The organism is Acidovorax sp. SRI_002 (assembly GCF_057586455.1).
On sequence record NZ_JBYCZW010000006.1, the window covers coordinates 393,812 to 450,252 of the forward strand.

Below are 56,441 nucleotides of genomic sequence, written 5' to 3' on the forward strand. Positions count from 1 at the left end.
CAGTGGCATCACACCGGCCTTGTCCAGCGTGGCGAAGATGCTCTTGCCCACGTCGCCCTGCGTCACAGCGTCCACGGCGGCGTAGTCGGGGAAAAGGAAGGGCAGCGAGAACAGGTTGAGTTGCTTGACCTGGGGCGACCAGTTGATGGTGGAGCCCACGGCCATGTCGATCACGCCCTGGCGCAGCGCGCTGAATTCACGCGTCTGGTCGCCCTGGATCAGCGACACGCCGGGGTAGAGCTTGATGTTGATGCGGCCATTGGTGCGCTCGCGGACCTTGTTGGCCCACAGCTCGCCGCCCTTGCCCCACGGGAACGCGGGGCCCAGCACCAGCGACATGCGGTATTCGCTCTTGTACGCAGTTTGTGCGATGGCGGCAGGTGCGGTGAAGGCCAGGGCGGCTGCAGCGGCCACGGCAGAGGTGAGGAAGGTGCGCAGTTTCATCGGTTGTCTCCTTGTTGGATGGTGAATGGGTGAGGAAAAATCAGTAGCCCAGCCGCTGGGGCAGCCAGAGCGCAATCTGCGGAAACACGACGACCAGCAGCATCGCCAGCGTCATGGCCAGCACCAGCCAGACGACCCAGCGGGTGGTCTGCTCCATGCGTACACCGGCAATCTTGCTGGACACCATCAGGTTCACGGCCATGGGCGGGGTGAACTGGCCGATGGCCACCGTGAGGGTCAGCACCACGCCGAACCACACCACGTCCCACTGGTAGTGCTGCATGATGGGCATGAGCAGGGGCACAAAGATCAGGAAGATGGAGATGCCGTCGAGGAACATGCCTGCGATCAGCAGCATGACGATCAGCACGCCGAGCACACCCTGCTCGCTCAGCCCCGACTGCACGATGGTGCGGGTGATGGGGTCGATCACTCCCAGGGTGGACAGCGAGAACGCAAAGATGCCAGCCAGCGATACCACCACGAGGATCACGGCCGACAGTTCACCGGCTTCGCGCAGGATGGTGAACAGGTCGCGCACACGGACCGTGCGGTGAATGCACATGCCCACAAACAGGCCGTAGAACACGGCCACCACGGCAGCCTCGGTGGGAGTGAACCAGCCGGCGCGCATGCCGCCCAGAATCACCACCGGCGCGGCCAGCCCCCACGCCGCCTCGCGCAGGCTGCGCCAGAACGGCGGGCGGGGCATGTCGGCTTCAGCGCCACCCATTTTGTGGTGCCGTGCCAGCCACACGGCGGGCACGATCAGCGCAATGCCCGCCAGGATGCCTGGGAACATGCCTGCGGCAAACAAGGCGGGCACCGAGGCGCCCGGCACCAGCACCGAATACACGATGAACGCCACCGAGGGCGGGATGAGGATGTCGGTGGCTGCTGCGCCCGCCACCACACTCGCCGAGTAGGCAGCGGGATACCCGGCGCGCGCCATGGCGGCGATCATGACGCCACCCACCGCCGCTGCGGTAGCAGGGCCCGAGCCGGAGATGCCGCCCAGGAACATGGCCACGGCAATCGCAACCAGCGGCAGCATGCCGGGCCCTCGGCCCACGATGGACACCGCAAAGTTCACCAGCCGCAGCGCCACGCCTGAGCGGTCGAAGATCGAGCCCACCAGCACAAACATCGGGATGGCCAGCAGCGGGTATTTGCCCAGGCCTGCGTAGAAGTTCTGCGGCACGGCCAGCAGGCCGAACCAGGGGGTCTCGGCATTGGCCACGGCAATCGCCGTGGCGCCCGCAAGACCCAGGGCCGCACCAATCGGAACGCCCAGAAACATCATGCCCAGGAAGGCGACAAACAGCAGGGTAGCGATCACGGGCGGGCCTTCGGTGCGGTCGATGCGGCCGATGCACGCCGCAGGCGGGCAAACAGTTGCAGTGCCCGGGCTGTGGTCAGCGCGCACAGCACAGGCAGCCAGACGGTGTACCACCACTGCGGCACACCGATGCCGGGCGATGTCTCTTCAAACCGGTAGTCGTCCCACACCACGCGGATGCTCAGCACCGTGATGAGCCCAAACAACAGCGCCACCATGAGAGCACCAAACTGCGCCAGCACCTGACGCCGGTGCTCGGAGCCGCCATCGGCAAAGAACTCGATGCGTATGTGCAACTGGCGCGCCACGGCGGCGGAGCCGCCGACCATGGCCAGCACGATCATCAGGAACACCGATATTTCTTCGGTCCAGGCGAAGGACGCATCGGTGAAATAGCGCAACACCACGTTCACAAAGGTGATGAGCGCCAGGGCGGCCATGGTCAGGACGATGAGCCAGTCTTCCAGGCGCAGGGAGCGGGGTTCGTCAGCGGCAGCGGGCGCTGCAGGCACTATGGGCGCAGAGGGCTGCCCATCGGGAGTGGAGGTGGACATGAACGCGGGGAGTCAGAAGAACACGGGGCAAATGCCGATCTTGCTGCCCGGCGGCGTTGTGCACCTGGGGCGTTGACCGAGGGAGAAGCGGGGTAGACGCGCTGGGTATTATGCGTCGCTCGCTATGCATGCACAGCATTGGTGCGGGGGGGGGGGGCCAGCGCAGCCGGGAGACGCGCATGGAGCCGAGGGCCGCAGGCGCACGGGCCTGTGGAAACCCTGATGCCCGGTGCCAGCACGTTGCAGCGCCCGCGCGGATAATGCGCCGATGGAAACCAAGTGGCTTGAAGATTTCGTCAGTCTTGCGGAAACCCGCAGCTTCAGCCGGTCAGCGCAGCTGCGGCATGTGACGCAGCCCGCGTTCTCGCGGCGCATCCAGGCGCTGGAAGCCTGGGCTGGCACCGATCTGGTGGACCGCAGCTCTTACCCCACCCGACTCACTCCGGCTGGCAAGACCCTGTACGACCAGTCTCTGGAAGTGCTGCAGGCGCTGCAGAACACGCGTGCCATGCTGCGGGCGCACACCAGCGCGGGCAAGGACATGATCGAGTTCGCCGTGCCGCACACGCTGGCGTTCACGTTTTTCCCGGCCTGGGTGTCGAGCTTGCACGACAAGTTTGGGCCGTTTAAAAGCCGGCTGATTGCGTTGAACGTGCACGACGCCGTGATGCGCCTGGTGGAGGGCGGGTGCGATCTGCTGATTGCCTACCACCACCCTTCGCAGCCCTTCCAGCTGGATGCCGACCGTTACGAGATGGTGAGCCTGGGGCAGGAAGTGATCTCCCCCTACAGCAAGGCCGACGCCGACGGACAACCCGTGCACCGCCTGCCGGGCCGGGCCGGGCAACCACTGCCCTACCTGGGCTACGCCCCGGGCGCCTATCTGGGGCGCGTGACCGAACTGATCCTGAAGGAATCCGGCACGCCCATCCATCTGGAGCGCGTGTACGAAACCGACATGGCCGAGGGCCTCAAGGCCATGGCGCTCGAAGGCCATGGCGTGGCCTTTCTGCCGCACAGCGCCGTGAAGAAAGAATTGCGTTCGCGCCGCCTGGTCAGTGCAGCACCGGTCGATAGCGAAGGCCTGCAGATGACCATGGATGTGCGCGCCTACCGCGAAAAACCAGCGGGCAAAGAGGCTCCCAAAGGCACGGCACAGGCGCTGTGGATGTACCTTCAAGCGCAGGCCGGGTCATGCTAAGGGTAAATACGGATATAAACACTTTGCATAGTTGCGCGCGCAAACGGCATTGGAATTTCACGGTAACGACACGTACAGTCGGCGCCATCGCTGGGTCGGCTGCCGCAGCGTGTGCCGTCTAAGAGCAGATTCTTAGTCCCCACGGTGGCACGAACATTGCGAATCCGATCCATCCACTCACCGAGACGCCGTATGAAAGTTCAGCATTGGGGAATTGCCTGGGGCCTTGCCGCTGCAAGCTGCGCTTTCGCGGCCTCTGCGCAGGCCTCGGTGCTGGAGCGCATCGGTGCCGGCGGCAAGCTGGTGATTGCGTACCGTGAATCGTCGGTGCCTTTTTCGTACATCGACACCCAGTCCGGCAAGCCGGTGGGTTATGCCATGGACCTGTGCCTGCGCCTGGCCGAGGTGGTGCGCAAGAAAACCGGCAAGAAGGACATGGAGGTAGAGCTTGTAGCGGTCACGCCGGCCAACCGTATCGCCATGATCGAGCAGGGCAAAGCCGACATGGAGTGTGGCTCTACCACCAACAACGCCGAGCGGCGCCAGAAGGTTGCGTTCACCATCCCCCATTTCATCACCGGTGCGCGGCTGCTGGTGAAGACCTCCAGCCCCATCGACCGTGTGGAAGACCTCAATGGCAAGAAGCTGGTGTCCACCAAGGGCACGACACCGCTCAAGGCCGCCGATCAGGCCAACCGCGAGCGCCTGATGGGGATCACCATTGTTGAGGCGCCGGACCATGCCAAGGCGGTCGAGATGGTCGAGAAGGGCGAGGCCGATGCTTTTGTGATGGACGACGTGCTGTTGTATGGCCTGGCCGCCGGGCGGCCTGACCCCAAGGCGCTCAAGGTGGTGGGCCGCTTCATGACCACCGAGCCACTGGCCATCATGCTGCCCAAGAACGACCCCGAGTTCAAAAAGCTGATTGATGAAGAGATGCGCCGCCTGATCACCAGCCGGGACATCTACCCCATTTATGACAAGTGGTTTAACAAACCCATCCCTCCCAACAACACGGTGCTGAACCTCCCGGTCAGCTACTTGTTGCGCGACTTCTGGAAATACCCCACCGACCAGGTTCCGTTCTGACTAATATCCCGGTCGAGGTTTCTGTTTTTGGAGAATGCGACCTGCCGGCACAGCCGGCGTGGGCGAATCTCTAGAATCCCCCCGTTTTTAGCTTCACACACAAGGAGATACCAATGAAGAAGCATTTGCTCGCGGTTGCCGTGACCGCCCTGGCTGCAGGTAGCGCTTTCGCTCAAGCCACCGATACCCTGGCCAAGATCAAGGCCTCGGGTAGCGTGACGCTGGGCGTTCGCGAATCTTCCGGTCTTTCCTACACCCTGGGTAACGGCAAGTTTGTGGGCTTCCATACCGAAATGGGCGAAATCGTCCTGGCCGATATCCAGAAGCAACTGGGCCTGCCCAAGCTGGAAGTCAAGTACCAGCCCGTCACCTCGCAAAACCGCATTCCCCTGGTGACCAACGGTACTGTGGACCTGGAGTGTGGCTCCACCACCAACAACGCAGCCCGCCAAAAGGACGTTGCCTTTGCCGTGACCACCTACGTGGAAGAAGTGCGCACCGTTGTTAAGGCCAACTCGGGCATCACGTCCATCAAGGACCTGAACGGCAAGACCATCGCCACCACCACGGGCACCACTTCGGTGCAAACCCTGCGCAAGCATGAGCGTGCTGGCGGCATCGACTTCAAGGAAGTCTTTGGCAAAGACCACGCTGACAGCTTCCTGATGCTGGAAACCGGCCGCGCCGATGCGTTTGTGATGGACGGCTCTATCCTGGCTGCCAACATCTCCAAGTCCAAGAACCCTGCCGACTACAAGATCGTCGGTGAAGTTCTGAGCGTGGAGCCTATCGCCTGCATGCTGCGCAAGGACGATCCAGCCTTCAAGAAGGCCGTGGACGACTCCATCAAGCGCCAGATTGCAGACGGTTCGCTGGCCAAGCTGTACGACAAGTGGTTCATGCAACCCGTGCCACCGACCAACACCAAGATTGGTCTGCCGATGTCCGACGCTACCAAGGCAGCATGGGCATCGCCCAATGACAAGCCCATGGAAGACTACGCAAAGAAGTAATTTTCTGAACGCTTGTGCCCCTTCGGCCAACCGGTTTGAAGGGGCTTTTTTGTTGGGCTCGCAAAGGGTTGCGCCCAACGCAATACCAAGAATTTAAGGGGTGCTCCTATGAGTTGGGATTGGCAGGTGTTCTGCCAGGACACCATGGACAGGGAAGTCGTGCAAAGCTGCTTTGGCAAGGGCGGCGATATCACCTACCTGGACTGGATGCTGTCGGCCTGGGGTTGGACGGTGTCTGTTTCGGTGCTGGCCTTGGTGCTGGCGCTTGTGTTGGGTTCCTTGATCGGGACGCTGCGTACCTTGCAGGACCGGCCCATGATCGTGCGCTTGGGCAATGCCTGGGTCGAGCTGTTTCGCAACATTCCGTTGCTGGTGCAGATTTTCCTGTGGTACCACGTGCTACCCAGCCTGTTTCCGGTGCTCAGGGGCGTTCCTGGCTTTGCGCTGGTGGTGCTGGCACTGGGCTTCTTCACGTCGGCACGTATTGCCGAGCAGGTGCGCTCCGGCATCCAGGCGTTGCCACGCGGTCAGCGGTACGCAGGTCTGGCCGTAGGCTTCACCACGTTCCAGACCTACCGATATGTGCTTCTGCCCATGGCGTTTCGCATCATCATCCCGCCGCTGACCAGCGAGACGATGAACATCTTCAAGAACTCGTCCGTGGCGTTTGCCGTGTCGGTGGCTGAACTCACGATGTTTGCCATGCAGGCGCAGGAAGAAACCTCGCGCGGCATCGAGGTCTACCTGGCGGTGACGACGCTGTACATCATCTCGGCATTTGCCATCAACCGCATCATGGCCTTCATCGAAAAACGCGCACGCATCCCTGGCATGGTCGTGAGCGGCGCGGCCGGAGGGGGGCATTGATATGAATATCGATTTCTCCTTCTACAACTGGGAGCTGATCTCCAACTTCGTGCTCAAAGGGCTGTATTTCAGCCTGCTGCTCACGCTCATCGCCACCATCGGTGGCGTGATCTTCGGCACGGTGCTGGCGCTCATGCGCCTGTCGGGCAAGAAGTGGCTGGATGTTCCTGCGACCATCTACGTCAACGGCATGCGATCCATTCCGCTGGTGATGGTGATCCTGTGGTTCTTCCTGCTGGTGCCAGCCATCATCGGCCGCCCCATTGGCGCGGAAGTGTCGGCGATCATTACCTTCATCGCCTTTGAAGCGGCCTACTTCAGCGAAATCATGCGCGCTGGCATCCAGTCCATCCCACGCGGCCAGGTGTATGCCGGCCAGGCGCTGGGCATGACGTACGGCCAGAACATGAAGCTGGTGGTGCTGCCCCAGGCGTTCCGCAACATGCTGCCGGTGCTGCTCACGCAGACCATCATCCTGTTCCAGGACACGTCGCTGGTCTACGCCATCGGTGCCTACGACATGCTCAAGGGCTTTGAAGTGGCGGGCAAGAACTTTGGTCGTCCGATCGAGGCATACCTGGCCGCTGCGGTTCTGTACTTCATCATGTGCTACGCGCTGTCCTGGGCGGTCAAGCGCCTGCACCAGAAGATCGCGATCATCCGCTGATCGATGCTGGTGCAAAAGAGATTGGATTGAGGAAAAAGAAATGATCGAACTCAAAAACGTATCCAAGTGGTATGGCCCGGTGCAGGTGCTCAACGAATGCACGGCCACCATCCAAAAGGGTGAAGTGGTGGTGGTGTGCGGCCCCTCGGGCTCAGGCAAGTCCACGCTGATCAAGACCATCAACGCGCTCGAACCCTTCCAGAAGGGCGAGATCACGGTGGACGGAATTGCACTGCACGACCCCAAGACCGACCTGCCCAAGCTGCGCAGCCGCGTAGGCATGGTGTTCCAGCATTTCGAGTTGTTCCCGCACCTGTCGGTGACGGACAACCTGACCATTGCGCAGATCAAGGTGCTGGGCCGCAGCGCGGACGACGCCAAGAAGCGCGGCCTGAAGATGCTCGAACGTGTGGGCCTGATGGCGCACAAGGACAAGTTCCCCGGCCAGCTCTCGGGCGGCCAGCAGCAGCGTGTGGCCATTGCGCGCGCGCTGTCGATGGACCCCATCGTGATGCTGTTCGACGAGCCCACCTCCGCGCTCGACCCCGAAATGGTCGGTGAAGTGCTGGACGTCATGGTGGGCCTGGCCAACGAAGGCATGACCATGATGTGCGTGACCCACGAAATGGGCTTTGCCCGCAAGGTGAGCAACCGCGTGATCTTCATGGACGTGGGCGGCAAGATCCTGGAAGACTGCTCCAAGGACGACTTCTTCAACAACCCCGACGCACGCCAGCCGCGTACCAAGGACTTCCTCAACAAGATCCTGCAGCACTGAACGGTGCTTGCACGCCCGTGCCGCAGGGGTTTGGGGCTACAAAAAAGCGCTCTCCGGAGCGCTTTTTTCATGGGGCCACCCAAGGCTGAACGACTGCTGCGCGCAGGCTAACGCTTGCCCCGCCGACCGGCTGGCGGGTGGCCTTCCACGATGAGCTGCGACTCGAAATCCGTCCACAGATCATCGCGCCGCTTCAGTGCCTCGGACACCGCCTTGTGCCGCAGCTGGGCCACGGCCGACACCAGCGCGTTGCACAGGAAGAACGCGGCGGTGTACGAGTCGAACGGCGATGCGTTGGACGTGCGCACCTGCAGCCGGTGGTGGGACAGCGCGGCCAAGGGCGCTGCGGCGCTGTCGGTGATCGCCAGCACGTGGGCCCCCGCGTCGCGAAAGCGCTGCGCCACTTTCACCGGCCCGCTGGCGTAGCGGCGGATGCTGAAGACCAGCAAGGCATCTTCGGGCTGGATCCACAGCAGCTGGTCGGTGGCGTCCACCGCGCCAGCCCCCAGTTCGTGCACGCCCGGGCGGCACATGTTCAGGTGCAGCGCCAGCCAGGCGGCCACTGGGGCGCTGTTGATCTGCGCCAGCACAAAGATGCGTCCCTTGCCCTGTGCAATGCGCGCCACCATGGCCTCGAAGGCCGCCATGTCCAGCCCGTCGCGCGTGGTGGTGAGGTTGTGCTGGTCGTGCAGCAGCGCATCGTCCACGCACTGTTGCAGGCTGCGCCGGGTGCCGATGGTGACGGGTGCGCGCTGCCCGGCCGTTTGCAGCAGGGCGGTGACCTCGGCCCGTGCCTCGCGCTGGGCCTCGGCATAGCTGCCGTAGCCCAGCTTGGCAAACAGCCGCACCACGGTCGATGCACTGGTGCCAGTGCGCGCAGCGAGGGCGGTGGCGGACTCCAGCAGGGCGTGGGGGTAGTCGCGCCCCAGGGCCTCGGCCAGCGCCCGTTCGCTGGCTGTCAGGTCGGCGTCCTGGCGGGCCAGCCGCTCGGTCAGCAAGGCGCTGGATTCGTGCAATGATGATTTCATAAAATTCTCATTCGTGCAAAATACGTTGCAGAACCCCGGGTCGCGTGCAACACTGCGACCCAAATTTTGCCCCTACCTGGGGCTTGCCCAAGGACAACGATGCTCAATACCCTGAACGAAGGTCTGCTGCCGGTGCGTGCGCAGGTCCTGGACTGGCTGGCCAGGCAGCAGCAGGCCATGCAAGACCTGTTGCAAAAAGTGGTCAATATCGAGAGCGGCAGCCGCAATGAGGCGGGCGTGACGGCCGTGGCCCATGCCCTGGCCGAGCGCCTGCAGGCGGCTGGTGTGCCCGTGCAGTTCGAGCCCGTGCCCGGCTATGGCGTGCTGCTGCATGCGCAGGTCAACCCGGCAGAGGGCGCTGCAGCCGGTGGAGCACCCATCATCCTCATGGGGCACATGGACACGGTGTTTCCAGATGGCACCGTGGCCAAGCGCCCCTACCGCGAAGAAGCGGGGCGCGCCTACGGCCCGGGCGTGGCCGATATGAAGTCCGGCCTGGTGCTCAACGTGTTTGTGGCCGAGGCCTTTGCTCGCTGCGGCGGCCTGCAGGCACCGCTGCACCTGTTCTTCTCGTGCGATGAAGAGATCGGTTCGCCCGCCACGCGTGACCTCATCATGGCGCGCGTGCGGGGGGCGCGTGCCGTGTTCAACGCCGAGCCGGGCCGCGTCAGCGGCAACGTGGTCACCAGCCGCAAGGGCTCGATGGTGGTGGAGTTCGAGGTTCAGGGCGTGGCCGCGCATGCAGGCATCAACCACGCCGCTGGCGCCAGCGCCATCGAAGCCCTGGCCCGCAAGACCTTGGCGCTGCATGCGCTGACCGACCCAGCCACGGGCGTCACCTGCAACGTGGGCGTGGTGCAGGGCGGCATCGTGCCCAACATGGTCGCCCCACACGCACGCGCCGAGGTGGACCTGCGCTTTACTGCCGACACCAACCCCGACGAGCTGCTGGAGCGCGTGCGCGCCATCGTCGAAGAAGAATCCGTGCCCCGCACCCAGGGCCGCATCACCACCACGCGCCGCACGATGCCCATGAAGCCCACACCGGACGACTTGCTGGCGCTGTACCAGCAAGGCGCAAGCGCGCTGGGCTTTGAGGTGCAAGGCGAATTCACCGGCGGCGCGGCCGACAGCGGCCTGACCGCATCGGTGGGCGTGCCCACGCTGTGTGCCACGGGCCCGGTGGGCGGACATGCACACACCGAACGCGAGTACTGCGAGCTGTCCACCTTTGTGCCGCGCGCGCAGGCCGTGGCGCTGGCCGTGCTGTCACACCCTTGATTCTTTCCGTATCTTTTCAACCTGTTTCTTGAGTTCTTTGACCGCCATGAACACCACACCTTCCCGCCGCCACCTTCTGACCACCGGACTGGGCCTTGCCGGCCTGGCCGCGCTGCCCGCCATGGCACAAGATAAGTTCCCTTCGCGCCCGATCACGCTGGTGGTGCCGTTCCCGCCCGGTGGGTCGGTGGACATCATGGCGCGCCAGTATTCCGAGCCGCTGTCGCGCGTGCTGGGCGTGCCCATCGTGGTGGAAAACCGCGCCGGCGCGGGGGGCTCGGTGGGCGCGCAGTATGTGGCGCGCTCCAAGGCCGACGGCTACACCCTGGTGGTGTCGTCGCAAAGCAGCCACCTGGCCAACCCGCTCACCCAGCCCAAGATTGGCTACGACCCGGTCAAGGATTTTGAAAACATCGCCATCCTGGGCCGCCAGCCCAACGCCCTGGTGGTGCACAGCAGCCTGCCTTTCAAGACCTTCAAGGAGTTCATCGACTACGCCAAGAAGAACCCCGGCAAGCTCAACTATGGCAGCGGTGGCGTGGGCAGCATGGGCCAACTCAACGTGGAAATGCTCAAGGTCTCCACGGGCGTGTTCACCACGCACATTCCTTACCGGGGTGGCACGCCGCTGATCACGGGCGTGCTGGGCAACGAGGTGCAGTTCATCCTCGACAACCTGGTCATCATGCTGCCGCACATCCAGGCGGGCAAGGTGCGCGCCCTGGCCGTAGCGGCCGACCAGCGCCTGCCCCAGCTGCCCGATGTGCCCACCATGGCCGAGGTCGGTCACCCCGAGCTGAACCTCACCTCATGGACGGGCTTGGCCGCGCCCGCGGGCACGCCTGAAGCGGTGGTGCAGACGCTGTACAAAGCCGTGCGCCAGGTTGCCACATCGCCCGCCATGGTGACGAACCTCAAGGAGCGCGGCGTGATCGTGCCCGAAGAGATGCCACCCGCCGCGTTCGAAAAGATGATGGCAGAGCGCCTGGTGAAGTTTGGCGACGTGGTGCGCAAGGCAGGCATCACTGCCGAATGACGCGGTGTTGCTCTGAATTTTGAGTGTTTTTGGCTGCTAGCGCTTATTGGATAAGCGCTAGCAGCTATCAAAACAATAGTTGATAACCCGATGGGACAATGCTGCCCATGACAGCCGCACTCCACACCCCCACCGCGCCCACCACCCTCACCATCACCCGCCCCGACGACTGGCACCTGCACGTGCGCGACGGCGAGCCCCTGCACACCGTCGTGCCCCACACCGCCGCCCAGTTCGGTCGCGCGATCATCATGCCCAACCTGCGCCCTCCGGTCACCACGGCCGAGCAGGCCATGGCCTACAAGCAGCGCATCCTGGCCGCCGTGCCCGCAGGCATGAGCTTTGAGCCGCTGATGACGCTGTACCTGACCGACAACCTCCCTCCCGAGGAAATCGTGCGTGCCAAGGCCGCAGGCGTGGTGGCCTGCAAGCTCTACCCCGCCGGTGCCACCACCAACAGCGACGCGGGCGTGACGGACCTGCGCAAGACCTACAAGACGCTTGAAGCCATGCAGAGAGCCGGCATGCTGCTGCTGGTGCACGGCGAGGTGACCAGCAGCGACATCGACCTGTTCGACCGCGAAGCCGTGTTCATCGAGCAGCAGCTCATCCCGCTGCGCCGCGACTTCCCCGAGCTGAAGATCGTCTTCGAGCACATCACCACCAAGGACGCGGCGGACTACGTGGCAAGTGCCGATCGCTTCACCGCCGCCACCATCACCGCGCACCACCTGCTGTACAACCGCAACGCCATCTTCATCGGTGGCGTGCGCCCGCACTATTACTGCCTGCCCGTGCTCAAGCGCGAAACCCACCGCGTGGCCCTGGTGCAGGCCGCCACCAGCGGCAGCAACAAGTTCTTCCTGGGCACCGACAGCGCTCCGCACCCTGCGCACCTCAAGGAACATGCCACCGGCTGCGCGGGCTGCTACACCGCCCACGCGGCCATCGAGATGTATGCCGAGGCGTTCGACAACGCCGGTGCGCTCGACCAGCTCGAAGGTTTCGCCAGCTTCCACGGCCCCGACTTCTACAGCCTGCCGCGCAACACCGGCAGCGTCACCCTGCGCCGCGAGTCGTGGACACCGCCCGACAGCTTTGCGTTTGGCGAAGCCGAACTCAAGCCCCTGCGTGCCGGTGAAGCGCTGCCGTGGCGGCTGGTGTAAGCGAAGCCTTCGACGCCATCGACTGGAGCGCCCCCTGGCTGGCGCCCTGGCGCGGCCTGGGACAGGCTGTGGTGCAGCAACTGCAGCACGATCCGTCAGTGCACCGGGCGTTGCAGGCCGCGGCGCCGCCGGGAATGCCTGTGGGCTTTGCGCCGCAAGACGAGCTGCCGGACGGCACGGCCTACGAGCAGTACATCTGGGACACCCGCCGGGTGCCCACGCGCGACAACCTGCACGACTTCTTCAACGGCCTGGTCTGGCAACAGTTTCCGCACACCAAGCGGCGCCTGAACGAGCTGCAGGCCCGGGCCATCGCCGCTGATGGTGTGCAGGCTGTGCGCGGGCCGTTGCGCGATGCGCTCACGGTGTTTGACGAGAACGGCGCCGTACTGCAAGCGCCGCCCGCGCTGTGGGCCGCGCTCAGGGCGCGAGACTGGCAGCGCCTGTTCATCGACCTGCGCCCGCTGTGGGGGCAGGCCCGGCTGGTGGTGTTCGGGCATGCGCTGCTTGAAAAGCTGGTTATCCCTCGAAAACCCATGGTGGCGCATGTGTATCAGGCGCCAGTAGCTATTGAATCAATAGCAATTTTGGATGCTTGGCTGGCGCAGGAAATTCAGCCGCAGCCGTGGTCTGCCAAGCCCTTCACCCCGCTGCCCGTGCTGGGCGTACCCGGCTGGTGGCCCGCCAACGAGACGCCGGACTTTTATGCCGACACCCAGGTGTTCCGCCCGCCCCGGGCTGTGTCCGGGGCTAAGAGCGGCTAACAAAACTCTTCTGGCGTCGTTGCCGCGTCTTGTCGTACTACTCGTACTGCCTACGACGCAGCGCCTAGCCAGAACCGCTTCGCTGAGTTGTGTTAGCCGCTCTAATTCCCGTCAACGCTTGTGTGATAAAGCCTGTGCGCGGGTTTGCACCTACCATAGCGCGATGAAATCGCGGCCATGGGGCTGCCAGGGGCGTGCAGTGGCCCCAGCAGCGGGTGTTTGGTGCTTGAAGCGCAGCACCCGGCCCCCATCTGAGCCAGCAAACACTTGTTGTTGTTTACCCCACGGAGAAACCATTCCATGAAGCGGATCCTTTTGTTTGTGATGACCAACCTGGCCGTCGTTGTCGTGCTGGGGGTCGTGGCCAGCCTGCTGGGCGTCAACCGCTACCTCACGGCCAACGGGCTCAACCTGGGCGCGCTGCTGGGCTTTGCGCTCGTCATGGGCTTTGGCGGCGCCATCATCTCGCTGCTCATCAGCAAGCCCATGGCCAAGTGGACCTCGGGCGTGCGCGTGATCGACGGCTCTGGCTCGCCCGACGAGCGCTGGATCGTCGAGACCGTGCGCAAGTTCGCCACCGAAGCCAAGATCGGCATGCCTGAAGTCGGCATCTTCGAAGGCGACCCCAATGCGTTTGCCACGGGCGCGTTCAAGAACTCGGCCCTGGTGGCGGTGTCCACTGGCCTGCTGCAAGGCATGACGCGTGAAGAGGTCGAGGCCGTGATCGGCCACGAGGTGGCCCACATCGCCAACGGTGACATGGTCACCATGACGCTGATCCAGGGCGTGATGAACACCTTTGTGGTGTTCCTGTCGCGGGTGATCGGCTATGCGGTCGACAGCTTTCTGCGCAAGAACGACGAGAGCAGCTCGGGCCCCGGCATCGGCTACTACGTGACCACCATCGTGCTCGACATCCTGCTGGGCTTTGTGGCCGCGATGATCGTGGCTTGGTTCAGCCGCCAGCGCGAGTTCCGTGCCGATGCAGGCGCGGCGCAACTGATGGGCCGCCGCCAGCCCATGATCAATGCCCTGGCCCGCCTGGGTGGCATGCACCCGGCCGAGCTGCCCAAGAGCATGGCCGCCATGGGCATTGCCGGTGGCATTGGCAAGCTGTTCAGCACCCACCCGCCCATCGAAGAGCGCATTGCTGCGCTGCAGAACGCGCAGCAGCAAGGCTGATCCGGTTCAACCTGGCCCTTGAAGGCCGCTGCAGGGGTTGCCCCTGCGGCGGCCTTTTTGTTTCTGGGTGGGTTGTCGGCCTTGTGGGGCGGCTCAAGGGTTTGTAACCTTTTGTCGATAACCAGTGGAAACCCAATCCCGCATGCCGTGCGGGCAGCAGCGGGTTGCCGATCCTTATTCCCACGAGAACACCTTATGTCCATCTCCCACGCACGTGTTGCGGTCCGCCTGGCCCTGGCCTTTGGCGTTGTCTGTCTGGTCATGTCGCTCTCGGCCGCCGTCGGTATCTGGCGGCTGGCGGGGCTGCAGGACATTGCCGACGAGCTGGGCGGCGCATCGTCCGAGCGCGCGCTGCTGGCGCGTGAGCTGCACGCCATCGTGGTGCTGAGTTCCGCACGTGCCGAAACGCTGCTGGAGATCGACAACCCCGCCTACGCGGCGCGCATCGACGCGGACCGCAAAACCACGTCGGCCCGTTCGTCCGAAGTGCGCAAGCGCCTGGACGAGCTGGCGGCAGACCCGGAATCCCAGGCCTTGTTCGATGCCATCGACAAGGCAGGCAACGGTTTTCGCACGGTGCGGGACGACCTTGTCAAGCGCCGCAAGGCGGGCGAGGCCCTGCCCCCCGACGCCATTGCCAACCAGCTGCGGCCTGCGGCCGATGCCTATGCCGCCTCGGTGAACAAGCTGGCCGAGTACCAGCGCCAGCGTGTGGCCGAGGCCCGCGAGGCTGCCGCCCGCAGCGAGAGCCAGGGCATCACGCTGCTGGCCGCAGGCTCGCTGGTGGGGCTTCTGCTGAGCCTGGCCTGCGCCTGGCTGCTGTCGCGGTCCATCCTGCAGCCGCTGGCCCATGCGTCCGAGGTGACCGACCGCATTGCCGAGGGCGACCTCACCTCTCCCGTGCCCGCGCCGCAGGCGGGCAGCCGCGACGAACTGCAGGCCCTGCTGGCGCGCCTGGGGGGTATGCAGGCGCGGCTGGCGGAACTGGTGGTGGGCATGCGCCAGGCCAGCACCTCGGTGGCCGGTGCCAGCAGCGAGATCGCGGCGGGCAACAGCGACCTGTCGGCCCGCACCGAGCACACAGCTTCCAATCTGGAAGAAATCGCCGCCAGCATGGAAGAACTGCTGGCCACCGTGCGCCACAGCGCCGACGCCGCAGCGCAGGCCAGCACGCTGGCCACCGGTGCCAGCAGCGTTGCCCAGCGCGGGCGCGAGGCCGTGGACCGCGTGGTGGGCACCATGGATGGCATCGCGCTGTCGTCGCGCCGCATTGCCGACATCACCAGCGTAATCGATGGCATTGCGTTCCAGACCAATATCCTGGCGCTGAACGCGGCCGTGGAAGCGGCCCGTGCCGGTGAGCAGGGGCGGGGCTTTGCGGTGGTGGCCAGCGAGGTGCGCAGCCTGGCCCAGCGCTCGGCAACGGCGGCCAAGGAGATTGGGGGCCTCATCAGCGACAGCGTGCGGCAGGTGGACGAAGGCACCAAGCTGGTCCATGCAGCGGGCGGCACCATGGGCGAGATCGTGAACTCGGTGCAGCAGGTGGCCACCATCATTGGTGAGATCAGCACGGCTGCGCGTGAGCAGACCACGGGCCTGAGCCAGGTGGGCGAGGCGGTCTCGCAGCTCGACCAGATGACGCAGCAGAACGCTGCGCTGGTGGAGGAATCCTCCGCCGCAGCCCAGGGCCTGCGCGTGCAGGCGCAGCAACTGGCCGAGCTGGTGGAGGCCTTCCGGCTGCCCGCAGGCAACGCGCTGCGCTGAGCTGGGCTGGGCTGGGCGGAGAGCAGGGGCGTACCGCTCTACTTCACCTCCACCCGCCAGCGACGGCGCGGCGCACGCAGCGCATGGCGCTTGCGGTACTCGGACGGGGCCATGCCGGTGTAGCGCACAAAGATGCGCCGGAACGCAGCCGGGTCGGCGTAGCCGCAGGCCACGGCAATGCTGGGCACGCTTTCCAGCGTCACCTCCAGCATCACCCGGGCACGCGCGCAGCGCAGGCCGTGCAGGTGGTCCAGCGGCGACTGCGACAGCTCTTGCTGAAAATGCCGCAGCAGGGTGCGTGTGCTCACCGATGCGGCCTCGGCCAGCCGGTCCAGCGAGTAAGGCTGGTCCAGGTGCGCCTCCATCCAGGCAATGGCGCGGGCGAGTGTGCTGTCGCGGGTGGCGGGGATGTGCTGCTGTGCGTTGGCCTGCAGCGCCGCGCGGGCGCGCTGGTGGTCGGGGGTCATCACGGTCTCGCAGGCGGCGGCCAGCTCCGGCCCCAGCGCCTGGTGCACCAGGGCGATGGCCAGCAGGTTCACGTTGCTGGGCAGCGCGCAGCTCATCCAGGGGCCGTCGTCCGACAGGTCCTGGCCCAGGCTGTGGCCGATGCTCGGGAAGTCCCGTTCAAACCCCGCGATGTAGAACCAGGGCAGGCAGGCCTGGCGCCCATTCAGCCGCCCGCTTTGCGCCGCCAGCCAGGCGCCATTGCCCATGGTGAGCAGCTTTTGCCCTGCGTCCAGCGCAATGCCCAACTGGCGTGACAGCGCCTGGTGGCGGGCTGCCACGGCACGGATGGCCGGGATGTCTGGCGCGTGGAACGAAGGGATGAACAGCGCCCGGGTGGGGGCCAGCGCCGCATCCTTGTCATCTGGCGCCGTGTAGGCTGCCAGGGGGCTCGGCAAGGGTGCCAGGGGCAGGCCCTCGGCGTCCAGTAGGCGCCATGCCAGGCGGGGTGCTTGTGCACCCATCCGCTGGCTGGCCAGCAGGTTGGCGCCGCGCAGCAGGTCGATGAGCTGCAGGGCACTGCCTGCGGCCGATTCGGGCAGCAGCGGGATGTCCACGCGGAACACCGGGGGCTTGGGCGGCGCCGAAGGCAAGGACGAAGGTGACGGTGGCATGGCGATATTGGCTCTGTGTATGGCGATTTTCGCTTGTCGTGAAGGCAGCGTGCGCTTTTAGCATGAACGTGCTTTTCGCTTCCCCACCCAGGCCCTCGTGGCTGTTCACTCCCTACGGATCTGCCCATGCACAAACCCCTCTCTGCCATCGCACTTGCCGCCGGCCTCGTCGCCAGCGGGCTGACTTTCGTCTCTTCGGCCCAGGCCCAGGCGCTGGATGCCGCGGGCCTGCAGACCATCGACGCCGCCGTGAACGCCGTGGCGCCCAAGATGGTCAGCTGGCGCCGCGACATCCATGCCCACCCCGAACTCTCGGGCCAGGAAGTGCGCACCGCCAAGCTCGTGGCCGAGCACCTGAAGAAGCTGGGCATGGAGGTGCAGACCGGCGTGGGCGGCACCGGCGTGGTGGGCACGCTCAAGGGCGGCCTGCCCGGCAAGGTGGTGGCCCTGCGCGCCGACATGGACGCACTGCCCGTGCTGGAGAACACTGGCCTGCCCTTTGCCAGCAAGGCCAAGGCCAACTACCTGGGCAAGGAAGTGCCCGTGATGCACGCCTGCGGCCACGACGCCCACACCGCCATGCTGATGGGCGCGGCCGAGGTGCTGGCGGGCATGAAGGCCCAGCTACCCGGCACGGTGAAGTTCATCTTCCAGCCCGCAGAAGAGGGCGCGCCGGTGGAGCCCGACGCCAATGGCAAGGTGCCCAGCTTCGGCGCCAAGGCCATGATCGAAGCAGGTGCGCTCAAGGATGTGCAGGCCATCTACGGCCTGCACATCACCTCCAACCTGCCGGGCGGCGTGGTGGGCTACCGCAGCGGCCCGCTGATGGCCGGGTCGGACAACATCACCATTCATGTGGAAGGGCGCGGTGGTCATGGCTCCTCACCCTGGGCCACCATCGACCCCATCGTGGCCGCCAGCCAGGTGGTGATGGGCCTGCAGACCGTGGTGAGCCGCCAGCTCAACATCAGCCAGGAACCGGCCGTGGTCACCATCGGCCAGATCCAGGGCGGCACCCGCTACAACATCATCCCCGACAAGGTGGAGATGATGGGCACGCTGCGCACGTTTGACGAAGACATGCGCCAGGAAGCACTCAAGCGCATCACCACGACTGCCGAGTCAATCGCTGCCGCCAGCGGCGCCAAGGCCAGCGTGCGTTTTGGCCCCGTGGCCTACCCCGTGACCACCAACCCTGCGCAACTCACGCAGGCGTCGCTGCCCGCACTGAACCTGGCCATGGGCGGCAAGACCATGGTGATCCCCAAGGTGGCGGGCTCGGAGGACTTCTCGGAGTTCCAGAAGGTCGTGCCCGGCTTCTTCTACTTCCTGGGCGCGCCACCCAAGGGCAAGGAATTTGCCAAGGCTCCGCCCAACCACTCCGCGCTGTTCGACATCGACGAAGACCAGCTGCCGACCGGCGCACGCAGCCTGGCCGCACTGGCCGTGGACTTCCTGCAGCGCAAGTAAGAAGCGAAAAGAAGAGGGGCGCCGCGCGGCTCAGGCCGTGCGGCGGGGCGAAGCCAGTCGGCTGCCGATGAGCAGGCGAAATGGCAGCAGCAGCGCCACGCCCAGCCCCAGCTTCACCGCGAGGTCACCCAGTGCCCAGGTGATCCATGGGTCGCTGGTGCCCCCAAACGCAATGCTCCAGAACACGGCGGTGTCCAGCACCGCTGCGAGCAGCGTGGCTACCAGCGGCGCGCGCCACCAGGTGCCATGGCGTAGGCGGTGGAACACGGCAATGTCCAGCCACTGCGAGAGCAAAAACGCCGAGCCCGACGCGATGGCAATGCGCACCGGCGCCAGCACCAGCGAAGCCGCAACGGCCACCGCAAACCCCACCCACGCCACCCGCCGCGCCTGCTGCGGGCCGCGGGCGCGGTTGACCAGCTCGCTCACCAGAAAGGCCACCGGGTAAGTGATGGCACCCCAGGTGAGCCAGTTGTTGATGGGGAACTGCACAAGGATGTTGGACGCCAGCACCACGGCGGCCATGACCAGCGTGGCCGCTGCGAATGGCGGCCGTTTGGAGGACCACATCACGCGGCAATGCCCAGCAGGCTGCGCGCCACCGCCTCACCCACCTTGATGCCATCCACGCCCGCCGACAGAATGCCGCCCGCGTAGCTGGCACCTTCGCCCGCCGGGTACAGGCCCGGCGTGTTCAGGCTTTGCAGGTTCTCGCCACGCCCGATCTTCAGGGGCGATGAGGTGCGCGTCTCCACGCCCGTCAGCACCGCGTCGTGCATGTCAAAGCCCTTGATCTTGCGGCCGAACACGGGCAGTGCCTCGCGCAGCGCCTCGATGGCGTAGCCGGGCAGGGCGGCGTGCAGGTCGCCCAGGGCCACGCCCGGCTTGTACGAGGGCTCCACGCTGCCCAGCTGGGTCGAAGGCTTGCCCGCAATGAACTCGCCCACCAGCTGGCCCGGTGCGCTGTAGTCGCGGCCGCCCAGCACAAACGCATTCGATTCGAGCTGGCGCTGCAGCACGCTGCCCGACAGGGGGTGGAACTGACCGGCGGGCAAGGCTTCCACACCGTAGGTCTGGCCCAGGTGGGTCTCAAACGCCTGCGCGTCCTGCGGATAGTCGCGTGGGTCGATGCCCACCACCATGCCCGCGTTGGCATTGCGCTCGTTGCGCGAATACTGGCTCATTCCGTTGGTCACCACGCGGTTGGGCTCGCTGGTAGCGGCCACCACGGTGCCACCGGGGCACATGCAGAAGCTGTACACCGCGCGCCCGTTGGCGGCGTGGTGCACCAGCTTGTAGTCGGCCGCGCCCAGCAGCGGGTGGCCCGCGTGACGGCCCCATCGGGCGCGGTCGATCACGCCCTGCGGGTGCTCAATGCGGAAACCGATGGAAAACGGCTTGGCCTCCATGGCCACGCCGCGCTGGTACAGCATGGCAAAGGTGTCGCGCGAGCTGTGGCCCAGCGCCATCACCACGTGGTCGGCACGCAGCTCGGTGGTCTCGCCCGTGGCCTGGTTCAGCACCTTCAGGCCGCGCAGGTGGCGGGCTTCACCGGTGCCTTCGATGATCACGTCCGTCACGCGCTGCTCAAAGCGGATCTCGCCGCCCAGCGCAATGATCTGCTCGCGCAGGTTCTCCACCACCTTCACCAGCTTGAAGGTGCCGATGTGCGGGTGGGCGACGTACAAAATCTCTTCGGGCGCACCGGCTTTGACGAACTCGTTCATCACCTTGCGGCCCAGGTGGCGCGGGTCCTTGATCTGGCTGTAGAGCTTGCCGTCGCTGAAAGTGCCGGCGCCGCCTTCGCCAAATTGCACGTTGCTTTCGGCATGCAGCTCGCGCTTGCGCCACAGGCCCCAGGTGTCTTTGGTGCGCTCGCGCACGGTCTTGCCGCGCTCCAGCACGATGGGCTTGAAGCCCATCTGCGCCAGCACCAGGGCCGCAAAGATGCCGCAGGGGCCAAAGCCCACCACCACGGGGCGCAGGGGCAGGTCTGCCGGGGCCTGGCCCACAGGGTGCCAGGCCATGTCGGGCGTGGGCTGGATGTGCGGGTTGCCCGCAAACTGGGCCAGGAGGGCGGCTTCGCGCGCGGGCTGCGCGAGGGTGATGTCCACGATGTAGACCGCCAGCAGGTCGGCCTTGCGCGCATCAAAGCTGCGCTTGAAGACGTGCAGGTGGGCGATGTCGGCATCGGCGATGCCCAGGATTTGCGAGGCAGCGGCGCGCAGGGGCGCCTCGGGGGCTTCGGCCACGGTGAAGGGCAGCCGGATTTCGGAGAGTCGGATCATGTTCTTGCGGGCCCGTGTCGATCGGGCGGGTTGCAATGGCGTGGGGCCGCGATGATACGGGGTGCTCGCCACCCACGGAAGCCCTGGCGTGCAGGGGGCGTGGAGCCGTGTGCCTAAAAAACTATCAAATCAATAGCTGCTCGCGCTTGATGGATAAGCGATAGAGGCACTTTTGAATCATATTTTTCGAGCTTTTGGAACTTCATCATCGCTGCCCGACTGTTGGCGCCAGCGCAGCTCTGCCACACCAAAGGCTATGGCCGCCAGCACCAGTGGCCCAAAATAATACAGCGCCCGGTAGGCCAGCAGGGCCGCCAGCACTTCTTCCTGCCCCAGCGCCTGGGTGGCCAGCAGCGCCACGCCCACGGCCTCCAGCACACCCAGGCCCGCAGGCACGCGCAGCACCAGCCCGGCCACCGCCCCCAGCAACACGGTGGCCAGCGCGGCGGGGTAGCTCACCTGGTGTTGCAGCACCGTCCACAGCGCGGCGCCCATCAGCATCCAGTTAGCGGCCGACACGGCCACCTGCCACAGCGCCACGGGCCAGCCGGGCAGCGGGAACGCGTGGCCTCTCAGCGTGAGGGCGCGGCCACTGCGCAGGGCACACAGCGCCACATAGGCCAGTGGCAGCAATCCCAACACGGTGCCGCCAAGACGCCACTGCCAGGACTCTACAGCCCACCCGGCCACCGCAGGCGGCTGCCACGTCCACGCCAGCACGCCCGCCAGCAACAGGTAACCCACCCAGTTCGTCACGATGCTGGTGCCCACCACCTGACCGATCGTGCCGGGGTCCACGCCACGCCGGTCGTACAGTCGGTAGCGCACGCCCACGCCGCCAATCAGCGAGCCCAGGTTGAGCGTGAACGGGTAGCTCGTCATGGCGATGGCCAGCGTGGTGGCGCGCGGTAACCGGTGGCCGCTGCAATGGCGGCCCACCCAGTCAAAGCTGCCGTAGGTGAAGTGGCTCAGCAGCGCCAGCGCACCGCCCACGGCCAATGCGGTGGTGGGCAGGTCGCGAAGCGCCTGCAGCACGGCGGGCCAGTCCACGGTGCGCGCCTGCCGAAAGATCAGCCCGGCCACCACCGCAAAAAAAGCGGCTGCGAACCCCCGGGTGGCCCACGGCCACCAGGCCTGCTGCGGCCAGTGGCGCCAGCCGCGTGGGCTGCTGCTACTGGTGCTGCTGCTGGTGGCAGGTGATGCCATGGCGTCGGCGGTGCCCGTCTGGGTGTTTGCGGGCAGTGTGGAGGTGGACATGGCGGGGGCTCCGGGGCGCCGTCAGGTGGCCGCGCTGCTGGCGGGCTCGGCCGACGACGTGCCCGGGCTGGTCAGCGTGATCGTGGGCTCATGGTGGGGCAGCCAGCCCGCCCACGCCGGGAACCAGCGCATCAGGTGGTACACCGCATAGCTGCGCAGCAGACGCAGTCCATTCCAATGGCTGGGCGCTGCAGCTTCGATCTGCTTGCAACTGGTGTCCATCAGGTGCGACAGGCGGCGGTGCAGGTGGGCGTTGAAGTCGCGGTCCTGGATGATCACGTTGGCCTCCAGGTTCAGCGACAGGCTCAACGGGTCGAGGTTGCTGGAGCCCACGGTGGACCAGTCCTCATCCACCAGCGCCACCTTGCCGTGCAGCGGGCGGTCGCAGTATTCGTACACCCGCACGCCCGCGCGTTGCAGGTGGTCGTACAGCAGGCTGGCTGCCGTCTTCACGATGGGCATGTCGGGCTGGCCTTGCAGGATCAGCCGCACATCGACGCCCCGCTTGGCGGCACGCCGCATCTCGCGGATGAACCGGTAGCCCGGGAAGAAGTAGGCGTTGGCAATCACCACCCGGCTGCGCGCGGCACGCAGGGCCACGCGGTACTGGCGCTCGATGTCGTTGGTGTGCTGCTGGTTGTCGCGCGTCACAAACATGGCGTTGGCTGTGCCTGCGTGGGGGCGGCCGGTAATGTCTGTGGCGTGGGGGCGTTGGTGCGCGCTGCGGTCCAGCACCGCTTCGCGCGTGAAGCGGTGCATCTGCGCCACGACCGGGCCGCGCACCTGCACGGCATAGTCCTGCTTGGCCTCGGGGCCGAAGTCGGCCATGTGGTCGGCTGAATAGTTGATGCCGCCGATGAAACCCAGCTGGCCGTCCACCACCACGATCTTGCGGTGCATGCGGCGCAGCACGTTCAGCCGCTGCCCGAGGAAGCGACGGCCCGGGTCAAAAACGCGAAAGCGCACACCTACATCCACCAGGCTGCCCACAAACTGGTCCGACAGATCGGGCGAGCCAAACCCGTCCACCAGCACATGCACCTCTACCCCGCGCTGCGCTGCGGCCAGCAGGGCTGCATGCAGTTCCTGCCCGATCTTGTCCTCGAACAGGATGAAGGTTTCCAGCATCACCTCGCGCCGGGCCTGGGCAATGGCGTTGAACACACGCGGGAAGAACTCCTCGCCGTTTTCCAGCAACTCGAAGTGATTGCCCGGAACCCAGCGGGATGAGCGGGGCAGGCGGAAAGCAGGGCGTTTCATAGCAGGATCTCCGCCGCCAAAGGCGCATGGTCCGAGAGCTTGTCCCAGGGTTTTTTGGGCAGTGACAGCGGCGCATGCACAGCGGCGTTGCGCACGTAGATGCGATCCAGCGCCAGCAGCGGCATAGAGGCTGGAAACGTGCGCACCGCACGGCCAAAGGCCTGCACAAACACCTCTTGCAGGCCCGCTTCGCGGTGCAGGATGTCGTGCGCACGGTTGCGCCAGTCGTTGAAATCCCCCGCCAGCACCACGGGCTCGTTGGCTGGGAAGCTGCGCAGCAGATCGCACACACGCAGCAACTGCCGCTGTCGATGGGATTCCTGCAGGCCCAGGTGCACACAGACCGCATGCACCGGCACGTGGTGGCCCGGTGGCTGCAACACGCAATGCAGCATGCCGCGCCGCTCGGGCCCGCTGATGGAGATATCGTGGTTCTCGTAGTGCGTGATCGGAAACTTGGACAACAGCGCATTGCCGTGGTCGCCGTTGTCATACACCGCGTTGCGCCCGTAGGCGTATTGCGACCAGATCGTGTCCGCCAGAAACTCGTAGTGCGGCACTTGCGGAAAGTTGGAGAACCGGCTGGCATGGCGGTGGTGCGTGCCCAGCACCTCCTGCAGAAACACCAGATCGGCTGCCACATCCCGCACGGCATCCCGCAGCTCATACAGCATGAAACGCCGGTTGAAGGTGGTAAAGCCCTTGTGCACGTTCACGGTGAGCACCTTGAACGCGATGGGCTGGGGATCGGTAGCGGCGGTGGTGGCCATGGGCAGTCAAACAATCTTTGGAGTGGGTCCCCCGCGAAGCCGCCGCGGTGTGCGCAATGGCCACTAGGGGCAGGCCGAGGGATGGCTTGATTGTTTGGGCTGCACTGCCTTGCCGCTGTAGGACGGCTGGCCGTGGTTTTGTGCTGCTGGGGACGAAAAAAATGGGGCCTGATAGCCCCATTTCGTTCTGCAAAGTGCTGCTCTGGCGGCAGCGGCGCTTACGCCGGCAGGAACCCTTCGACCGACAGGTAGCGCTCGCCCGTGTCGTAGTTGAAGCCCAGCACCTTGGCGCCCGCAGGCAGCTCGGGCAGCTTTTGTGCAATGGCGGCCAGCGTGGCGCCCGACGAGATGCCCACCAGAATGCCCTCTTCGCGCGCAGAGCGGCGTGCGTATTCACGGGCCGGTTCGGCATCGACCTGGATCACACCGTCGAGCAGGCTGGTGTCGAGGTTCTTGGGGATGAACCCCGCGCCAATGCCCTGGATGGGGTGGGGCGACGGTGCGCCCCCCGAGATTACGGGCGAGGCCGTGGGCTCCACCGCAAACACCTTGAGATTCGGAAACTTTGCCTTGAGCACCCGTGCCACGCCGGTGATGTGGCCGCCCGTGCCCACGCCGGTGATCAGCACGTCGATGCCATCGGGGAAGTCCGCCAGGATCTCCTGCGCCGTGGTGCGCACATGCACATCGATGTTGGCGGGGTTCTCGAACTGCTGGGGAACCCACGCGCCGGGTGTCTGCGCCTGCAGTTCTTGTGCGCGGGCAATCGCGCCCTTCATGCCCTTTTCGCGCGGGGTCAGGTCAAACTGCGCGCCATAGGCCAGCATCAGGCGGCGGCGCTCGATGCTCATGCTGTCGGGCATCACCAGAATCAGCTTGTAGCCCTTGACGGCCGCGACCAGTGCCAGGCCGATGCCGGTGTTGCCGCTGGTGGGCTCGATGATGGTGCCGCCGGGCTGCAGGGCGCCGGACTTTTCAGCGTCTTCCACCATCGACAGTGCGATGCGGTCCTTGATGGAGCCGCCAGGGTTGCTGCGCTCGGACTTCACCCACACGTTGGCCGCCGGGCCAAACAGGCGGTTGATGCGCACGTGGGGCGTGTTGCCGATGGTTTGCAGAATATTGTCAACTTTCATGGCGTCTCCTGTGAGTGGCAAAGAAGGGGGTTGATCCAATCCAGCCCTTCAGAACAAATCCGTTCGGGCTGAGTCTGTCGAAGCGGGGCGCGATGGCGAACTCTTCCACAAACTCAAGCGAACGAGTTCCCGGGCTGGCATTGCGGCACCACGCGCATTCTGAACCAGTTGTTCTACAGCCTTGGTGATATGGATATAGCCAAGGCATCCACCCCAGTCTCTGCAACCCGGCTTACAGCTGCGGGCTGATCTCCACCAGCATGGCTTTGTCCACCGGCGTGATTTGCACCCGCACCGGCAGCCCCCGCGCAATCGTCTGTGCGTTGGTCGCCGTGTGCTGCGTCACCTCCGTGCAGGTGTAGCGCGCGGCCTGCCCGCTGCGCCACACCGCCAGGGCCAGCGGCAGCATCCACTGATCGGCCAGGTGCGGACCCAGGGTACCCGCGCTGCGCTGGTAGGCGCGCACCTCATCCACCAGCCGCTTGGCAACCTGCTCGGCCGACAGGCTGCGCTCGCCCAGCTGGCAGAACACCTCGGTGATGTGCTCGTACTCCAGCGTGGCGATCAACGCGTTGCCCGGGCCTTCGTTCTGGCGCGTAGGGGGCTGGCGCAGTCGGCCGGATTCAAAGGTCCAGCCCATGCGCTGGCCCAGCGCGTCCAGCTCCCGCGTGGCAATGTTGCGCGCCAGGCCCGGCACCAGTGCCTCGCCCCAGGCGTCTTGCAGCGGGCCGCGCTCCAGCACATCCACGGGCGTCAACGGCAGCGCTGCGGGCGTGATGTGCGCCAGCAGCTCGCCACCCCCGGCGGGGTAGAAGCCGCGCCGCTGCAGTTGCAGATCCAGGCCCACGCCCAGCCGCCGCACCAGCGGTGCAAACGCCCGCTCCAGAAAGTCAAACGGCGGCGCCATCGGGTTGTGCGTGCCGCCCGAGAGTTGCACGCGGCTTTCTCCATCGGCCAGCATCAACGCGGGCAACACCGTCTGCAGCACCAGCAGGCAACTGCCCGCCGTCGCGATCTGAAAGCGGTAGTCGCCTGCGCGCACAGCGCTGGGCGTGAACAACAGCGTTTGCGACCCCAGCTCGGCCCCGTCGGCCTGCCCACCGCACACGGCCATGGCCGCCTGCACGCAGGCCAGGTGCTGGCGCATCAGCCCCGGCTTGGGCCGCCCGGCGCGGATGCGTGTGATGTGCAGCGGCCGGCCGGTGACCATGGCAAGGGCCAGGCCGGTGCGGAGGATCTGGCCGCCGCCTTCGCCGGTGGAGCCGTCGAGGGTGAGGGGGGACAAGGTCAATTCCGTCATGGCGATGTCTCCGCTGCACCCGCGTTCCGGGCGTCGTAGTGCAACACCGTGTCGTACAGCAACGCGTCCAGCGCGGCATGGCCCGGTACCGGCAAGGCTTGCACAGGCTCGGCCGCGTTGCGCGCCAGTTCGGCTTCGATGAACGCATGGATGCGGGGCCAGCGTGGGCTGGTGGCGGCTTCGCCCGCGCGCATCTTCACCTCTAGCAGTGCATTGATCTCATCGACCAGCGCCGCATCGTGCACGGGGTGCAGCGTGTGCTGGGCCAGCTCGGCAAAGCGCATGGGCGGCACGCCGGGCTGCGTGCGTATCCAGCGTGCAGCCAGCAGCGGGCGCAGCACGTAGAGGTACTTCTTGTAGCGCACCTCATCGGCCTGCAAATGCTCACGAAAGTTCTTCTTGGCCATGGAGGCGTAGTGGTGCCAGCCCTTGGCGTTGGAGAACACTTGCGCCGCCAGCGCGCGGAACTGCGCCATGGTGTCCGCCTCTTCGCGGTACACGATGGGTGAGCCCAGCCATTCGAGCAGCGTGGGGTTCGATTCACGCATCAAGCCCAGTGCCTTGCGCAGGTCCCAGCCGTTCACATCCAGGTCGCCGCTGATCGGCAGCTCGATCACGTCGCGCCCGGGCGCCACCGTGAGGTACCACGGCAGCCGGTTCACGTAGATGAAGCGCACGTCGTAGTCGCTGTCGGGCGAGGCAAAGCCCCAGCCGCGGCTGCCGGACTCGCACGCGAAGAGCACCGTTACGTTGTGCGTGGCTTCGATGCGCTGCAAGGCCTCAAGCACTTGCGCGCGCATGTGGGGCTCCACCGGGTGGGCGGAACGCAGGAGTTCTTGTTTTTGTTCTGATTTATGCATGAGAATTGGCTGTAGCGCTTATTGGATAAGCGCTAGCAGCTATTAAAAATGTAGTAATGTCGAAATCATTCGCAACTGTCGCGGCCCAGGCGAGAGACGCCAAGCAAGGGCCGCCCCGCAGCGAGGGCGTCGTCCCCCTGGAGGGAAGCCGCGCAGCGGCTCAGGAGGGTTACCCTTTTACGCAGACGACCTGCTTGAGTGTGTAAACCACCTCCACCAGATCCTGCTGCGCCGCCATCACCGCGTCAATGTTCTTGTAGGCCATCGGAATCTCATCGATCACGTCGGCATCCTTGCGGCATTCCACGCCTTCGGTCGCCTTGATCTGGTCCGCGACCGTGAACATCTTCTTGGCCTTGGTACGGCTCATGGTGCGGCCTGCGCCGTGGCTGCAGCTGTTGAAGCTCTCGGGGTTGCCTTTTCCGCGCACGATGAAACTTTTGGCCCCCATGCTCCCCGGGATGATCCCCAGCTTGCCCTGCTCGGCACTCACCGCGCCCTTGCGGGTCACGAAAACGTCTTGCCCGAAGTGCGTCTCGCGCTGCACGTAGTTGTGGTGGCAGTTCACGGCTTCCACGTGCGTTTCGAACGGCTTGGTGATCACCGTGCGCAGCGCGGCAATCACGCGGCCCATCATCACTTCGCGGTTGGCGGCGGCAAACTTTTGTGCCCACCCCACGGCCTTTACGTAGTCACCGAAATACTGTGCGCCTTCCTCGAAGTAGGCCAGGTCTTTGTCCGGCAGGTTGCGTTGGTTCATCTCGGCGTCCTTCTTGGCCAGCTCGATGAAGTGGGTGCCGATGGCGTTCCCCACCCCGCGTGAGCCGGAGTGCAGCATCACCCACACGGACTGGTGTTCGTCCAGGCAGATCTCGATGAAGTGGTTACCCGTTCCCAGCGTCCCCAGGTGCTTGTAGTTGTTGGTGTTCTTGATGCGCGGGTGCGCCTCGCAAATTTCCTCGAACTCATCCACCAGCCCGGCCCAGGCGAGGTCGGTCTCGGCGGGCGGGGTGTCCCAGCTGCCTTTATCGCGGCCCATGCGTTTGGGCGTCATCCCCGCCGGCACCGCGCGTTCGATGGCGGCGCGCACGCCGGACAGGTTGTCGGGCAGGTCGCTGGCCGTCAGCGTGGTCTTGCACGCCATCATTCCGCACCCCAGATCCACCCCCACCGCAGCGGGGATGATGGCCTTGAGGGTGGGTACCACCGAGCCGATGGTGGCGCCAATCCCGAGGTGCACATCGGGCATCACCGCCACATGCTTGAAAACGATGGGCAGGCGCGCGATGTTGCGCAGCTGGTTGCGGGCTTCTTCTTCCACGGGCACGCCGTTGGTCCACATCTTCACGGGCACGCCGTTGGGGACTTCATGTTGTTCGTAGTTGTTCATGTTTTTTCCTGTTCTGTTGTTCATCTTCAGCTGGCCATTGCATCAAAGACAGCTGCAATGCGTTCGGTCAGCGGGTAGTGGATCTGGCCGCATTTGGCGCATGCCGGGCGCCAGTCGGCGGGTGTCCCGTCCTCTGTCAGCTTCAATAGCTTGTGTGCCCACGCGGCTTTGACTTGCGGATCATTCAGCCATGCCTGCATGGCGGCATGAAAGGGCGCCTCGGCAAACGCGTTGGAGATCGCTCCGCCATTCGTCCAGTATTCCCAGTAATAGGAATCTACAAAGTTCAGCGTCGCCGCTTCGCGGTCGTCTGCCAACCAGTCGCCCAGCAAGGGCTGTATGGATACTCCGGCGTAGTCCCACATCAGCAGGATGCTGAATGCGTGCTCTCCCTGGAAAAGGCCTTCGCTGTCCGGCTCCCACTGCGCCAGACCCTCGGCGAAGAATGCCCGTGCATAACCCAGCACGGCAGCCCTCTCGTCAGATGAGTAGGCATCGGCAAGGCAACGCCCCAGCCGGTCGAGATAGATCTCGGTGGAGTGGTGCAATCGGGCTCCTTGCGCCAGCAATTCCAGCATGCGAGGCAGGTAGTACTTGATCTCGTCCGCGGGCTGTACCTGGCTCTTGGCAGAGTCGTTGTATTGATAAAAGTGTTCCCGCGTCAGTTGGCGCAGCGGCAGGCATCGCATCTCGCGCTCCAGTTCGGCATCCATGCAGCAGCCGGTGCAGACATCCAGCAGCCCATGCGGTGCCTGGTATTTCGCAAAGGTCTGGTAGACCGCCTGTGTGGCGGCTTCCAGAGGCATTGCAGCAGTCGTTGGTTTCTTTTTCATGGTTCTCTTTCAGCGCATCTTCACCAGGCCGTTCAGCACCTGGTCCAGTCCACCAAACACCGATATCTTGTCGATGCGCTCCGCCACACGTTCCAGCGTCTCCAGCTCCTTCATGCGCAGGGCGACGGGGTTGTCCTCCATCACCTTCGCCGTGTTGAGCAGCGAGCGCGTAGCGGCGGTCTCTTCGCGGCGGCGGATCACGTTGGCCTGGGCCTGTTTTTCTGCCTGCACCACCTGGGTCAGGATGGCTTTCATCTCGCCGGGCAGCACGATGTCCTTCACGCCAACGCTTTCCATCACCATGCCAAAAGGCATGAGCTTGGTAGCCATGTGCGCAGTCACCACGTCGTCGATCACCGTCTTGTTCTCCAGCAGCTCATCGAGCGTGCGGGTGCCCACGGCGGCGCGCAGCGCAAACTGCAGTTCGCGATACAGGTGGTCGGCAGGCTTTTGCAACTGGGCAAAGGCACGCAGCACATCGGTGTAGCGAAAGGTGGCAGACAGATTCAGCCGCAGGCTCACCTTGTCGCGGGTCATGATGTCCTGGCCCGATACCTCCACGGCTTGCAGGCGCAGGTCCACCAGCTCCACGGCGATGGTGCGGCCGTACTTCCAGAACGCATAGGCGCCTGCAGGCAGCAGCCGATCCACTTTGCCGTCGATGGTGAGCAGCGCGCACTGGCCCTCGGGCACCTGCACCTGCAGCACGCCGGTCAATCCGGTCACGCTGCGCTGGCGCAGTTGTGTGTGCGTGAGGCGCGCCACCAGGGCGGCGGGCAGCTCGGGGCCAGCGTCGAGGTCGATCACCTGCACGTTCACCTCCACCAAGCCTTTCCAATAAAGGCGGCGGGTGCCAGGGGGCAGCACCTCGACCAGCACGCCGTTTTCGCTGCGCAGGCCCACTTGCTGCTCCGACAGGTTCACTTGCACGAATTCGGCAGCCACCACGGCAGGCTCCTGCGCCATCAGGTAGTCGGCCAGGCCGTGGGTGAACGCAGGTTGTTCGAGGGCGAAGGTCTCTACCCGCAACTGGTCCATGCCGGCAAACAGCCAGTAGGTGCCGCTTTGGAGCACGCGGTCAAAGCTGCCGTTGCGCAGCAGCAGGGCGCGTTCGTTTTTCTTCACGGTCACTCGTTCGATCAGCTTCATCATTTTTCTTCTCCTTGTTCTGTCGTTGTCGTTACTTCTTCGTTGTCGTTGCAATCAGGGTGCCGTTACAGCAATGGCGGGGTGCCAGGGGGCACAGCCAGGGCCCTGCAGTGCGCCGTGGTTGCTGCCCTGCAAGCAGGGCGGCAGCGTGGCTGGCTGCGGGCGCGGGCTGTGCCGGGTGCTGGCACAAACCGCCACCGGCTGACGGGGTCTTGCCTTGCGGTTGCGTCCAAAAGAGGCGCAACCCTGGGACAACTCCCCGCGTTCGGCGGGTGGTCTTTCGACCGTTTCTCAGTTCCAACCCTTCGGTCGGATGAATGGGCAGGAGTCGAACCTGCTACAGCCCTCTTGCGAGGGTGCTCTACCAATGAGCTACCAATGGAGGCAAGCCGGGAGTCGAACCCGGCACCCCTTTCGGGATGGCTACCACTGCCGTGCCGTTACCCAGCGCTCACGGTGTGCGGCATGCGGGGAATCGACAGGGCCTTGAGAGCCCGGATTCCCTGCACCGGCGGGGCGAACGTTGGTCCTAACCCCGGCCTGTGAGCGGTCACCGCCTGCGCTGGATGTCTTATCTATTGCCAGATGTGTGCCAGCCTGATTTTTGTCGGTTGAATTTCTTCAAGTCGTTGATTTGTATAGGGAAATTCATCCGTAAGATTTTTTGCTTCTTAGATGAATTTGAAATTAATAGAATTAAATCTAGCTAAATAGATAAACAGCATGCGCAAAAACAAAGTCGTGATCGGTTTCCTTGGCACCCAGCTCGACTCCGGCCGGGGCGCGGGCCGGTGGGAGAAGTGGCGCCCCACCGTATCGCTGGTGCAGCATGAGGACGTGGTGATCGAGCGGCTGGAGCTGCTCTACACGCCCCCGCACCAGGACCTGGCGCACCAAGTGCGCGCAGACATGGCCGTGGCGTCCCCCGAAACCACGGTGAACCTGGTACCCCTGCCCATTGCCGACCCGTGGGACTTTGGCGAGGTGTACGCCAAGCTGTTTGACTGGACCCAGGCCTACCGCTTTGACACCGAGCGCGAGGAATACTGGACCCACATCACCACTGGCACCCACGTGGCGCAGATCTGCCTGTTCCTGCTGGTGGAGTCGCGCCGCATTCCGGGCGTACTGGCGCAGACCTCGCCGCCCAAACGCCAGCAGATGGGCGACCCGGGCAGCTACACGCTGATCGACCTGGACCTCTCGCGCTACGACGTGATCGCGCAGCGCTTTGGCGCCGAGCAGCAGGACGCGGTGCAGTTCCTCAAAAGCGGTATTGCCACGCGCAACGCGCGCTTCAACGCGCTGATCGACGAGGTGGAGCGCGTGGCGGTGCGCTCGCGCGCGCCCATCCTGTTCACCGGGCCCACGGGCGCGGGCAAGTCGCACCTGGCGCGGCGCATGTACGAGCTGAAGAAGGCGCGCCACCAGGTCGAGGGCGAATTTGTGGAGGTGAACTGCGCCACGCTGCATGGCGACGGCGCGGCATCCACGCTGTTCGGCCACAAAAAGGGCGCTTTCACGGGTGCGGCAGCCGACCGTGCGGGTTTGCTGCGCATGGCACACAAGGGCGTGCTGTTCCTCGACGAGATTGGCGAACTGGGCCTGGACGAGCAGGCCATGCTGCTCAAGGCGGTGGAGGAAAAGCGCTTCTACCCCATGGGCAGCGACCGCGAGGTGGCCAGCGACTTCGAGCTGATCGCCGGCACCAACCGCGACCTGCGCACCGAGGTGGCGGCCGGGCGCTTTCGCGAAGACCTGTATGCGCGCATCAACCTCTGGAGCTATGTGCTGCCGGGCCTGGCGCAGCGGCCTGAAGACATCGAACCTAATGTGGACCACCAGCTGGCCCGCGCAGGCACCGAGCTGGGCCGCAGCGTGCGCTTTTCCAACGAGGCGCGCGCGGCCTACCTGCGCTACGCCCAGTCGCCGGAGGCCCTGTGGACCGGCAACTTCCGCGACCTTTCGGCCAGCGTGACGCGCCTGGCCACGCTGGCCGACAGCGGCCGCATTGGCCTGTCCCTGGTCGAGGCCGAAATGGCCCGCCTGCGCTGGCTGTGGCAACCCGCCAGCGATGCGCGCAACGGTTTGGCGTCCACGCCCGGTACGCTGGGCCGTGACGATCTCTCGGATCTGCTCGGCAAGGATGCCGTGGAGTCCATGGATCTCTTCGACCAGCTGCAACTCGCTGCCGTGCTGCAGGTCTGCCGCCAGGCCCGCACCCTGTCGGACGCAGGGCGCCTGCTGTTCCAAGCCTCGCGCACGCAGCGCACGGTGGTCAATGATGCGGACCGGCTGCGCAAGTACCTGGCGCGGTTTGGGCTGGACTGGGAGCGGTTGACTTCGGCGTCGTTCCCGTCATGGTTGGGACGACGCCATTAGACACAGCGCGTGGTCCCGCGCGGTGTTTGCAGCGCAAGCCTCGGCGGCCTCCCTACGATGGCTGGCGGGGCAGCGCCCAGCCGCGCAGCAGGGCGGTGATGCGGGAAACGTCTCACTGCTCGCGCGCGAAATGGTGAGTCTGGCCATCTGTCCAGGTGATGATTCCTGTTCCCAGCAGGTCGAGCTGCCAGTGAAGTTGGCGTTCGCCCTGAGCGTTTACTGCGAACCCTTCCGCGTAGCAGCCAGACCAGTCACGTTGCGCGAACCCTTCTTCCGGGACGCGCTTGGCTTCGTGCAGAAAGTACGTCCTTAATTCGGCTTCACTGAAGCGCGGTGCTTCGCAGCGGTTACGTGTGCCTTCTTTGACGGCGAAACTCTGTACCCAATGAAGGTTGGATGGCTGTGCCACTGCGGACGCGCAGGCCCAACAAGACAAGAGGGTGATCAGCGCCACCCTCATTGGAACACCAGGCTCTTGGCCTCATCGGCCTGTTTGTAAGAGATGTCGGAGTGACGGTAAACGTCCGTTTGCAAGTCCAGCCCGTAGTGGCTACCCAATGCCTGCGTCAGCCATTTCAGCGATTCCGTCTGCTCTGCCGTGGGACGTTCGAACAGTTTTGTCTTCGGGTCGAACTTGGCTACCACTTCAATGGCCACGGAGTCACCGTTGGTTGGATATCGATCGGGGTAGGCCTTGGCCTGCTCCCGGGTGTTGAGCGCTTTGACTTTGGCGCCGTAGCTTGCAGACGAGTTCATGAGCGTGTCGATCGCCGTTTTCTCTTCTTTGCTGCAGGTTCGGCTGTCATCGCATCGGGAGCGGATTTTTCCGACGCTGTAGACGCTCTGGTCCAGTCGCGCAGTTTGGTAAATGGTGCCGTCTTTTTCGATGTAGAAGTGCGCGCCGATCCCGTCGGTCTTGGCGTGTTCTAGATTCATGGTGCTGCTGTCGGTTTGGTGCAGCACGATGGCATCGACCCTGGTCATAGCGCCGTGTTCCAGTGCCGCAACGCGCTTATCGACTACGCGTGGGTCGACGATAAAGCCGTCCTTGATGATCAAATCTTCATTGACCCCGTGGCCACCCGGAACTCCTCCCGCATGGGTCGTTGCAGTCACGTTCATCGGCATTCCTCCTGATGTTGCTGTGGTAAACGGTGCGGGGCCAGTGTGCCCATTGAGAACCCGTGGCGCCATATGTGTGATTACCAGTGAGACAGTGTTTCTGGTTTCATCCTGTAAGTAGTCATTGCGCGGCCTGTCACGATCTAGGCCCCGTTTTCAATGGCTGCTTACCGTTTATGCATGCAAAGCCGGAAAGCGACTCAGGCAAGTCGACAAGTGGCCACCCGCCTACCGAGGCGCACTAAGTGGATTTTTGAGACAGGTGCAGCTTGCGGATGGCGCATCGCAGTGCGCAGTGCGCCATGGCCAGTGGCGATGCGATAATCGCCAGCGTGAAGCGCGCCAGACCGCCGCTGGTGCAATCTGGGAAACCAGGCACTGGAGGAACGTCCGGACTGCACAGGACAGCGTAGCAGCTAACGGCTGCCCACCGTGAGGTGAGGATCAGAGCAACAGAGACGAGTCCCGGGGGAGTGCCGCAAGGCAAACCACCGGGGGTGAAACGGGCAATCTCTACGCGCAGCAATACCAAGTAGGCCAACGTTGATGTGGTTCCGCAGAGTTGGCGGGTAGGTAGCACCGAGCCGTGGTGGCGACACCCGGCCCAGATTAATGGCGGTCACACTGCGGGCAACCGTGGTGCACAGAATCCGGCTTATCGGCGCGCTTCACACTTTATTTCCCATCCCCGGTTTCCCCACCGCGGTTCCCAGGCCCTTCGCGCCTCAAGCTCTGCCGATGGCGGGAATAAGCCGGCCTTGCCCAGCAAGGGGCGGGGGCTGGCTCAGTTTTTCGTGCAATGAGGCGCATGCCCCTTTTCCAGCTCGCTGGCTCGCGCCACGGTGTCGGGGTGGCTGCTGAGCAGCGACCACACGGGATGCGAGGCCATCTCTTCTGCCGTCTTGCGCTGGCGCGAGCGTTCGGGGCTGCTGGCGCCGGGGTCTGCCTTGGGTGCAGCCGTCTTGTCCTGGCCTGCTTTCTCTTGTTCTTTCTTCTTGTTTTCTTCTTCTTCCTCTTCGTCGTGGGCAATGGCCAGCAGCAGCTTGCCCATGGGCGCCGTGGGCAGGGCCGTGTGGTTCATGAGGGCGATGGCGTAGCAGTCAGCTTCGCGTTCGTGGCTGCGGCTGTAGGCCAGGCCGGTGAGCACCGATGCGCCTGTGGACACCACCGTCGACACGTCCCCGAGCGCCAGGCCCAGGCCCATGTTGAGCACGCCTTGTTCCACCACCATGCGCGTGGTGTGGCGGTACACCACATGGCCGATCTCGTGGGCCAGCACGCCCACCAGGGCGTCGTCGGGCAGGCCCTGGTCGGTGGCGGTTTTCACGATGCCGTCGGTCATCACGATCTTGCCGCCGGGCAGGGCAAACGCATTGGCGCCCATGCCTGATCGGAACTCCAGCGACAGCGGCGGACGGTAGTCGGGGTAGCGGTGCATGGTTGTGGGCGTCTGCTGCACCAGGGCGTCAAAGCGGGCCTTGAGCTGCTCCTGCCGCTCCTTGGGGAGCTTGCTGGGCTTCAAGGTGCCGTCGTCCATCTGCTTGAGCACGTTCTCGGCCACGCTGGTTTCCCAGCCCAGGGGCACAAAGCGGGTGAGCTGTGTGGCGGCCCAGGGCGTGCCATAGCGGTAGAACAGCGTGAGGCCGATGACGGCGGCAGCCGTGACACCCAGCAGTACGGGCCAGCGGGTCTGCATGCGCTGGGCCAGGCCGGGGCGCTCGCCAGCGGCTGCGAGGGCGGCACGCCAGTCGCTCACGGCATCGATCTCCAGGCTGCCGTGGTCCCGCAGGTCCACGACCACCCGGGGCTGGGGCTTGCGCTCGTTCCAGGCCTCCGGCCAGCCCACGTCCTTCCAGGCGAACAAGACCGGCTCGGCGCCCGGCTGTGAGAGCGGGTGCAGCACCAGCGACGGGCCCTGCGGCGTGGGCCGCAGGCTCACCATCACGGGGCGGGCTCTGCTGCTCTGGCCGTCGAACCAGCGTCCTTGGAGCAGGTCTGTGTTCACGGGGGCGGGCATGCTCAACCGATGAGGTCCAGGCCTGCCGCATCGGCCAGCGCATCGCCCAGGCCGTTTTGCTGCTGGCGCACCATGGCGCCCGCCACCTGTTCCACGCCGCCCTTGACGTGCAGGGTGACGGATTCGCATTTCATGCGGTATTCACTCACCCGCGCAAACGGGCGGTAGAGGCCGAGTGTGAGCAGGGTGAGCAGCATGTTCTTGATGCGCAGCCCCACGTAGCTGCCGCTCTTGAGGTGGCACTTGAACCGTGCCACATGGCTCACGCCGATGTTGTTCCACATGAGCTGGAACATGCGCGCCTCGCGGTAGGCGCGGGCGGGGGCCGACGCCAGGATCAGCATGAAGATGCCCGCGATGATGGACACGATAATCACCAGAATCATCCACAGGCCCATGCGGCTGCTCTGACCGGCGAACAGGGCGATGGAGCTGCCCGCCAGCACGCCAATCAGCACCGAGAACCCCACCACGGTCAGCACGAAAACGGCCACCGTGGCCAGCCACACCTTGACGAAATCCATGTACACCGGCTTCCAGCGGCCTTTTTCGGCGCCTACCTGGGCCTTGAGCACCAGCAGGCTCTTGTAGTTGTATTCCAGGCGGATGAAGCACAGCACGGTCAGCACCAGGCCCAGCAGCAGCAGGGCGCCCATGGCCGGGGTGAACGAAGGCATCTTGGGGTTGGCGGCTTCGTCCTCCACCTCCTGCAAGACGTCGGCCAGTTCGGGTGACAGGATCTGCATGCCAAAAAACACGCCAAACCAAACCAATGCCAGCGCAAACAGAGGCCAGCTCGCGAGGTACACCTCTTTCCAGTGGGCGGTGAACTGCAGGCGCAGGCCGCGCCAGCGCGTGGCGCCCAGCCGAAAGCGCATGGCACTGCCCCAGATCAGCGGCGAGAGCACGGCGCCCGTCAGCAGCAAGACGCCCACGGCAGCATCCTGCCCCGTGTTGGCCGCGATGTTGTAGGCCAGGGTGATGAGCATCAGCAGCACGAAGCCCATCACCATCTTGCGCTGCTGCGCAGTGAATTCGAGCGGGCTGCCCGCCACCAGCGTGTGGCTGTAGAAGTACTGCGCCGTGCGGCGCCGGGCCCAGGGGGTGTAGATGCCCAGCGTGACGATGGACAGCAGCACGTTGACGATCCACACCCGGAAGTATTCGCCCCCGCTGCCCGTGAACTCCATCGGGTGTGCATCGATGTTCTGCGGCATGAACGTAGACATCGGCCCCGCAGCGCTGTCTCTGTCTGATGAAACTTGGCTCATGAACTCCCTCCTGTTTGCCGCGCAGTGTAGCAGCGGTCAGTGGAAGAAAAATTTATGCCAAATTGGCATCTGGCGCTTTTCCAACAAGCGCTGGCAGCTATGAGTTTGATAGCTGCGAACTTGTCGCTTGGAAGCTGGGGCTTACCGTTCGGGCCGAGCATGTCCAAGCTTGGCACCGTGCTTCGACAAGCTCAGCGTGAACGGTTTGGGTTGGTCTGATACCGAACCCGTCGGCAGGGTCGCCAAGCGGACGGTCGCACCGACGTAGCCACGGGGCGCGCGGCCAGACCAGTGCCACCGTGGAACTGGCTTTGCCAGGCCACCGGTGGCGTCCCCCCGGGGGGGACGGCGCCGAAGGCGACTCAGGGGGGATTCAAAATCTTTCCCAAGGCTGCAAATACCGCCACTGCCCTTCAGGCACCTTCGCCAGCGGCACGCGGCCGATGCGGATGCGCTTCAAGGCCACCACGGCCAGGCCCACGGCCTCGCACATGGCCGGGATCTGGCCGGGGCGGATGCCCTTGAGGGCAAAGCGCAGCTTGGTCTCGTTTTGCCAGCTCACCTTGATGGGCGGCAGCGGGCGGCCGTTGAACGAGAGGCCGTGGCACAGGCGCTGCAGCCCGTTCGGTGCAATGTCGCCTTTTACCTCCACGATGCACTCCTGCTCCAGCGACTCGATGTCTTCCGCCAGCTTGCGCGCGATGCGCTTGTCCTGCGTGTAGACCACCAAGCCACTGGCCTCGGTGGGCAGCGGGGTGAAACATTCCAGCTGCTTGAAGTGGCGCTGCAGCACACGGATGCCTGAGGCGTCCTCAGGCAGGTGGGATGCCGGGCCCAGCAGGGTGGTGGCCGCAGTGGCGCCCTGGCTGCGGCTGGCATGGGCCGCCTGCCCGGCGGGCAGACCCAGGCCCGCTTCAAACCCCACTGGCTTGTGTAGCAGCAAGGTCACCGGGGTCAACTCCAGCAGGCTGGCGTCTGGCGCCACCGTCACGGCCTGGTCGGGGCGCACGCGTGCGCCGGGGGCTTCCACCACCTGGCCGTCCACACTCACAAAGCCGCCTTCGACGAACTGCTCGGCCGTGCTGCGCGAGCAGTTCAGTTGGTCGGCCACACGCTTGGCCAGGCGTATGTGGGAGGGGTCGGGGTTCTTGTCGGTCATGGGGTGAGGAAGGTAGGCATTCGCCTATGGGAATCGAAGGGACAAATGCGTGATTGTCGGCGGTGCCTTCAATACGGGTGCTGCCGCATGCCAGTGCCTTGGTGGAACCGGCTTTGCCGGGCCACTGGTGGCGTCCCCCTGAGGGGGAAGGCGCGTAGCGACTCAGGGGGCATCAATTGTTCCCGGGCTGTTGTGCTCGAATGCGCTCCACATGCGCCAGGAGCGAGCGCTGCGCAACGGGCCACATGCGCGGCGGCACGTCGGCGTAGGCGTGCCGCACCCAGTCTTCCATGCTGCCCTGGGGCAGCGCCTGCATGGCGGCCAGCACCTTGGCCTCGCGCGCCAGGCGGTGGGCCTTGAGCTTGGCGATGGCGCCGCGGGCATCGCCCAGAACATAACCGTGCGCAGGCAGGATGAACTCCACGCCATGCTCGGCGCACACGGCGTCGAGCTTGTCCAGCGAATCGAGGTAGTCGGCCATGTTGCCGTCGGGTGGGTCCACCACCGTGGTGCTGCCGTTCAGGATGTGGTCACCGCTGAACAGCAGGGCGTCTTCCACCAGCAGCAGGCACAGGTGGTTGGCGGCGTGGCCCGGGGTGTGGATGACCTGCAAAGTATGGGTAATATTGCCCTCTGGCGCTTGTCCATCAAGCGCGAGTAGCTCATTATTTTGTAGCGATCTGTCGGGTGTGAATGTGCTGGCCGTGCGCGCGGTGGGCGCCGAGGGCAGGCCCAGGATGGGGGGCCGGGCTTTGCCCGCCTGCACACACAGTGCCTGCAGCGGCGCGGCGCCGGGCGAGTGGTCGGGGTGCGAGTGGGTGCACACGATCATGCGGATGTCGCCCCCGGCGGCGCGCCAGAGCTTGTCCAGGTGTTCGGGGTCTGCCGGGCCGGGGTCGACGGCGATATAGCCCGTGGCCGGGTCGCCCACCAGGTAGCTGTTGGTGCCGGGGCCGGTCATCACGCCCGGGTTGGGGGCGGTCAACCGCTGTACGTTGCGCAGCAGCGGCACGGGGCGCTCGGTTTGCCAGTCCAGCGGGTGCACGATCTGGCCGTCGGGGCACACCAGGGCCAGCTCGCCGTAGGGCATGTCGCTTTCCATGTACCGCGCTTCCTTGCCCGCCAGCGTGCCCGCGCGCGGGCAGCTGGTCCACAGGGGCAACTCGTGGGCCAGTGCATCAAACACGGCCTGGGTGGTGGCAAACGTGGCCAGCCGCTGCAGTGTGCGGATGGTCGGAAAGATCATGAAGAACTGCCCCGCCTCATGCCGTGCCAGCGCATCGGCCGGGCGCACCCAGACGGGCTCGAACTGCTCGGCCTCGTCAGCCACAGGCTCCTGGCCCTCGGGCATGCGGGCGACGAGAAATGGCACGTCGAAGCGGCGCGGCAGGTCGCGGTCGGTGATCCAGTGGGCCAGCATGAAAACGCTGTCGGCCGCCAGCCGCAGGCCGCGCGCGGTGCATTGCGCCACAAAGGGCTGGTGGCGGTCGATGGCGGCAATGTCCTGCGCATCGGCCATCAACCCCTTGCGGGGGCCGTCGGCATGGCGGGCCAGCAGCACACCCAGTTCTTCAAAACTCTCACGGATGGCGGCGATGGCCTGGGTGAGGTGCAGGTCGCTTTGGGTGGGGCGGCGGTCGGCGGCGGAGTGCGATTGCGCATCCAGCGCATCGATGCCCCCGCCCGGGAACACATAGGCACCCGGTGCAAAGCTGGCCTTGTCGGAACGCCGGGTCATGAGGACTTCGATGCCTTCCGCATTGCCGGGTGCATCGCGCAGCAGCAGCACAGTGGCGGCCAGGCGGGTGGCTACAGGTTCGCGGTAGGGGTGCAGTTGTTGGCTGGTGCGGGGCATCGGGCCATTATCGAGGGGAGGCGCGCCGTGTGCACACGTCCCACTTCGGTACGGCCCATGGGCCGTACTACGGCGGGTGTGCTGGGTTTGACCACTCAGCGCAACGCCCGCAGCTGCTGCAGGCGCAGCAGCACCGCATCAATGACGGCGTTGGCGCCTTCCACGTCGCAGCTCCACAGCATCTCCAGCAGCTCGATCAGCGCGATGGCGTTGGTCTCCTGCAGTGCCGCCTGGGCAGCTGCCTGAAGGTTGTGCGCGCCCAGATCGTCCAGAACGTTGACGGTTAATCCCATGAGGTACTCCCTGTTTTTTTAAGGAGGTCCATCGTAGGTGCGCGGCGGCCGTGCGGCAGGCTGGCGGGCATGATCAATATCAAGGGCGGGCGAGAAAGAAAGCGCCAGCGCGCACCCTCTCCTCGCTCAGCCGCGTGCCGGAATTGCCAGACCCCTGACCACCGCAGGGCGTGCCACAAACACGTCCAGCACGCGCTGCACGTCGGTGAACTGGCCAAACTCCACCAGGTCGCCCGCGCCGTAGAAACCAATCAGGTTGCGCACCCAGGGCAGGATGGCGATGTCGGCAATGGTGTACTGGTCGCCCATCACCCACTGGCGGCCTGCCAGGCGCTGGTTCAGCACGCCCAGCAGGCGTTTGGATTCGGCCACATAGCGGTCGCGCGGGCGCTTGTCTTCATAGTCCTTGCCGGCAAACTTGTGGAAGAACCCCAGTTGGCCAAACATGGGGCCCAGGCCGCCCATCTGCCACATCACCCACTGGATGGTTTCATAGCGCGCAGCGGCATCCTGCGGGATCAGCTGGCCGGTTTTCTCGGCCAAGTACAACAGGATGGCGCCGGATTCGAACAGCGCCAGCGGCTGGCCGCCCGGGCCGTTGGGGTCGAGGATGGCGGGGATCTTGTTGTTGGGGTTGAGCGACAGGAACTCGGGCGAAGTCTGGTCGTTGGTGTCAAAGCTCACCAGGTGGGGTTCATACGGCAGGCCCAGCTCTTCGAGCGCAATCGACACCTTCACGCCGTTGGGCGTGGGCAGCGAATACAGCTGGAGGCGGTCGGGGTGCTGGGCGGGCCATTTGTGGGTGACGGCGAAGGCGGAAAGATCGGGCATCAAAGAGTCCTTGGCGGGTGGCAGCCAGAGCGGTGCCCAAAGAGCGCAAGCCTAATGGGGCCGTGAAACCGGCGCTGCCTGAGGTTATTGGCGGCCCACCGACGATAATCTGGCGGATGCAGATTCGCTTCACCAAAATGCAGGGCGCGGGCAACGATTTCGTGGTGCTCGACGAAACCCAGGGCCGCCTGGGGCTCAGCACCGCCCAATACCGTTTTCTGGCCGACCGCCACTTCGGCGTGGGGGCCGACCAGATCCTCACCGTGCGTCCTTCGCCCGCTGACGGTATCGACTTCGAATACGTGATCCACAACGCCGATGGCGGAGAGGTGGAGCAGTGTGGCAACGGCGCCCGCTGCTTTGCGCGCTTTGTGCACGACAAAGGCCTGTCGGGCAAAGACACCCTGCGGGTGCAGACCAAAAGCGGCGTGATTGCCCCCCGTCTCACGCCCGATGGCCGTGTCACCGTGGACATGGGCCGCCCGCAGTTCGATCCCGCGCAGGTACCGTTCGATGCCAGCGGCCTGAGCCCTGTAGAGCAAGGATCAGGGCAAAAATGGCCTCTAGCGCTGGATGATAAAGCGCTAGTAGCTACTGTTTTGATAGCGGTGGTCTCCATGGGCAACCCCCACGCCGTACAACTGGTGGACAACGTGGACACCGCCCCCGTCGCCGAAGCGGGCCCTTTGATCGAGCGCCACGCGCGTTTTCCGCAGCGCGTGAATGCAGGCTTTTTGCAGATCGTGGACCGCACCCATGTGCGGCTGCGCGTGTTCGAGCGCGGTGCTGGTGAGACCCTGGCCTGCGGCACGGGCGCCTGCGCCGCCGTGTCGGCCGGCATCCGCCTCGGCCTGCTCGATAACGAGGTGCATGTAGACACGCGCGGCGGACGCCTCACCATTGCCTGGAGCGGTGCAGACACCGATTCCGTTTTCATGACAGGCCCCGCCACCACGGTGTTCGAAGGCCAGATCGACATTCCTGACACCCTCCTATGACGTCCCACATCCCACCGATCACCGAAGACGACATCGCCCAGTTCCTCACCAACACGCCGGGCTTTTTCGAACGCCATGCCGAGGTGCTGGCCAGCGTGCAGATCACCAGCCCCCACGGCGCGCGCGCCGTGAGCTTGCAGGAGCGACAGGCCGAAATGCTGCGTGAAAAGATCAAGGGCCTGGAGCAGCGCATCATGGAAATGGTGCGTAACAGCACCGAAAACGCTGCCATTGCCAACAAGGTCCACCAATGGACCGGCAGCCTGCTGCAGGTGCGCGACCCGTTCGACCTGCCCCAGGCTGTGGTGGATGGTGTGCGCACCCTTTTCGACGTGCCACAGGCGGCGGTCCGTGTGTGGGAGGTGGCCGCGCCGTACATCGACGCCGACTTCACCCAGGGCGCCAGCGAAGACGCCCGCGCGTTCGCCTCGTCGCTCACCATGCCGTTCTGCGGCCCCAACCTGGGTTTCGAGCCCGCCGCCTGGCTGGCCAACGAGGCGGGCGAGCCCGCCCAGTCGCTGGCCCTGCTGCCGCTGCGCGCAGGCGCCATCGACAGCGCCACGCCCGCCTTTGGCCTGCTGGTGCTGGGCTCGCAAGACCCGCAGCGTTTTGATGCCACGATGGGCACCGAATTTCTGTCGCGCATGGCAGAACTCGCCAGCGCCGCATTGCTTCGTCTGAAGTAGCCAGACGGCCAGCGGCCACTCTGCGGCGGCTCAGCCTCGGTCACCATGTCTGACACGCCCACTGCGCCCACCACGCTCGACCCCCACGTCCTGCGCTACCTGGAGCACGTGCGCGTCGAAAAGCGGCTGGCAGCGCGCACGCTCACGCTCTACGCGCTGGACCTTGAAAAGCTCGCGCAGTTTGCGGCGGCGGTCAGCGTGCCGCTGCTGCAGCTGCAGACCGCACACATCCGCCGTTTTGTCGCGCAGATGCACAGCGGCGGGCGCAGCGGGCGCGGCATTGCGCTCATCCTCTCGGGTTGGCGCGGTTTTTTCATCTGGGCGGGGCGGCAGGGGCTGATTCCGCACAACCCGGTGCAGGACGTGCGCGCCCCCAAGGCGCCCAAGCCACTGCCCAAGGCGCTGGGCGTCGATGACGCCGTCCGGCTGGCCGAATTCGACAACACCGGCGCCGACCCCTGGCTGGAGGCGCGCGATGCGGCGATGGTCGAGCTGCTTTACGGCTGCGGCCTGCGCGTGGGTGAACTCGCGGGGCTCGACGCCATCCCCAATGCCGACACCCAGCGCCAAGGCCGGGGCTGGGTCGATCTGCAAGCCGGGGAGGCCCATGTGTTCGGCAAGGGCAGCAAGCGCCGCAGCGTGCCCGTGGGGCGCGCGGCCACCGCAGCGCTGCAGGCTTGGCTGCTACTGCGGGCCACGCCCTTCGGCGGTGAAGGATCGGCGCGGCTTGACACCGCACTGTTCGTCGGCCAGCGCGGCAAGCGGCTCACGGCGCAGTCGATCTGGCTGCGCCTGCGCCAGCGCAGCCAGCAGGCGGGGCTGACCACGCCCGTGCACCCGCACATGCTGCGCCACTCATTTGCCAGCCACCTGCTGCAAAGCAGCGGCGACCTGCGTGCTGTGCAGGAGCTGCTGGGCCACGCCAACATCACGACCACGCAGGTCTACACGCGCCTCGATTTTCAGCACCTGGCCAAGGTGTATGACGCGGCGCATCCCCGAGCTAGAAAAAAGCCCCCCTGAGCGGCTTCGCCGCTTCCCCCAAGGGGGACGCACCTGGTGGCCCGGCAAAGCCGGTTCCACGGGTGCACTGGAATTGGCTGCGCTCACAGCAAGTGCTGTGGGAGATTCGCAATGGCCTGTCTCACGGAACCAAGTTGCAACCGGGCGCATCCGAGCAGAGCGCTTGCTTTGAAGCTACTTGGAGTTGTCGTCATGCTGCTGAACTGGATCAAATCGAACCGTGGGTTCATCGTGCTGCTGCTGTGCTTCGGCATCTTCCGCACGGCGGTGGCCGACTGGAACCCCATCCCTTCGGGGTCCATGCGCCCCACGCTGCTCGAAGGCGACGTCGTTTTTGTCAACCGCCTGGCCTACGATCTGAAGCTGCCGCTGACCGATGTGGTGCTCGCCCGCCTGGGCGAGCCCGAGCGGGGCGATGTGGTCACCTTCTCGTCGCCGCGCGATGGCACGCGGCTCATCAAGCGCATTGCGGCGTTGCCCGGCGACACTGTGGAAATGCGCGACGAGGTGCTGTACCTCAACGGCGAGGCGGCGCGCTATGACGCGCCCGAGGCGGTGACCGAAACCCTGCTGGAATGGGGCGCCCAGGTGCCCGCCACCCGCTGGACGGAGCACCTGCAGGGCCACGAGCGCCGTGTGCAGTGGCTGCAGGGCGTGACCGCGCACCGCAGCTTCGGCCCGGTGACGGTGCCCGAGGGCGAATACCTGGTGCTGGGCGACAACCGCGACAACAGCGCCGACTCGCGCTACATCGGGTTTGTGCCGCGCCACCTGCTCATCGGCCAGGCGCGCCGGGTGCTGGTGTCGGCCGACATCCTTGCCAATTGGGCCCCGCGCCTGGGGCGTTTCGGTCACGCGCTTTGATTCGGCGCGAGCGCTGAACCGCGTTGTGCGGTGGGCGCTGAGAGGCATTGTGGCCACGTCCGCGACTCGGGCAGCGCTTCACTTTCGCCTTGATTGGTCGCATGCAAGCATGGGGTTGAGCTCGCTGGAGGCGTGAGGGACGGGGGCTGCTGACCCCGCATTCAGAGGGAATAACTCTGGAGCTTGCGGCCGCCTTAGGTAGCAGATTGTCAACAAGTGTTGCATTTTGGTGGCTATTGTCGCTTTGCGTAACGCCTCCCCCTATGATCGCGGCCACACTTTTGAGCCTGTCCCGATTTATGCGCTTCCCCGGTTCTCTGCTGCGTCCCCCGACCTTGTCTGCCGTGCTGATTTGCGCGGCTTCTTTGCTGAGTGGCTTCAACGCTGGCGCTCAGACTCTGGACGTCTACCTTTCACCGCCCGGCGAACAGAACACGACGCGATCGGGCGCCATTGTTGAAGCCTTCTCGGATGCAGCGGGGGCAATTGGTGCGACGGGGAGTTTTGCCATCGGGGCTTGGACGGGTGCCACCGGGGGTGTCAACCGCACTGCGGCGGACCAGTACGGTGGCGCAGATGGGACAGGGAACTACCTTGCAATAGGAAACGGCAACCAGGTCACCATCACCCTGATTGGCGACCGGAAGTACGTTGGATTCTGGTGGTCGGCGGGGAATGCCGGCAACACCATCGAGTTCTATGACGACACCAACACCTTGTTGGCGCAGTTCACGACGAACTCGCTGACAACGCTGCTGGGTGGGGGCGGCAACATCACGGCGATCGACGGCAATTCGTACGCCAAGGCGGACTACTTTGGCAACCCCAATCCGCCTGCGGGTCGCAATACAGGAGAGCCCTATGGCTACATCAACCTGTTGCTGCGGGGGGCCAGCGTCAATTTCAGGACCATTGTTGTCCGCCACGCTGGAGGAGGGGGCTTCGAGCTGGACAACCTGGCCGTGACCGATGCAGCCACGGTGCCAGGCACCTGGGTGGATGTTGGAACCGTGACGGTGACCTTGCCGCCTGGAGCCATCGGCGCGGTGGACGACACGGCCACCACCCCGTTCAACACCCCTGTGCCGGGCAATGTGGCCACCAACGACACGACCGTGGCTGGCTCCACTTTTGCCGTGGTTGCGACACCCGCCAACGGCTCTGTGGTGCTCGATCCATCCACGGGGGCCTACACCTACACGCCGCAACCTGGTGTTTCAGGCCAGGATACGTTCACCTATCAACAGTGCAAGCCAGCACCTGATCAGGCAACCTGCGTCCCCGCTACGGTCACAGTGACCGTCGGCCCGAATGCGGTAGATGACAATGCAGGCCCCGCCACCCAAGGGGTGCCGTTCAATGCTTCGGTGACGGGCAATGATTCCGCCCCGGTGGGTTCCACGTACGCGGTGCTCGCGAGCACCGCCAACGGCACCCTGAATCTGAACAGCGCGACGGGTGCCTATACCTACACGCCGAATGCTGGCTTCAGCGGGACCGACACATTCACCTACCGGGTGTGCCTGCCTGCTCCGAACGCGGCTCTTTGTGACGATGCGACGGTGCAAATCTCGGTGGTTGCGCAGGTGCCCCCCGTGGCCCTGTCCGTGTCCGTTGCGGGCGTGCCGACCATTGGGCAACCCGCCACAGGCAACTACACCTACACGGACGCCAATGCAGACGTGCAGGGTGCATCCACCTTCCGCTGGGTGCGCAGCCCCAGCAACAGCGTGGCGGCAGGAACGAATGTCGCCACAACGATGGGGTATACCCCGGTGGCAGGCGATGTGGGCAACTTCCTGTTTTTCTGTGTGACGCCAGTGGCCGCTACCGGGGCCACGCCGGGCCTGGAAGTGTGTTCGCCGGCAAGCCAGATCGGGTTTGCATCACCCATTCCTACGCTGTCCCAGTGGGGGATGATCATTTTGTCGATACTGATGGGCTGTTTCACCACGGCCTTTGCACGCCGTCGCCGCTGATGCATAACCAATAAACCACTGCGGTGTATCGGCCCCGCAGTGGTAAGCAATGCGGCTTATGCGAAGGGCGGGGCGGCTTTCGGCGGAATTTGCAGCGGCAGCGACAGCGTAAATGTGGAGCCCTCGCCCACCCGGGACCTGACGGTTAACGTGCCGCCCAGCAGTTGGGCAAGCGCACGAGACAGCGACAGCCCCAGTCCGGTGCCCCCGTGTTGGTAGCTGACGCGGGCGTGGCCCTGGCTGAACTTTTCGAAAATGACCTCGTGCAGGTTTTCCGGGATACCTGGGCCCGTGTCTGTGACATGGAACTGCACGTGGTGACCGTCTGCGCTGGTATCCACGGCCAGGCACACGGTGCCCGATGGGGTGAATTTGATGGCATTGGACAAGAGATTGTTCAGGATTTGCTTGAGCTTGAGGCGGTCGGTTACCAGGGCGTTCGGGACATTGGCGGCCGTGGTCGCCGTGAGTGCCAGCGATTTGGCCACGGCACTGACGCGGAAAAGCTCAATCACATCGTGCAGCAGACCGGGCAGTTCCACGGGCTCGGGGTGCGCTGGCATGGCACCCGCTTCAATCCGCGCCAGGTCGAGGATTTCCGTCAGCAGAGCGTTCAGGTGTTCTGCGCCCTGGCGGATAAGGCTCGATTGCTCCCGGGTCTGTGGATCGTTGCTGCGCAGCTCCATAAGTTCGGCAAAGCCGCGGATGCTCGTCAGCGGAGTACGCAGCTCGTGCGACATGGCGGCCAGGAATTCGCTTTTGGCCTGGTTGGCGCGCTGGGCTTCGGCCTCGCTGCGGGTCAGTGCCGCGTGGCTGACCGCCAGCCTGCGAATGCTTCCCAGAAATACGGCGACAAAGGCCACAACCGCCAGGCTCAACAGTGCCGTCAACCACAGGATCGTGTCGCGTGTGGTGCGCCAGCGGGCGAAAGAGTGTTCTTCTGAGGTGCCGCTGAGTACGGCAAGCGGGTAACTTCCGACACGGCTGAAACCAATAATGCGCAGTCTGGCGTCGGACGATGGCGACAACATGGCCCCGCTGTCCTGGCTGCGCAGTGCTTGCAGGAGGGGCGCGGGCAGTTGCATCCCAACCTCTGTGCTGACACCTCCCAACACGCGCACACGGATCACTCCGTCAAGCCCCGCAAGTCCCACACCGCCGTCGCTGCCCAGTTGCACGCCTCGGTACACGTCGGCGAAATGGCGTGGATTGAGTGACGCCACCACCACCCCCAGGACGCGCCCATCCGCGGCCGTGACTTTGCGTGAGAGCTGGATGGTCGATACCCCCGACACCTTGCCCAGCAGGGACTTGCTGATGAAAAGGCCGTTGTGCAGCATGCCAGAGCTGGGCGGGGCCGCTTCGGCGGGCAGCAAGTGCACCCGGATATGGTCGCGGTCCATCAGGCTCACATGGTTGCTGCGCGAGCCGTCGGGGTCGAGGTTGCTGCCCTGAAAGCGGCCATCGGGGCCCACGAAGGACAACTGCGTCAGGATGTGCGGCACCATGCCGGTTTCATTGGCGATGGTTGCCAGGTCCTCGCCGTTGAGTGGTCCGTCTTCGGCGGTATGCTGCAAACGCCACATGGCCTGGTCCACCGTGTCCAGGATGCGCAGCGTGTGCTCCTTCAGTGCCAGGGCGGTGTTGGTGTTCTGGCGCATCTCGGCGTCCAGGGTTTCTTTCCACTGCCAGCGCAGCATGGCGGCCATGGTGGCCCAGGCACCCAGCAGCACTACAGCGCTGAAAACGCAGGCCACCACAAAGTACCTCAGCGCGGGGCTGCTGCGCCAGTTGGAGGTGGGGTGCTTCCTGTTCATGTGAGCGGGGCTGGCATGGTGTCCGTGTAGCCTGCGGTGAGCAGCATGATATGGAAGATGGTACCGCCGTCGGGTCCGTTGGTGGCATGGATGCGCCCCCCATGTGCTTCGACGATCTTGCGGCATATCGCCAGGCCCAGGCCCGTTCCGCCGGAGCCATCGCGCGTCTTGCTCGATTGCACGAAGGCCTGGAACACGGTCTCCAGCTCTGCGGGAGGAATGCCCGGGCCTTGGTCGCGCACCTGGATGTGGATGCTGTGGTCGTCCGAGACTCCGGCGGTGATGTCGATGATGCTGTCTTCGGGAGAGAACTTGATGGCGTTGCTCAGTACATTGCGCACCACTTGCTGAAAGCGCGATGGATCCACTTTGGCGATCAAAGGCATGCGGCCCAGTCGCAAGCCCAGGCCCAGGCGTTTGCGGTCCAGCAGCAACTCCATCTCTGCCGCCACTTCCTCGATGAGATCGCGCACGTCGGCGCGCTCGAATTGGAAGGCTCCAACCGTGCTCTCGATCTTTGCGATGTCGAGCAGGTCATTGACCAGCACCAGCATGCGCTGGCCCGCGTCGTGGATGTCGCTGAACATGGACGCCAGCTTGGATTGATGGCGGCCCCGCGCCAGTCCGAGTTCGGAGAAGCCCAGGATGGATTGCAGGGGCGTGCGCAACTCGTGGCTGATGTTGGCCACAAATTCCGACTTGGAGCGCGACGCCTCTTCGGCCAGATCGCGTGCGGCCCGGAATTCCGTGATGTCCATCTTGGCGGTCAGGATGCCGATGGGCTGCTTGCCATTGGTGGTGACGAGCACCTTGGTGACCTGCACGTCCCGGAAGCTGCCATCGGGCCGGCGCATGCGCTCTTCGTAGCGGACACGACCGCCCTCGCGCAACAGTTGTTCTTGGTGTGCGCAGTACGCCTGCGCCTCCTGCGTGGGCAGAAAGTCGATGTTGCGCATCCCCAGGACGCTTTTGCGCGACAGCCCCATGAAACTTTCCCAGGCCTGATTGACCGAGAGAAGACGTCCTTCAGTGTCGGTCATGCAGATGGGCAACGGGTTGCATTCGAGCACCTGGCTTGTGAGGGCCAGCTGCTCTTGCAGGCTTTGCTGGGCGGCCAGCAGGGCTGTCACATCCACCGCGCTGCCCGCAAAGCCGCGCAACTGACCCGACCGGTCACGCAGCGGAACCACCGAGATGTCCAGCGCGCGCGTTTCTCCTGCGGGTCCCGTGAGGCGGACCTGCGCCATGCGCACGCCCGGGGGCTGGGTGGCGTCGAACAGGGCATCCACGCCATCGCGGCACTCGGGGTGGACGACGTCCCGCAGACGCTGGCCTCGGGCCATTTCAGCGGGCTGGTTGGTAATGGCATGCCAGCGGGGATTGACGAACCGGATGGTCCCTTGGGCATCGGTGCGGAAGATCAGCTCCTGAACACTTCGGAACAGGACCGACAGCTCTTGTTCGCGCCGTGCGGTTTCTTGCTGGGCCTCATCGCGTTCACGTTGCGCAACTTCTTTTGCGCGGGCATTGCGCCAGGACGCATGCGTGAGAAGTCCTATCAGCGCCAAGGCCACCCCCATGAACAGCAGCGGTCCTCGCATTGCGTCCAGCCACTGCTGGGTCGTGGCTTCATAGGGTTGCTCTACAAAAGCCACCAGAGGCTGGCTATTGGAGCTGCGCCAGGCGCCCAGGCTACGGGCCTGAAAGGTTTGCAGCGGGCCGTAAGTTCCTTTGTGCGCTGGCAGCAAACCCTGGAACAAAGGGTGGGTGCCCAGGCTGCTTCCAAGATTCAAGGTGTCGTTGCCCACCTGGGTGAGCAAGGTCCCGTTATCCAATGCCAGCATGACCTGTGTGCCAGGGTGGCCTGCCTCCATCAACTGCCGCTGGTAGGTGGCCAGGGCGTCGGGATTGATCTGTGCCACCAACGTCACCACAGCGTTCGATGGCAGGCGAACCAGGCGCGCCATGGGAATGTAGCCAAGGCCCGCTGGCACGGCTGCATTGCGCATATCTTGGGTGAGTGTGCGGCCATGCACCCAGGCTCCAATGACCACCCGCTCCTCGGTCATTGGTGAAGGAGGCAGGCGCTGCAGATCCACCCGGCCACCCCGGTCCGAGGCGGTCGTGGAGGCCAGCACCAGCCCTTCGGAGCTGACGATGGCGATGCTGCGCAGAAAAGGCAGGCCTTGCAAGCGGTAAGACTGCTGTGCTTCGAGCTGCGCGGGAGTGTGGTTCTCGGTGGTCAGGTTTTTCGCAAGGCTGTCGAGGGCGAGCTTGGTGTTGTCGAAAACCTGGCTGGCGTGCGACTCCATGACGCTGGCCAGTAATTCGAGCTGCTTGCGGTCCTGAGCTTCTGTGCGGCGGAACTCCAGCCACATCAGCGATGCGGTGCCGACGATTACGGCCAGCATGAGAAGTGTGCCCCCGAAGAGCGCCCTGCTGCTGGCAACTTCCAGCAAGCTGAGCTTGGCAAAGGGAATGGATCGTTTCATGGCAGGGGCATCAGTTCAGGAGGATGCTTTCGAGTCCGTGGCGCCGTGCTGCCGTTTCCAGGCGGCCGTCATGCCGAATCCGGGCGACAAAAGCGTTGAGCACGGCTCGCCATTCGACGTCGCCTGGTTTGCTGGCATGGGCGTAGGGGAGCGTATAGAACGGCTTGGGGGGGGGCACCAGTGCGGCCCATTCCGTGCTTTCGATCAGTGCGCGACCGTAGGGGTAATCGGTCATGAAGACGTCCACGCGGCCCGCAATGAGCTCGCGTTCGCGCGTCTGTGGCAGGTGGATGGAGACGAGACCTGCATGCTTGAGGCGTTGCCGCATGACGGGCTCCATGAACGTTCCAGCCTGCACGCCTACCTGCACGCCGGGTTGGTCGATGTCACTCCACTGCCGCACGATGCGGCTGGTGCGTGTGGTTACGGCATAGATATCGCTTTGCAAATAGGGCGTGGAGAACTGGAGTTGCTCCATGCGCTGCGGCAGCATGGCGATGCCGAACATCGCTACATCGCATGTGCCTGCCTGCAGGTCCTGCACCAAGGTGACAAAGGAGGAGTCCACGAATCGCAGCTTGACGCGCAGATCAGACGCCAGTGCCGTAGCCAGATCGATGTCCAGGCCGCTGAGCTGGCCGGAGCGCGGGTCCCGAAACGAGATGCGCTGGTACGCGGGCCAGATACAGACCCTGACTTCACCCCGGGCCTGAACGCGGTCCTGAACCTCACCTGCTGTGGCGCCCCAGGAGGCCAGAGCGGTAGCCAGGAGCATGAGCACCGCAGCCTGCACTCGGTATGTACGGAAGATCATGGTGCCTCCTGCTTGCGGTTGATCAGGTCGGCGAAGGTCATGCGTCCGACCGTGACTTGCTCACGCAAGGCCGAAATGGCGGCGCTGTTGCGCAGGAAGCAGTCCACGATATCCGGGTCGAAGGCTTTGCCTCGTTCTGCCAGGAGCATCTCCAGCGCTTTTTCGTGGCTGAAGGCCGGGCGGTAGACGCGGTCCATGGTCAGGGCGTCGTAGAAGTCCACAATGGTCACAATGCGCCCCGACAGGGGGATGGCTTGGCCTGCCAACTGGTTCGGGTAACCCTTGCCATCCCAGCGTTCATGGTGTGCAAGCGCAATTTCGGCGGCCACCTGGAACAGCGCGATGCGCGATTTTCCCAGGATGTCTGCCCCGATGGCAGGGTGCCGGTTCATGATCATGCGCTCCTGAGGCGTGAAGGCACCAGGTTTCTTCAGCACGTCGTCAGGAATGCCGATCTTGCCAATGTCATGCATGGGGGCCGCCTTGCGCAGCATCAGGGCGTAGTCCTTGGACTCGCCCAGAAAAAGTGCCAGGGCCTCGGCCAGGAATCCGATGCGCACGATGTGGATGCCTGTGTCATCGTCTTTGTATTCCGCCGCCATGGACAGCAGAAACAGTGCCTCATGGTGGGCGCGGGCCACTTCCTGCAACGCCTCGTTGCGTTCCTGGTACATGCGCCCCAGATCGAAGACGATCTTCTCCATCTGGTCGGCCGCCGCAGGGCTGAACTGGGTATTTTCGCGTGCAGCTGCAACCATGTTCATGGCGCCTCGCCGGGGGTTGTGCCCAGGTGGTTGATGGTTTCGATCAGTTTGAGGGGGCTGAAGGGCTTGAGCAGATAGGCGTCGGCCCCGGCCATCATCCCCGCCTCGATATCCTGGCTTTGCCCGCGAGCCGTCAGCAGCACCACCCAGGGTTTGCCCAGCGATGGGTCGCTTTTGACAAGGCGGCACAGATCGAGTCCGTCCATGCTTCCGGGCATCATGATGTCCAGCAACAGTAACTGGGGGCGCAGCGTTCGCACGGCCTCCAGGCCCTCGTCGGCGTTGACGGCTTCATGGATGTCGTGGTCTTCGAACTCCAGGGTCATGCGGATCAGTCGGCGGATATCCGCATGGTCTTCGATGATCAGAATGCGTTTGTTCATGGTTGGGCACTTGCTGTAACTATTTTATCAATTTTATCACAAAAGTGATTTCTCGAAGTGATAAAATTCGCCACTATGGAACTCAGTCTTCTCTCTTCGCTGCCGGTGGATTGCAGTACCCGTGATGTGGCGCGGGTGCTGGGTATGGCGGTTCGTTCTGTCCAGCTGATGGTGGACCGGGGTGAGCTGGAGGCCTGGAAAACACCAGGAGGTCATCGGCGCATCGCGAAGGCATCGGTCGAGCGCTGGCTGGCCCAGCGGCAGGGTCAGGGCCAGCCCGTTGTACCGGTTGCCGAAGTTGCCGTGTCTGGTGTGGTGGTCGCGCCAGACGATGGGGTGGTCAAAGCTGCTCCCAGGCGCGCCGAGCAGGTCGGCGCTTCTCGCGAACCAGCGGGTACACACGGCCAGCGGGTGTTGCTGATCGAGGATTCCGCACATTTCCAGACCCTGGTGAAGCTGTTGATGGCGCACGATTTCCCGCAAGTGGAACTGCATGTGGCAGACGACGGCATCGTTGGCTTGGCGATGGCGGGCGAACTGCAGCCGGATGTGCTGATTGTGGACATCCTTCTTCCTGGCATTGATGGCGCAACGCTGATTGCGCGTCTGCGCTCGCATCCCCAGTTCCAGCGCAGCCGTCTGATCGTTGTGACCTCGCTCGACGAAGAGCAGCGCAGTCCCTACGCCTTTGCGCTGGCCGGGTTGCCTGTGGTGCACAAGCCCCGCTTGGTGCAGGAGCTGCCTGCGTTGTTGGCGGGGTTCCTACGTCCTGTGGCCGAGAAGGCCTGAGCGCCGTCGTGACGCAGCCGCGCGTGCTGTTGGTTGAGGACGATCCGTCAGTGCGCCGGTTTGTCCAGATGGCGCTCGATCCCCTCGGCGTGAATCTGGTGCCATGCGCCACGCTCGCCGAGGCGAAGCAGGCGCTGACCACCGAAGTGGCACCCCTGGTCCTCACGGATCTGACCCTGCCCGATGGCTCCGGCCTTGATCTACTGGTTTGGATGCAGACAAATCTTTCGCCTCAGGGAGCGGCCTGCCGCACCGTGGTGTTCAGTGGTGGGATTGACCCAGCCACGCAGCGCCGGTTGGAGTCGCTCAACGTCTGGCGCGTTCTGCACAAACCCGCCTCCGTGGGGGCGCTGATGGCGTGTGTTTCTGAGACTCTGGCCAGCCTCGACTTGGGGGCTCAGGCCGATTCCGCCGTCGTCACCGTTGCTCAACACAATCCAGTGGCCGAGTTTTTCGGCGGCAACCGAGCGCTTTACGAAGCTTATCGACAGGCATGCCTGGCCCGGTTTCCTCAAGATGTAATGGAAGGCGATCTGGCCGTGGCGGCGCAAGATGCACAGGCGCTGCGGCGCGTGGCGCACAACCTCAAGTCAGTGTTGACGATGCTGGGTGAGGCGCCAGCTGCCCAGTGTGCGCGAAGCACCGAGGAGTGGGCTGCAGGGGGCGATTCTGACCTTATGCAACAGGGATGGCGACAGTTGCGGCAGCAGGTGCTGCGTGTGGTTTCTGTTCAAGGCGAAAATTGAATCCTTTGCATCTCGCAAACGGCTGCCTATTGCCGGTACGTGGATCATTTCACAGCTTCTGAACAATAGAAAAACCACCCGAAGGTGGTGATTCCAAGGGGACTTCAACAGCAGACGTCTGGCGTCTGGCCTTGAGGCTGTCGGGCTTGGAGTGCCGATAGCGAAAGTTGCCCCTGGGGGGGCAACTTGCAGCCGACGTTTTCCAAGTCCGGCGGGTTCCTAGAAGTTTTCCCATTCTTTCTCTGCATGTGGAGCGGCAGTCACGAGTTTTGCCGAAGGCAGATGCGCCACGCCCGATTTCGCCATTGCGACACTTCGGACAGCCGCCTTGATGGCGGAAGTTGCTGATCGCTGGTTTGGGGCTTTCCGGGCCATCGGCGGCCGTGAAGCATATGTGGTGGACGTGCTGAGCGCTCCTTGTGGGGACACCACCGCAGGGCGCTCTTCCAAAGCCAAGGGCGAAATCTTGAAGGAGGAAACCACGTTGACCAGCTCCGCTGCCTGGGTGTTGAGGCTGCTGGCTGCTGCTGCCATTTCCTCCACCAGTGCTGCGTTCTGCTGGGTGGCCTGGTCCATCTGGGTGACGGCTTCGTTCACCTGGTCCACGCCCTGGCTCTGCTCGGAACTGGCTGCGCTGATCTCCGCCATGATGTCGGTAACGCGGCCAATTGCCGAAACCACGTCGCTCATGGTCTGGCCTGCCCGGTCCACGAGGGCGGAGCCGGCTTCTACCCGTTCCACACTGGCACCGATCAGCACTTTGATTTCGCGCGCGGCGTCTGCGGATCGGCTTGCCAGGCTACGAACCTCGCTCGCAACCACCGCAAAGCCCCGGCCTTGTTCACCCGCACGGGCGGCCTCCACGGCGGCGTTCAGGGCCAGGATGTTCGTCTGGAAGGCGATGCCGTCAATGACGCCGATGATGTCCGAGATCTTTCGGGAGCTGTCGTTGATGTCTTTCATCGTGCGGACCACGTCTGCGACAACTTCGCCGCCTTGGCTTGCCACGTTCGACGCGTTCTGCGCGAGCTGATTGGCTTGGCGGGCGTTCTCGGCGTTCTGGCGAACCGTCGAATTCAGCTCCTCCATCGATGCTGCGGTTTCTTCCAGTGCACTGGCCTGGTTTTCGGTGCGTGCCGAGAGATCGCTGTT

50 protein-coding genes, 1 tRNA gene, 1 other RNA gene and 1 pseudogene (2 of these 53 running past the window's edge) are annotated in these 56,441 nt (G+C 64.6%); 22 read left to right on the forward strand and 31 right to left on the reverse strand.

Annotation, left to right across the window (positions count from 1 at the left end; genetic code table 11):
* The 3 genes in view from AC2YJX_RS18700 to AC2YJX_RS18710 are tightly spaced (at most 40 nt apart) and all read right to left on the reverse strand, a layout consistent with a single transcriptional unit that may run on beyond the window.
* Nucleotides 1-444: the beginning of a DctP family TRAP transporter solute-binding subunit gene (locus tag AC2YJX_RS18700; protein ID WP_121507577.1), read on the reverse strand. 594 nt of this gene lie to the left of the window's left edge; 444 of the gene's 1,038 nt are visible here — the first part of the coding sequence; its start codon is at nt 442-444; its stop codon lies off the left edge, out of view.
* Nucleotides 445-484: 40 nt separating this feature from the next.
* Complete coding sequence (locus AC2YJX_RS18705; RefSeq protein ID WP_228897374.1) at nt 485-1,783, reverse strand: TRAP transporter large permease; 1,299 nt, start codon at nt 1,781-1,783, stop codon at nt 485-487.
* A complete protein-coding gene (locus AC2YJX_RS18710; RefSeq protein WP_121422278.1) occupies nt 1,780-2,337 on the reverse strand; it encodes a TRAP transporter small permease in 558 nt (185 codons plus the stop codon). The genes AC2YJX_RS18705 and AC2YJX_RS18710 overlap by 4 nt, the downstream gene beginning before the upstream one ends.
* Nucleotides 2,338-2,605: 268 nt before the next feature.
* On the opposite strand from AC2YJX_RS18710, the gene AC2YJX_RS18715 reads away from it, so the two are divergent.
* From AC2YJX_RS18715 to AC2YJX_RS18740, 6 genes are all read left to right on the forward strand, one after another.
* Nucleotides 2,606-3,538 (forward strand): LysR family transcriptional regulator, encoded by a 933-nt coding sequence (locus tag AC2YJX_RS18715; RefSeq protein ID WP_055400828.1) that lies wholly within the window; start codon nt 2,606-2,608, stop codon nt 3,536-3,538.
* A 192-nt stretch (nt 3,539-3,730) separates the two neighbouring features.
* Entirely contained in the window at nt 3,731-4,627 is an 897-nt protein-coding gene (locus tag AC2YJX_RS18720; protein ID WP_121422279.1) for an amino acid ABC transporter substrate-binding protein, read from the forward strand.
* Nucleotides 4,628-4,740: 113 nt separating this feature from the next.
* Nucleotides 4,741-5,640 carry an amino acid ABC transporter substrate-binding protein gene (locus AC2YJX_RS18725; protein WP_228897373.1) on the forward strand — a complete coding sequence of 300 codons (900 nt, stop codon included), beginning with the start codon at nt 4,741-4,743 and terminating at the stop codon, nt 5,638-5,640.
* A 108-nt stretch (nt 5,641-5,748) separates the two neighbouring features.
* Nucleotides 5,749-6,507 (forward strand): amino acid ABC transporter permease, encoded by a 759-nt coding sequence (locus AC2YJX_RS18730; RefSeq protein ID WP_055400823.1) that lies wholly within the window; start codon nt 5,749-5,751, stop codon nt 6,505-6,507.
* A 1-nt stretch (nt 6,508) separates the two neighbouring features.
* Nucleotides 6,509-7,174 carry an amino acid ABC transporter permease gene (locus AC2YJX_RS18735; RefSeq protein WP_055400821.1) on the forward strand — a complete coding sequence of 222 codons (666 nt, stop codon included), beginning with the start codon at nt 6,509-6,511 and terminating at the stop codon, nt 7,172-7,174.
* Nucleotides 7,175-7,214: 40 nt separating this feature from the next.
* On the forward strand, nt 7,215-7,952 hold the full coding sequence (locus AC2YJX_RS18740) for an amino acid ABC transporter ATP-binding protein (RefSeq protein WP_055400819.1): 738 nt from the start codon (nt 7,215-7,217) through the stop codon (nt 7,950-7,952).
* A 107-nt stretch (nt 7,953-8,059) separates the two neighbouring features.
* Here AC2YJX_RS18740 and AC2YJX_RS18745 read toward each other — a convergent pair whose 3' ends face one another.
* Complete coding sequence (locus AC2YJX_RS18745; protein ID WP_228897372.1) at nt 8,060-8,980, reverse strand: MurR/RpiR family transcriptional regulator; 921 nt, start codon at nt 8,978-8,980, stop codon at nt 8,060-8,062.
* A 99-nt stretch (nt 8,981-9,079) separates the two neighbouring features.
* Between AC2YJX_RS18745 and AC2YJX_RS18750 the strand changes: the two genes are divergently transcribed.
* The 6 genes from AC2YJX_RS18750 (at nt 9,080) to AC2YJX_RS18775 (ending at nt 16,173) form a co-directional block, all read left to right on the forward strand.
* Nucleotides 9,080-10,261 (forward strand): M20 family metallopeptidase, encoded by a 1,182-nt coding sequence (locus tag AC2YJX_RS18750; protein ID WP_487256929.1) that lies wholly within the window; start codon nt 9,080-9,082, stop codon nt 10,259-10,261.
* A gap of 46 nt (nt 10,262-10,307) precedes the next feature.
* A complete protein-coding gene (locus AC2YJX_RS18755) occupies nt 10,308-11,297 on the forward strand; it encodes a Bug family tripartite tricarboxylate transporter substrate binding protein (RefSeq protein WP_055400813.1) in 990 nt (329 codons plus the stop codon).
* 98 nt (nt 11,298-11,395) lie between these two features.
* Nucleotides 11,396-12,463 (forward strand): dihydroorotase, encoded by a 1,068-nt coding sequence (gene pyrC / locus AC2YJX_RS18760; RefSeq protein ID WP_487256930.1) that lies wholly within the window; start codon nt 11,396-11,398, stop codon nt 12,461-12,463.
* Nucleotides 12,448-13,227, forward strand: coding sequence for a DUF3025 domain-containing protein (locus AC2YJX_RS18765; RefSeq protein ID WP_487256931.1), 780 nt, complete (start codon nt 12,448-12,450; stop codon nt 13,225-13,227). The genes pyrC and AC2YJX_RS18765 overlap by 16 nt, the downstream gene beginning before the upstream one ends.
* Nucleotides 13,228-13,527: 300 nt before the next feature.
* Complete coding sequence (htpX, locus tag AC2YJX_RS18770; RefSeq protein ID WP_010462430.1) at nt 13,528-14,409, forward strand: protease HtpX; 882 nt, start codon at nt 13,528-13,530, stop codon at nt 14,407-14,409.
* Nucleotides 14,410-14,604: 195 nt separating this feature from the next.
* A complete protein-coding gene (locus tag AC2YJX_RS18775) occupies nt 14,605-16,173 on the forward strand; it encodes a methyl-accepting chemotaxis protein (protein ID WP_487256932.1) in 1,569 nt (522 codons plus the stop codon).
* Between the two features lie 38 nt (nt 16,174-16,211).
* On the opposite strand, the gene AC2YJX_RS18780 is transcribed toward AC2YJX_RS18775, so the two are convergent.
* Nucleotides 16,212-17,291, reverse strand: coding sequence for a GlxA family transcriptional regulator (locus AC2YJX_RS18780; protein WP_055400807.1), 1,080 nt, complete (start codon nt 17,289-17,291; stop codon nt 16,212-16,214).
* 126 nt (nt 17,292-17,417) lie between these two features.
* Between AC2YJX_RS18780 and AC2YJX_RS18785 the strand changes: the two genes are divergently transcribed.
* A complete protein-coding gene (locus tag AC2YJX_RS18785) occupies nt 17,418-18,761 on the forward strand; it encodes an amidohydrolase (protein ID WP_487256933.1) in 1,344 nt (447 codons plus the stop codon).
* A 30-nt stretch (nt 18,762-18,791) separates the two neighbouring features.
* On the opposite strand, the gene AC2YJX_RS18790 is transcribed toward AC2YJX_RS18785, so the two are convergent.
* The 12 genes from AC2YJX_RS18790 to AC2YJX_RS18845 all read right to left on the reverse strand — a co-directional run bounded on the left by AC2YJX_RS18790 (nt 18,792) and on the right by AC2YJX_RS18845 (nt 31,381).
* Entirely contained in the window at nt 18,792-19,331 is a 540-nt protein-coding gene (locus AC2YJX_RS18790) for a VUT family protein (RefSeq protein ID WP_487256934.1), read from the reverse strand.
* Nucleotides 19,331-21,049, reverse strand: coding sequence for an NAD(P)/FAD-dependent oxidoreductase (locus tag AC2YJX_RS18795; RefSeq protein ID WP_487256935.1), 1,719 nt, complete (start codon nt 21,047-21,049; stop codon nt 19,331-19,333). The genes AC2YJX_RS18790 and AC2YJX_RS18795 overlap by 1 nt, the downstream gene beginning before the upstream one ends.
* A gap of 177 nt (nt 21,050-21,226) precedes the next feature.
* The gene (locus tag AC2YJX_RS18800) at nt 21,227-22,306 is read right to left on the reverse strand and encodes a lysylphosphatidylglycerol synthase transmembrane domain-containing protein (protein ID WP_487256936.1); all 1,080 of its coding nucleotides are present in this window, start codon (nt 22,304-22,306) and stop codon (nt 21,227-21,229) included.
* Between the two features lie 21 nt (nt 22,307-22,327).
* Complete coding sequence (gene clsB, locus AC2YJX_RS18805; protein WP_487256937.1) at nt 22,328-23,566, reverse strand: cardiolipin synthase ClsB; 1,239 nt, start codon at nt 23,564-23,566, stop codon at nt 22,328-22,330.
* The gene (locus tag AC2YJX_RS18810; protein WP_487256938.1) at nt 23,563-24,336 is read right to left on the reverse strand and encodes an endonuclease/exonuclease/phosphatase family protein; all 774 of its coding nucleotides are present in this window, start codon (nt 24,334-24,336) and stop codon (nt 23,563-23,565) included. Before AC2YJX_RS18810 ends, clsB begins: the two co-directional genes overlap by 4 nt.
* A gap of 218 nt (nt 24,337-24,554) precedes the next feature.
* Entirely contained in the window at nt 24,555-25,472 is a 918-nt protein-coding gene (cysK, locus tag AC2YJX_RS18815; protein ID WP_055399638.1) for a cysteine synthase A, read from the reverse strand.
* A gap of 232 nt (nt 25,473-25,704) precedes the next feature.
* Nucleotides 25,705-26,772 carry an RNA 3'-terminal phosphate cyclase gene (rtcA, locus tag AC2YJX_RS18820; protein ID WP_487256939.1) on the reverse strand — a complete coding sequence of 356 codons (1,068 nt, stop codon included), beginning with the start codon at nt 26,770-26,772 and terminating at the stop codon, nt 25,705-25,707.
* On the reverse strand, nt 26,769-27,632 hold the full coding sequence (locus AC2YJX_RS18825; RefSeq protein WP_121507561.1) for a nucleotidyltransferase domain-containing protein: 864 nt from the start codon (nt 27,630-27,632) through the stop codon (nt 26,769-26,771). Before AC2YJX_RS18825 ends, rtcA begins: the two co-directional genes overlap by 4 nt.
* Before the next feature lie 169 nt (nt 27,633-27,801).
* Nucleotides 27,802-29,022, reverse strand: coding sequence for an RtcB family protein (locus AC2YJX_RS18830; protein ID WP_487256940.1), 1,221 nt, complete (start codon nt 29,020-29,022; stop codon nt 27,802-27,804).
* Between the two features lie 26 nt (nt 29,023-29,048).
* Nucleotides 29,049-29,855: a hypothetical protein gene (locus tag AC2YJX_RS18835; protein WP_436130255.1), complete on the reverse strand. Its 807-nt coding sequence runs from the start codon at nt 29,853-29,855 to the stop codon at nt 29,049-29,051.
* 9 nt (nt 29,856-29,864) lie between these two features.
* The gene (locus AC2YJX_RS18840; RefSeq protein WP_487256987.1) at nt 29,865-31,004 is read right to left on the reverse strand and encodes a slipin family protein; all 1,140 of its coding nucleotides are present in this window, start codon (nt 31,002-31,004) and stop codon (nt 29,865-29,867) included.
* Nucleotides 31,005-31,317: 313 nt separating this feature from the next.
* Nucleotides 31,318-31,381 (reverse strand) — tRNA-OTHER (locus AC2YJX_RS18845).
* A 346-nt stretch (nt 31,382-31,727) separates the two neighbouring features.
* Between AC2YJX_RS18845 and rtcR the strand changes: the two genes are divergently transcribed.
* Nucleotides 31,728-33,386, forward strand: coding sequence for an RNA repair transcriptional activator RtcR (gene rtcR / locus AC2YJX_RS18850; protein ID WP_487256941.1), 1,659 nt, complete (start codon nt 31,728-31,730; stop codon nt 33,384-33,386).
* A gap of 112 nt (nt 33,387-33,498) precedes the next feature.
* Here rtcR and AC2YJX_RS18855 read toward each other — a convergent pair whose 3' ends face one another.
* Both AC2YJX_RS18855 and AC2YJX_RS18860 read right to left on the reverse strand, forming a co-directional pair.
* The gene (locus tag AC2YJX_RS18855; protein WP_487256942.1) at nt 33,499-33,840 is read right to left on the reverse strand and encodes a hypothetical protein; all 342 of its coding nucleotides are present in this window, start codon (nt 33,838-33,840) and stop codon (nt 33,499-33,501) included.
* A 2-nt stretch (nt 33,841-33,842) separates the two neighbouring features.
* Nucleotides 33,843-34,508, reverse strand: a complete 666-nt coding sequence (locus tag AC2YJX_RS18860) for a peptidoglycan recognition protein family protein (protein WP_158603839.1) — start codon at nt 34,506-34,508, stop codon at nt 33,843-33,845.
* Between the two features lie 334 nt (nt 34,509-34,842).
* On the opposite strand from AC2YJX_RS18860, the gene rnpB reads away from it, so the two are divergent.
* Nucleotides 34,843-35,182, forward strand: an RNA gene (gene rnpB / locus AC2YJX_RS18865) — RNase P RNA component class A.
* A gap of 110 nt (nt 35,183-35,292) precedes the next feature.
* Here rnpB and AC2YJX_RS18870 read toward each other — a convergent pair.
* From AC2YJX_RS18870 to AC2YJX_RS18895, 6 genes are all read right to left on the reverse strand, one after another.
* Nucleotides 35,293-36,525: a M48 family metallopeptidase gene (locus AC2YJX_RS18870; protein WP_487256943.1), complete on the reverse strand. Its 1,233-nt coding sequence runs from the start codon at nt 36,523-36,525 to the stop codon at nt 35,293-35,295.
* A 2-nt stretch (nt 36,526-36,527) separates the two neighbouring features.
* On the reverse strand, nt 36,528-37,796 hold the full coding sequence (locus tag AC2YJX_RS18875) for a YjgN family protein (RefSeq protein ID WP_487256944.1): 1,269 nt from the start codon (nt 37,794-37,796) through the stop codon (nt 36,528-36,530).
* Nucleotides 37,797-38,169: 373 nt separating this feature from the next.
* Nucleotides 38,170-38,955: an rRNA pseudouridine synthase gene (locus AC2YJX_RS18880; protein ID WP_487256945.1), complete on the reverse strand. Its 786-nt coding sequence runs from the start codon at nt 38,953-38,955 to the stop codon at nt 38,170-38,172.
* A gap of 172 nt (nt 38,956-39,127) precedes the next feature.
* Complete coding sequence (locus AC2YJX_RS18885) at nt 39,128-40,810, reverse strand: MBL fold metallo-hydrolase (protein WP_487256946.1); 1,683 nt, start codon at nt 40,808-40,810, stop codon at nt 39,128-39,130.
* A 95-nt stretch (nt 40,811-40,905) separates the two neighbouring features.
* The gene (locus tag AC2YJX_RS18890; protein WP_055399614.1) at nt 40,906-41,103 is read right to left on the reverse strand and encodes a hypothetical protein; all 198 of its coding nucleotides are present in this window, start codon (nt 41,101-41,103) and stop codon (nt 40,906-40,908) included.
* A 126-nt stretch (nt 41,104-41,229) separates the two neighbouring features.
* Nucleotides 41,230-41,934 carry a glutathione S-transferase N-terminal domain-containing protein gene (locus AC2YJX_RS18895; protein WP_487256947.1) on the reverse strand — a complete coding sequence of 235 codons (705 nt, stop codon included), beginning with the start codon at nt 41,932-41,934 and terminating at the stop codon, nt 41,230-41,232.
* Nucleotides 41,935-42,050: 116 nt separating this feature from the next.
* On the opposite strand from AC2YJX_RS18895, the gene dapF reads away from it, so the two are divergent.
* The 5 genes from dapF to AC2YJX_RS18920 all read left to right on the forward strand — a co-directional run bounded on the left by dapF (nt 42,051) and on the right by AC2YJX_RS18920 (nt 47,484).
* A complete protein-coding gene (gene dapF / locus AC2YJX_RS18900; RefSeq protein ID WP_487256948.1) occupies nt 42,051-42,932 on the forward strand; it encodes a diaminopimelate epimerase in 882 nt (293 codons plus the stop codon).
* Nucleotides 42,929-43,618 (forward strand): DUF484 family protein, encoded by a 690-nt coding sequence (locus tag AC2YJX_RS18905; RefSeq protein ID WP_055399608.1) that lies wholly within the window; start codon nt 42,929-42,931, stop codon nt 43,616-43,618. Before dapF ends, AC2YJX_RS18905 begins: the two co-directional genes overlap by 4 nt.
* Nucleotides 43,619-43,663: 45 nt before the next feature.
* A complete protein-coding gene (locus tag AC2YJX_RS18910; protein WP_306555974.1) occupies nt 43,664-44,641 on the forward strand; it encodes a tyrosine recombinase XerC in 978 nt (325 codons plus the stop codon).
* A gap of 192 nt (nt 44,642-44,833) precedes the next feature.
* Nucleotides 44,834-45,505, forward strand: a complete 672-nt coding sequence (gene lepB / locus AC2YJX_RS18915; protein ID WP_487256949.1) for a signal peptidase I — start codon at nt 44,834-44,836, stop codon at nt 45,503-45,505.
* A gap of 206 nt (nt 45,506-45,711) precedes the next feature.
* Nucleotides 45,712-47,484, forward strand: a complete 1,773-nt coding sequence (locus tag AC2YJX_RS18920) for an IPTL-CTERM sorting domain-containing protein (RefSeq protein ID WP_487256950.1) — start codon at nt 45,712-45,714, stop codon at nt 47,482-47,484.
* Nucleotides 47,485-47,540: 56 nt separating this feature from the next.
* Here the strand turns inward: AC2YJX_RS18920 and AC2YJX_RS18925 are convergent, their stop codons facing one another.
* Genes AC2YJX_RS18925 through AC2YJX_RS18945 form a run of 5 tightly spaced genes read right to left on the reverse strand, consistent with a single transcriptional unit; the run spans nt 47,541 to nt 53,754 of the window.
* Nucleotides 47,541-49,301: a sensor histidine kinase gene (locus AC2YJX_RS18925; RefSeq protein WP_487256951.1), complete on the reverse strand. Its 1,761-nt coding sequence runs from the start codon at nt 49,299-49,301 to the stop codon at nt 47,541-47,543.
* Nucleotides 49,298-51,793 (reverse strand): sensor histidine kinase, encoded by a 2,496-nt coding sequence (locus AC2YJX_RS18930; RefSeq protein WP_487256952.1) that lies wholly within the window; start codon nt 51,791-51,793, stop codon nt 49,298-49,300. The genes AC2YJX_RS18925 and AC2YJX_RS18930 overlap by 4 nt, the downstream gene beginning before the upstream one ends.
* Before the next feature lie 10 nt (nt 51,794-51,803).
* Nucleotides 51,804-52,607, reverse strand: coding sequence for an ABC transporter substrate-binding protein (locus tag AC2YJX_RS18935; protein ID WP_487256953.1), 804 nt, complete (start codon nt 52,605-52,607; stop codon nt 51,804-51,806).
* Nucleotides 52,604-53,371 (reverse strand): HD-GYP domain-containing protein, encoded by a 768-nt coding sequence (locus AC2YJX_RS18940; protein WP_369801381.1) that lies wholly within the window; start codon nt 53,369-53,371, stop codon nt 52,604-52,606. The genes AC2YJX_RS18935 and AC2YJX_RS18940 overlap by 4 nt, the downstream gene beginning before the upstream one ends.
* On the reverse strand, nt 53,368-53,754 hold the full coding sequence (locus AC2YJX_RS18945; protein ID WP_055399596.1) for a response regulator transcription factor: 387 nt from the start codon (nt 53,752-53,754) through the stop codon (nt 53,368-53,370). The genes AC2YJX_RS18940 and AC2YJX_RS18945 overlap by 4 nt, the downstream gene beginning before the upstream one ends.
* Before the next feature lie 75 nt (nt 53,755-53,829).
* Here AC2YJX_RS18945 and AC2YJX_RS18950 point away from each other — a divergent pair, with 75 nt between their 5' ends.
* Nucleotides 53,830-54,543, forward strand: a complete 714-nt coding sequence (locus AC2YJX_RS18950; protein WP_218298812.1) for a response regulator — start codon at nt 53,830-53,832, stop codon at nt 54,541-54,543.
* A gap of 8 nt (nt 54,544-54,551) precedes the next feature.
* Complete coding sequence (locus AC2YJX_RS18955) at nt 54,552-55,289, forward strand: response regulator (protein ID WP_436130242.1); 738 nt, start codon at nt 54,552-54,554, stop codon at nt 55,287-55,289.
* Between the two features lie 219 nt (nt 55,290-55,508).
* On the opposite strand, the pseudogene AC2YJX_RS18960 reads toward AC2YJX_RS18955, so the two are convergent.
* Nucleotides 55,509-56,441, reverse strand: a pseudogene (locus tag AC2YJX_RS18960) (methyl-accepting chemotaxis protein) (it continues 852 nt past the right edge of the window).

Bases quoted from the DNA above. Each gene is read 5' to 3' on its own strand.
- AC2YJX_RS18710 (WP_121422278.1), bottom strand. From the start codon at position 2,337: ATGTCCACCTCCACTCCCGATGGGCAGCCCTCTGCGCCCATAGTGCCT.
- AC2YJX_RS18715 (WP_055400828.1), top strand. From the start codon at position 2,606: ATGGAAACCAAGTGGCTTGAAGATTTCGTCAGTCTTGCGGAAACCCGC.
- AC2YJX_RS18720 (WP_121422279.1), top strand. From the start codon at position 3,731: ATGAAAGTTCAGCATTGGGGAATTGCCTGGGGCCTTGCCGCTGCAAGC.
- AC2YJX_RS18725 (WP_228897373.1), top strand. From the start codon at position 4,741: ATGAAGAAGCATTTGCTCGCGGTTGCCGTGACCGCCCTGGCTGCAGGT.
- AC2YJX_RS18730 (WP_055400823.1), top strand. From the start codon at position 5,749: ATGAGTTGGGATTGGCAGGTGTTCTGCCAGGACACCATGGACAGGGAA.
- AC2YJX_RS18735 (WP_055400821.1), top strand. From the start codon at position 6,509: ATGAATATCGATTTCTCCTTCTACAACTGGGAGCTGATCTCCAACTTC.
- AC2YJX_RS18740 (WP_055400819.1), top strand. From the start codon at position 7,215: ATGATCGAACTCAAAAACGTATCCAAGTGGTATGGCCCGGTGCAGGTG.
- AC2YJX_RS18745 (WP_228897372.1), bottom strand. From the start codon at position 8,980: ATGAAATCATCATTGCACGAATCCAGCGCCTTGCTGACCGAGCGGCTG.
- AC2YJX_RS18750 (WP_487256929.1), top strand. From the start codon at position 9,080: ATGCTCAATACCCTGAACGAAGGTCTGCTGCCGGTGCGTGCGCAGGTC.
- AC2YJX_RS18755 (WP_055400813.1), top strand. From the start codon at position 10,308: ATGAACACCACACCTTCCCGCCGCCACCTTCTGACCACCGGACTGGGC.
- pyrC (WP_487256930.1), top strand. From the start codon at position 11,396: ATGCTGCCCATGACAGCCGCACTCCACACCCCCACCGCGCCCACCACC.
- htpX (WP_010462430.1), top strand. From the start codon at position 13,528: ATGAAGCGGATCCTTTTGTTTGTGATGACCAACCTGGCCGTCGTTGTC.
- AC2YJX_RS18775 (WP_487256932.1), top strand. From the start codon at position 14,605: ATGTCCATCTCCCACGCACGTGTTGCGGTCCGCCTGGCCCTGGCCTTT.
- AC2YJX_RS18780 (WP_055400807.1), bottom strand. From the start codon at position 17,291: ATGCCACCGTCACCTTCGTCCTTGCCTTCGGCGCCGCCCAAGCCCCCG.
- AC2YJX_RS18785 (WP_487256933.1), top strand. From the start codon at position 17,418: ATGCACAAACCCCTCTCTGCCATCGCACTTGCCGCCGGCCTCGTCGCC.
- AC2YJX_RS18790 (WP_487256934.1), bottom strand. From the start codon at position 19,331: ATGTGGTCCTCCAAACGGCCGCCATTCGCAGCGGCCACGCTGGTCATG.
- AC2YJX_RS18795 (WP_487256935.1), bottom strand. From the start codon at position 21,049: ATGATCCGACTCTCCGAAATCCGGCTGCCCTTCACCGTGGCCGAAGCC.
- AC2YJX_RS18800 (WP_487256936.1), bottom strand. From the start codon at position 22,306: ATGTCCACCTCCACACTGCCCGCAAACACCCAGACGGGCACCGCCGAC.
- clsB (WP_487256937.1), bottom strand. From the start codon at position 23,566: ATGAAACGCCCTGCTTTCCGCCTGCCCCGCTCATCCCGCTGGGTTCCG.
- AC2YJX_RS18810 (WP_487256938.1), bottom strand. From the start codon at position 24,336: ATGGCCACCACCGCCGCTACCGATCCCCAGCCCATCGCGTTCAAGGTG.
- cysK (WP_055399638.1), bottom strand. From the start codon at position 25,472: ATGAAAGTTGACAATATTCTGCAAACCATCGGCAACACGCCCCACGTG.
- rtcA (WP_487256939.1), bottom strand. From the start codon at position 26,772: ATGACGGAATTGACCTTGTCCCCCCTCACCCTCGACGGCTCCACCGGC.
- AC2YJX_RS18825 (WP_121507561.1), bottom strand. From the start codon at position 27,632: ATGCATAAATCAGAACAAAAACAAGAACTCCTGCGTTCCGCCCACCCG.
- AC2YJX_RS18830 (WP_487256940.1), bottom strand. From the start codon at position 29,022: ATGAACAACTACGAACAACATGAAGTCCCCAACGGCGTGCCCGTGAAG.
- AC2YJX_RS18835 (WP_436130255.1), bottom strand. From the start codon at position 29,855: ATGAAAAAGAAACCAACGACTGCTGCAATGCCTCTGGAAGCCGCCACA.
- AC2YJX_RS18840 (WP_487256987.1), bottom strand. From the start codon at position 31,004: ATGAAGCTGATCGAACGAGTGACCGTGAAGAAAAACGAACGCGCCCTG.
- rtcR (WP_487256941.1), top strand. From the start codon at position 31,728: ATGCGCAAAAACAAAGTCGTGATCGGTTTCCTTGGCACCCAGCTCGAC.
- AC2YJX_RS18860 (WP_158603839.1), bottom strand. From the start codon at position 34,508: ATGAACGTGACTGCAACGACCCATGCGGGAGGAGTTCCGGGTGGCCAC.
- AC2YJX_RS18870 (WP_487256943.1), bottom strand. From the start codon at position 36,525: ATGCCCGCCCCCGTGAACACAGACCTGCTCCAAGGACGCTGGTTCGAC.
- AC2YJX_RS18875 (WP_487256944.1), bottom strand. From the start codon at position 37,796: ATGAGCCAAGTTTCATCAGACAGAGACAGCGCTGCGGGGCCGATGTCT.
- AC2YJX_RS18880 (WP_487256945.1), bottom strand. From the start codon at position 38,955: ATGACCGACAAGAACCCCGACCCCTCCCACATACGCCTGGCCAAGCGT.
- AC2YJX_RS18885 (WP_487256946.1), bottom strand. From the start codon at position 40,810: ATGCCCCGCACCAGCCAACAACTGCACCCCTACCGCGAACCTGTAGCC.
- AC2YJX_RS18890 (WP_055399614.1), bottom strand. From the start codon at position 41,103: ATGGGATTAACCGTCAACGTTCTGGACGATCTGGGCGCGCACAACCTT.
- AC2YJX_RS18895 (WP_487256947.1), bottom strand. From the start codon at position 41,934: ATGCCCGATCTTTCCGCCTTCGCCGTCACCCACAAATGGCCCGCCCAG.
- dapF (WP_487256948.1), top strand. From the start codon at position 42,051: ATGCAGATTCGCTTCACCAAAATGCAGGGCGCGGGCAACGATTTCGTG.
- AC2YJX_RS18905 (WP_055399608.1), top strand. From the start codon at position 42,929: ATGACGTCCCACATCCCACCGATCACCGAAGACGACATCGCCCAGTTC.
- AC2YJX_RS18910 (WP_306555974.1), top strand. From the start codon at position 43,664: ATGTCTGACACGCCCACTGCGCCCACCACGCTCGACCCCCACGTCCTG.
- lepB (WP_487256949.1), top strand. From the start codon at position 44,834: ATGCTGCTGAACTGGATCAAATCGAACCGTGGGTTCATCGTGCTGCTG.
- AC2YJX_RS18925 (WP_487256951.1), bottom strand. From the start codon at position 49,301: ATGAACAGGAAGCACCCCACCTCCAACTGGCGCAGCAGCCCCGCGCTG.
- AC2YJX_RS18930 (WP_487256952.1), bottom strand. From the start codon at position 51,793: ATGAAACGATCCATTCCCTTTGCCAAGCTCAGCTTGCTGGAAGTTGCC.
- AC2YJX_RS18935 (WP_487256953.1), bottom strand. From the start codon at position 52,607: ATGATCTTCCGTACATACCGAGTGCAGGCTGCGGTGCTCATGCTCCTG.
- AC2YJX_RS18940 (WP_369801381.1), bottom strand. From the start codon at position 53,371: ATGAACATGGTTGCAGCTGCACGCGAAAATACCCAGTTCAGCCCTGCG.
- AC2YJX_RS18945 (WP_055399596.1), bottom strand. From the start codon at position 53,754: ATGAACAAACGCATTCTGATCATCGAAGACCATGCGGATATCCGCCGA.
- AC2YJX_RS18950 (WP_218298812.1), top strand. From the start codon at position 53,830: ATGGAACTCAGTCTTCTCTCTTCGCTGCCGGTGGATTGCAGTACCCGT.